The sequence below is a fragment of the Dyadobacter beijingensis DSM 21582 genome, assembly GCF_000382205.1.
GTDB lineage: Bacteria > Bacteroidota > Bacteroidia > Cytophagales > Spirosomataceae > Dyadobacter > Dyadobacter beijingensis.
On the sequence record NZ_KB907788.1, the window covers coordinates 692,056 to 749,726 of the forward strand.

Here is a 57,671-nt window from a genome sequence, read left to right on the forward strand (position 1 = left end):
CTACGGCATGCGCACACACGGAAAGCGCCACACGTACGAGGGTTTTACGCAAATCGCAATATTGTTCATCGATATAGGCCGCCACCCGCGAATGCACGAAGAAAGCTACGCCGAGAACCGCCCCATTCAGGACCGTAGCCACCGAATAAGCCGCATAGTTGCCGGATTTCGGCCCGCCGACCGTGATATGGTTGAGAACCAACAGCATTGCCGCCATACCGGCCGCATACAGCCAGCGGTTGCCCGACGGGAGTTTTTCCGGAAGTTTTTCAAACAATGCTTTTTTCTTCATGTCAGGCTGCGGCCCGGCCGGTCATGGCCTGGCGACGGTTCAAAAGTAGATGAATGTCGGAAAAACGAATCGTTCAAGTTGCATCAACTGTATTTTTATTGGAATGAATTGTCATCGCGCCGGAACCTGCGCGCTCACTGCGTCGGGCAGGAGCGGTATTGTCACGGAAAACGTGTCCCCGACCTCACTGACCTCCATTTCCCTCGACGTGAACGTGCGCAGCTTGCCCGAAAGACCGCGCAGTCCGATACCCGCCACGCCGATGGTCCGGTGGCGGATCTGGACATTGTTGGTAATGCGAATGCTGCGGTCGTCGGTGAGGCTGATCGTGATTGTCAGCGGCCGGCTGGCCGAGAGGATATTGTACTGAACGGCATTGTCGACCAACAGCTGCAACATGAGCGGCGGGATCGTCAGGTCGGCGGGGGGGCGGTCGGGGAGGTGCACGACCAGTGCCTCATGGTACCGGAATTTCAGCAGCCGCACATATATTTCCATAAACGACAGCTCCGATTGCAGCGGTACCAGGTCGGCGCGGCCACCTTGGAGCATATAGCGGTAAATGCGGGCGAGGTCTTCAACGAAATCCTCCGCCTGCCCCGGATCGGCATTGATGAGCGACGAAAGCGTGTTGAGGCTATTGAACAAAAAATGCGGGTTAACCTGTCCTTTCAGCGCATCAAACTCGATTTCTGCCGACTGCCGGGCGGATTTTTCATCGTCGGCCTGGTCGTTTTTCCATTGCTGCAGCGCGTAAAAGAGGCCGAGCAATGCGCAAATGAATGCGTCGCAGACCAGCCCGACCAGCACCATCGGCCAGATCTTTATCCACGAAAAACCAACGCCCAGCGACGGTACCAGGCTGTAAATCCACAGATCGAACAGGCCTAACAGCACGGTAGCGGCGCCCAGCTTCCAGAGCATGCCCAGCATTTGTTCCAAAATCTGCCCTTGCATGGCGCTTCCAGCCGTTCGGCGGATCACGATTGTAAGCATGACGACGGAAAACCAGTATAATGCGAAAGCGATGGCGCTGGCCGTCGCGAACACAGGCTCGTTCGTAAAATACCGCTCGCCCAGCAGGTAGTAGTTTCCCAGCGCGACGCACACGGGCATCATCGCGAGGTGGTACCACCATTCGTATCGGGAAAAGAAACCGGGTTTCATGGGCAATGCGGTGAACAGGCCGCAAAATAAAAAGAAATCGGAAAGCGGCGGCAAATGATGGTGCCGGCTGCTAGTATCCGGTATCGCTACGGGACTGTTTGAAAAAGTGAGTGACAAATTGCCGGGTTTGCGGGCTTTATAATTTGTAATTAAACTAAATAGCATATTTCTTTGCCTTCCGGCAGTTTTCGACCGTTTTCAATGCGGCGGAAATGGCTTTTTAAGCCGGCTTCTCAACCCAAACCTGATTCATGTCTCAGAAAAAGACAGCCCTTGGCAGGCTCATCGGAACGTTACACCTCTGGCTGGGACTGGCGTCCGGGCTGGTGATCATCGTCATCGGTCTCACCGGCGCGATCTACGTTTTTACTGATGAACTCAAACCGCTCGTCTACCGCGACCGGTTCTTCGTTCAACCCGAAAGCACACCAAAACTGCCATTGAGCCGGCTGCTGGCGTTGGCGCAGGCGGCCGTGGGGGAAAAGCGGCCCGTTACCCGCGTGGAAATATCCTCCCGGCCCGACCGCACTTATATTTTCAGGGCATTGAAAGTCGATAAGGAGGGATTTTCGCATTGGGATTACTACAAATATTATATGCGGGCTTACGTCAATCCCTACAATGGCAAGGTGGTAATGCTCGAAGATTCGCGAAACGAGTTTTTTACCGTCGTGCTGGGGCTGCATATGCGGATGCTGTTCGGGGAAAAGATCGGGCATCCGCTCGTGAGTTACTCGGTGCTGGCATTTGTAATGATCCTTATTTTTGGACTGGTGCTTTGGTGGCCGGCCAAATGGAAGAAGGGTAATATCGATAAGAGCTTCAAAATCAAATGGAACGCGAAATTCAAGCGCGTGAACTACGACCTGCATAATGTGCTGGGCTTTTACGCCTGCGTGATCCTCTTCATGTGTGCGGTGACCGGGCTGGTGTGGGCATTCGAATGGTTTGGAAAAGGCGTCAAAACCGTCGCCGACGGCGGTAAGCCGGCCGAAGTGCCCGCCGTTTTTTCGGACACGACGCAAAATAAGGATGCCAAAGCGGTGGACCGTGTATTCGCTGCATTACAACACGATAACCCCGCTGCCTACGGTTACCTCATCAACTTCCCGGCAAAAGGCAAATTGCCGTTGAATACCTCTACCTACCTGACGGCCACGAACCGCTACGACCGTATCCAGGGTCAGTACGACCAGTTTACAGGCGGCCGCCTCCGGTCGCGCTCATTCGGCGAGCTTACCAGCGGAGAGCAGATTTACGCCATGAACTTCGACCTGCACGTGGGTGCCTGGGCCGGATTGCCGAGCAAAATCCTGACATTTTTCGCCGGACTCATCTGCGCCAGCCTGCCCGTTACCGGGGTTGTGATTTGGTGGGGACGCCGGAAGAAGGGAGACAAGGGAGGAAAGGGAGAAAGGGGAAGAAAGGTGCGGACGGCGGATGGCTATGTACCTCCGCGCAGAGCTGCACCGGTAATGGGTAGCAAGTCAATCTCCACCGGCGCGTAGCTGGGCTACGTACCCGCCGCCGGGCGCCAGGTGGATTTTCAGCACGTCGTATTTGTTCAGTTTGGCCTCGGAAATGCGGTAGTCGGCCGGGTAACGGTCGGCGTTGGTGCCATCTTCGCAGGTCGTCGCCGTGAAATTTCCGGGCGGCAGGAAGCCGAGCGGAATGCTGAGGTCGCGGGCGGTGGAGTCGTTCAGTACGCCGATGTACCAGTCTTTACCCTTCCGGCGGGCGGTCACCACGTAGTCGCCCAGGCGGGCGTCGAGTACGCGGGTGGTGTCCCAAACGGTGGGAATATCGCCCAGCAGCTCCATGAATGCAGGTTCGCGGAGGCCCTGCGACGGGTTACCGGCAAAAAACTGTATCGGGCTTTCATACACGACGAACATCGCGAGCTGTTGGGTACGCGTCGTGAGCGACATCACGTTTTCCGGCATGGCGTGGAAGCCTTTGGGCGTGGCGTTGTTCAGCATTCCCGGTTCGTAGTCGAGCGGCCCGCCAAGCATCCGGATAAACGGCAGCAGTACATTATGCTCCGGCGCGGCTTTGGCGCTCCACATATTGTACTCGGAGCCCAGCACCGCTTCCCGGGCTACCGCGTGCGGGAAGGTGCGGTTGAAACCAGCCGGCTTGAATGCCCCGTGAAACATGAGCATGATCTTGTGCCGCGCGCAGGCTTCCGCGATTTTGTAATAAAACTGCACGGCTTTCTGATCGTCGCGGTTGATGAAATCGGTCATGATGAAATCCACGCCCCATTTGCTGAATTGTTCCAATGCAGGTTCCAGCTGCTTGTCGAGCGTGAGGGCCAGCGTCCACATGCTCACGCCAATGCCCTGGCTCCTGGCATAGGCGACAATTTCGTCCATGTCAATGTCCGGGTTGATCTTGAAGAGATCATTGTTGTCGCTCCATCCGGCATCCATCATAATGCGCTCGAAGCCAAACCGTTTGGCGAAATCAATATAGTATTTGTAAGTAGCGGTATTGATGCCGCTTTTGAACGGCACATTGAAAATATTGGAAGTAATAATCCATTCGTCCGTTGCCTTGCCGGGCTTGACCCACGACACATCGGGCACGCGCGACGGGCTTGCGAGCCTGTACACGAGGTCGTTGCCGGGCAGGTCCCTGTCCTCGGGCGCGACGATCAGCACCCGCCACGGGAATGCACGGGTGCCTTTGGTTAGTGCGAGAAAATCAGCCCGTTTGGAAACGTAGCGCGTCGAGTAGAGCTCTTTCGTTTCCGTCTCTTCGGCCGGGTAGGGTGCGAAATGGCCGAACAGCGCCTTTTCCGCATTGCCTGAAAGGAACATCCCGGGGTAATCTTCGAGGTCGGATTCGGTAATGCCGATTTTGGGCGAATCCTGCGGCGCCACGAGGACAGGCGAGAAAAACAGGCTTTTGGCGTGAATGCTTTCCAGCGGCTTTACTGTGTATGGTTCTTCGAAACTGGTATGGTAAATATCCATATTCGACGGCGGCGCTACCTCGGGGAAATACACGGGATGGTTGGCCGGAAAGCGGAATGCAGCCATTTCCGACTTCACTCTGATCTCTCCCGGAAATGCCGTGGCAATGCGGTAAGCCACACCGTCGTCGTACACCCTGAAAATCACGGCGAATGCATTGCGGAAAGTGACTTTAAGCTCCTTGTACCGGTTGGGAATGCGTATGCGCTTTTCGGGTACGGGAGATATGATTGTCTCGTTAACAGACCTTTCGGTGAATAGCGGCCTGGCCAGCCCGGCGGACAGTTTCTTGCCGTCGGTCAGCACCATGTCTATTTCCGACGGGGAAATCAGCGGCTGATTTTTGTAATAAACGCTGTACCTCAGCTGGTCCTGAATGTACGCTACCAGTCGGATATTGCCGTTCGGCGATGCGATTTCGCGGGTTGCCTGGGCGTGCAGGAGGGTATTTAGTAAAAGGAAGAGGTTTAGGAATAGCAGCTTATTCATAGTAACTATGATTTATCCCGTACTGTTTGCAATGTACGGGATAAACCGATGTTCGGACGTTTTTTGTTATAATTAATAACCCGGGTTTTGTGCCGGTACGCCGCCCGTCCCCAATGCTATATTCCGGTCGATTTCCGATTGCGGGATCGGCAGCAGCTCGTGGCGGTTGGCCTGGAAATAGGTGATCGGGTCGCCGCCGATGAGGGCCAGCTTGCCCGAGGCCCGCCAGCGCATAATGTCGCGGTTGCGTACCTGCTCGCCGGCGAGTTCGACCTTGCGTTCGTGCATGATGGCTTTCATCACTTCGTCCCTGGTCCTGCAGGGGAACGCGGCATTGGGGAATTGCGGGAGTTTGGCGGTTTTCAGGTCGGTGCGGCTGCGGACGTCGTTCAGGCGGGCGATGGCGTTGACGAGGCTGCCGGTTTCGTTTTCGCATTCGGCCAGCATGAGCAGCACCTCGGCATAGCGGATCAGACGCCGGTTGATCGCGCTCGCCACATTGCCCGGCGTGGCATTTTTATAACTGAGTGTATATTTTTTCCAGGATTCCTGCGTCATCCTGCCGCCTGCCCACGTATCGCCCACATCGTAAATGGTGGCTTTCCGGCGTACGTCGGCGGTTTCGAAATCCTTTTTCAAACCCGGTGCGGGCAGTACTATGCCGTTGCCCGTGTTCATATCATACTGCCGCGTACCATTGGTCGACTCACGGTAAAGGCCCTGGGCGTAATCGTCGCCCTCGTCTTCCGCCGCCGAGGGGTAGGGTGAGAACACACATTCGAAAATCGATTCCTTGTTGAACTCGGTTTCCTCGCGAAAGTTGTCGTTACTGTCGTCCGTGAGTGCGTACTGGCCCGGGGTACGTACCTTTTCGAGGTAAGTTTTGGCATTGGCGAAATCGCCCATTTGCATATAAATGCGGCCAAGCAATGCGTTGGCGGCACCTTTTGTGGCCCGGCCGTTATCTTTCGCATCGTAAGTGGAAGGCAATGCTTCGGCAGCCTCCTTCAAATCGTTAATGGCCGCTTCGTATACCGCCGGCTGCGTGGAACGTGGCACGAACCCGCTGAAATCGCTTACCGGTTTGGTAATCAGCGGTACGCCGCCCCACAGGCTCGCGAGTTCGAAATAGGAGAATGCGCGGAGAAACTTCGCTTCGGCTACGACGCGGTTTTTCAATGCCTCATCGTCGGTCACGGTGTTGTTGATCACTACATTGGCGCGGTGGATCACGATGTAAAAGCCTTTCCAGACGCGTTCCGTGTAAGAGTTGTTCACACCCAGCGAGCCGCGCAGGATCTCGCCCCGGTCGTCGGCGAGGGTAGTGCCTACGAAATCGTCGGAGCGAAGGTCATGGAGCCATACGTAGCAGTTGCCCACGAGGTAGCTGCCGTTCAGCGTCGTATAGGCGGCATTGACGCCCTTTTCCAGCTCCGCGGCAGTCTTGAAATAATTTTCGGAAGTCACGGCATTGGGATTCACCTTTTCGAGCTGGCTTTCGCAGCTGCCGAGCAATGCCATAGCGGTGATGAATGCGGGGAGAAGCGTATATTTTTTCATAGTATGCTGAATATCAATTTAAAAGCCTAATTGCACTCCCAGCGTAAATGAGCGGGCGGCGGGATATTGCCCGTAATCGATGCCATTTGTGAGGTTACCGGCGCCGCGGTTGCTGCCGATCTTCATCCCGATTTCCGGGTCGTAGCCCAGGTCGTATTTCGTAAACGTGAGCAGGTTTTGCGAAGAAAGATAGATGCGGAATTTCGAGAATGCGCCGTTGGTATTCTTTGCGAGCACGTCGGCGGGGAGTTCATAGCCGATACTGATGTTTTTGAGGCGTAAGTAGGAAGCATCCTGCAACCAGCGCTGCGATATGCGCGAATTGTCGTTCGGGTCGCTCCATTTAATACGCGGGTCGGTAGTGCTGGGGTTTTCGGCCGTCCAGGCATTTTCGAACGCACGGAGACTGCCGCCGAGCGGCCACCGGAATGCGCCGGCATAGACGCCTATGCCGCTGTAAATCTCGCCGCCCTGCACCCCCTGGAATAAGATCGATAGGTCGAAATGCTTGTAGCTGGCCGTGAAATTGAGGCCGTAGGTAAAATCGGGGAGGAAAGAGCCGATTACCTTACGGTCCTTGTCGTCTACCACGCCGTCGCCATTCAGGTCCCGGAAGCGGACGTCGCCGGGCGCAGTGGCCTGGGCCTGGTACCAGGCGCCGTCGGAGCCGGTTTTGGTGCGTGCGGCAGCGTTATCGGCATCCACTTCTGCCTGTGTCTGGTATATTTTGTCAAAATCCCAGCCGTAAAATGCCTGTATCGACTCGCCCGCCACGGTGCGCGTCACCGGCACTCCCCAGCTCGAAAAATAGTTGCCGTCACCGCCGTAAATCACGCCGCTGGGCGAATCGAGGCGCAGTACCTTGTTGCGCACCACGCTGATGTTGCCGCTGATGCCCCAGTTGAAATCCCGCTTGCCCGGCGAGCGGTAGCCCAATGCAAGCTCCCAGCCCTTGTTTTCCATTTTACCAATATTTACGTCCGTAAACTGCACGTAGCCGAACGACGGCGGCGTGGGCGCTTTCAGGATGAGGTTGTCGGTGGTGCGGTTGAAATACTCGGCGGTAACCGTTACGGAGTTGTTGAACAAGGAAGCATCCAGGCCGATATTCAGCTGGCTGGTCTTCTCCCATTTCAGGTTTTGGTTGGCTAGTTTGTTGTAAAAGGAGGCATTGACGGTGTTTTCATTGTTAAACGGATACGAGGAGTTGTATACCAATGATTGCCACGGGTAGTTGCTCAGCGACGTCGGGTTCAGCCCTGTAATGCCGTAGCTCGCGCGCAGCTTCATATCCGAGAGGAACGACAGCTTTTGCATAAACGATTCCTGACCGATGTTCCAGCCCACCGAGGCGGCCGGAAAGTTGGCAAACTTGTTGCCCGGCGCCCATACCGACGAGCCGTCGCGGCGAATGCTGGCATTGAGAATGTATTTGCCCTTGTACGCGTAGCCTGCGCGCACCACGTACGAGAGCAGCAGGTTTTCTTCCAAGGCATTCAATGCACTCAGGTTGGTAGCGCCGTTCAGCGTCCTGATGGCGGGATTGGATTGCTTGCCCGACATCATTTCCGTGCGGATTTTGCCGTTTTGGCCCTCGAAAACGAGGATTGCATTCAAATGATGGTCCGTGCCGAAAGTTTTATCGGCCGTGAGCTGCTCGGAAAACAGCAGCGACGAATAGGTGTTGCGGTTGCTCGAAATCGTCGAAAGACCATCGTTGGTTTTGAATACATTATTACCGTCGTTGACCGTATAGCTATTGTCGGCACCGTTTTCGAGCGAATTGGCATAGTCGATGCCGAATGTGCTTCGGAATTTAAGCCATTCGAACAATTTAACATCCAGGAATGCGCTGCCGAGGATTTTAGTGGTATTTCTGCGAAAAACAATGTTTTCAATGTCGGCGATCAGGTTTGGGAAAGGGTGCCCGTCGATGGCGTCGCCGCCGGCCTTGATCCACGCATTGCTGGTCGGGTCTTTGACGGGCAGATGAGGTAACGCGAATTGCAGCAGCGACAGCGGCGTACCCTGGTCGCCCGTCTGGCCGTCGGAATTATTATAAAGCTGCGAGGTGTAGGCCACGAGCAGGTTTTGTCCGAATGTGAAACGTTTGCCCAGGTCATGGCTGGAATTGACGCGAAAGTTGTAGCGGTCGAACCCTACGCCTTTGACAATGCCTTCCTGCCGCATGTAGCCTGCTGAGCTGTAAAAAGTCGATTGATCGCTGCCGCCGGAAAGCGAGAGGTTATTGCCCGTCATGAAGCCTTTTTTGAAATACAAATCCTGCCAGTCGGTATTCGTTTGCGCGTAGGTTTGCGGGGCGCCGGGGTAGGGGAGTTTGTTCATCCCGGCGGTAGTGTACCGGCTGGGCCTCGCGCCGGCATTCTCCTGGTTGGCCCCCGAAAACATGGCGTCCATGAACCGCGAGCGTTGTTCGGTATTCATCGGATCAAGCTTGCGCCAGGGCGATTCGATACCGGCATAGGAATCGAGGTTGACCGTCATCTTTTTGTTGCGCTGGCCTTTTTTGGTCGTTAGCAAAATGACCCCGTTCGTTGCCCGCGACCCGTAAATGGCCGCCGCACTGGCATCTTTGAGGATTTCCACGGACTCCACATCGCGGTTGTCGAAGCTGGCAAGGTTGGTGGTAGGAAAGCCGTCGATCACGTAAAGCGGGTCGGTCGAGAAGCTGACGGAGCTCACGCCGCGAATGCGGATGTTGGGAGCCGTGCCGGGCGAGCTTACATTGGTGACCGTCAGCCCCGGTACGCGCCCCTGCAATGCCTGGCCTACTTCCGCCACGGGCAGCTCGGTCAGTTCTTTGGCCGATACCCTGGAAATGGCGCTTGTGAGTTCGCGCTTGATCTGCGTGCCGTAACCAACCACCACCACCTCGTCCAATGCTTTCAGGTTAGGTGCGAGTTGTATTTCCACCTGTGACTGGTTGCCCAGCGGCACTTCCCGGCTCAGGTACCCGACGTACGAAAACACGATCGTGCCAGCATTATCTGGTACGAGAAGCGAAAAATGGCCCTCCGCATTTGTGGTGGTGCCCTGGGTGGTGCCTTTCACGACCACACTCACGCCCGGCAGGCCCTCGCCGGTTTCGCTTTTCACGGTGCCGGTAATGGTCCTGTCGACGGCCGTCGCCTGCGCGGCGTTGGCGGGCGGCACGGCTTCGCCCGTGGGAGCAGGCTGTTGGCTGAGGACGATCTGATTGCCTGCCACGCGGTAATGGACACGCATCGGTTTCAGTACCGTTTCGAGCACCTCGCGCAGGGGCTGGTTCTGAGCGCTGACGGATGTGCGGCGATCGGCCTGGATAACCCTGGGGCTATACGTAAAGCGGATTTCCGTGAGCTCCTCAATGCGATGGAGGATGTTTTTGAGCGTCGCATCCTCCGCACGGAGCGAAATGCGCTTGTCGAGCAGCTCCTGTGCCGGCGTTTTCATGGCCAGGGCCATTTGCAGGCCCAGGACGACAACAAGCAGCGGCAGAGCGGTGGCGCTCACGACGCTCAGCAGGCCGCGCCTCCGTGGGAGGCCGCGCTTTTGCAAGGGTTTTTCCATAAAATTGATTTGCCTGGAAGGGCGGTTTATTGACAACCTTTACCATCGATGACCACCTGGCCGTCGGTAACCTTGTAGTGGGCCTGGATCGTCTCGCAGACAATGCTGAGCTTGTCGTACAGCGACCCGTCGTTGAGCGAGCCCGTCATATTGCATTCCTTCAAATTGTCGGCGTCGTAGATCATCTTCACGCCATAGGCCGCTTCCAAGGCATTCAGCACGGCCGGAATGGGCGTTTCCGAGAAGTCGAGCCGTATTTTTGCATTTGACCGGTCGAGTACCGCGGGCTGCTCTACCAGTGTTTTGACGAATTTTTCCTCCTTTTTCACAAATATTGCCTCCTGGTTGGGCGTCAGGATAACCTCTTCGGAAAGCATTGGGTCGGGTTTGGTGCCGGATTGCTGTTTGAAAACCGTCACTTTCCCCGTGCGTACCCCTACGGACACATTTGCGTCGGATTCGTATGCCTTAATGCGGAAACTCGTGCCGAGCACCTTCGTCACCACTTTGCCTGAATACACGATAAACGGCCGTTCGGTATCCCGCGACACATCGAAAAAAGCCGCGCCCGTAAGGAAAACTTCGCGCGACGTTTTACCGAATTGGCGCCCTATCCGCAATGTGCTGTGCGCTTCAAGCGTGACATGGCTGCTGTCGGGCAGCGTGATCGTGCGCGGGGTGCCGGCATCGTTGGCTTCCAGGATTTCCGTTTGTATATCCGCCCGTCCCGTACGTTCATCCCAAATGCTCGGAGTGTTGGAGTCCATCAGCCTCCATGCCGCCAGCATGCCCACCAGCAATACCGAAGCCGCCGCAACCCATCCAACGCGCCGCAGCGTAGCGGAGCCTACCCTCGCGCCGCCATCCATTGTCGTGTCTTTCAGCACCCGGTCAATGGCTTGCTGGATTTCAGAGTCCCCGATTTCAAGGGGGGCAATGCGCAATGCGATTACCATCGACTTTGCTTTTTCCAGCATTTCATATTGTTCCGGGTGGGTGTTTTGCCAGGTTTCCCAAAAAAGGTCGCCGGGCGGCAGCTCGCTCAACGCCCATTTCCGGAAATACGGGTCCTGGACAAAATCTTCTGTCTGGTATGTGAGGTAAGTTTTCATGCCTGGAAAATGGAGGAAATAGCGGTTATGAGCGACAGAAACCAGTTTTTACGCAGCATCCGCAGCGCCTCATATACCAGGTTCACCGCGGAATGATAATGGATCGACATCACGCGGGCGATGTCCTCATATTCCATTTCCTGAAAAAAGCGAAGGTAAATGGCCTCGCGCTGGCGTTTGGAAAGCTTTTCGAGGTTCGCCTGCAGGCGTTTTAATTCCTCGTGCTGCACCTCGTGGCTTACCAGGTACGATTCGATCGCGAACTGGACTTCCAGGTGGTACTCGTCATTCAGTTCTTCCGCCTCGCGGAACCAGCGGAGCCGTTTGGTTTCCCGGAACAACCGGTGGCGAAGCGAGCTCAGCAAATAGGGTTTCAGCTTTTGCACGGCCGAGAGTTTCTGCCGGTTGTTCCAAAGGTCGATGAAGAGGTCGTGCAGGCAATCCTTCACAAATTCTCTGTCGCGCTGGAACTGCATGCCGTAATTGAGCAGTACCGGATAGTAAGTCTGCATGATCTCCGCGAATGCCTGCCTGTCGCCCGCCTGAAATGCTTCGCGTACGGCCTGGTCGCACGCGTCGGGAGGCCGTAAGGCAGCCGTGTCGGCAGGGGAGTGTGCGGCTTTGGTGATCGGCATGTCAAATCGGTTTTATCTAATTATGGCTGGGATAGTTCCTATTTTGATGCATTCTACTCATTAGAGTCAGGAACGGGCGCTTTGTCCTGAAAATTTTCAAAAAAAATTTTACCGACCATACGCTGGATCATACCTGACGGTCAAAAAGTTTAGTGGGACTAAAATTCCGGGGTGCGGCCTTGCAGGTTGTCATAATAGTTACTACAAGTAACCCTGCGCGTACTTATTCTCTCAATTAAACAGAAAATGATCGCTGCCAGGCAGCAATTGCGTTGTCTTTTCATTAACCGTTGATTGATAGTAAGTTTTATTTCCAACCGGAATTTGTCGCCGGAATTTCCCCGCTTTCGTTCATGAAAACGTAATTCTTAGGTGAAAATAGGACTGACTAACTACTTCTACATTTCCGCGTTCGATTGCCAGGGCGCTTTGCGGACCGTAAAATGGATTAACCGGGTGAATTAGTTTTTGGCTTGCGGTGGGAAACGTGGTTTATCACCGATGTGAATGCAAATGGAAATATATTTTTTTTGTAACCGAATGAGACAAATTCGTTTGCAAGTGTCGTTGTAAAAAGTGCTGGCCGATAGGCGGATTGCTATCATCGTAAAAACGAAATGGGTTGTGTGAAGACGGGGCGGGCGTGCAATATTAAAATGCAAAACGGGCGTATTCAAATATGTTCGGATGAACAGCCGGGGATGGTTTTTATTTGCAATATAATTTAAATGCGATTGGTAAAACGCTAAATAGAAATGGGGCTCCCCGCGCGAACACACTCATTATTTTTCGCCAGTTTTGGCATGTTAATTATTATAAGAAAGTATTTTAATAAAATGTTAACTTCATTACTTTTGCGAAAGTAATAATCCACCAGCAACCCGTAATTTATTTATGAAAGCAAGAGCAATTAAATTCTTTTCTCCCGAGGATAATGTTTCGGTAACAAAAAAGCCTCAGGAGAAACCAAAGCCAACCGGCTACATTTCCTCGTCAGGTAAGCTGGTCCTTCCTCCCAAAACCCTGGAAGAATTAGGAATCGAACCTGAAACTGCGCAGTTCAAAATCGGAGCGCAACAAGGAAAAAGATCATTGAAGTATCTTTATCTGATCCCCAGCACAGATGAAAACGGAACATTCCCCCTTACCAGAAGCGGCCGCGGATATTCGATCCCGCTCGAACTGATTCTGCGCAAAGGCGGCGTGGATTTTGAGAACACCAAGTTTATTTTTGAAATAACCCTTTTCAATTACGACGACGGCGTTGTCGGATTTGAACTTGCCTTGGGAACGGAAGAACCCAAACCCGCATACACCGGCAAACCCCGGGGCCGCAAACCCAAGAACGCGGTTGTCGCCTGATAATACACCATCAAAAAGGGCCTGTTTGCGCAGGCCCTTTTTGTTAAGTTCTGGTAAACAGCATTTTTTACGTCAGTTATCCGCCGCATTCCTGATGGGTTCAGGAATGCCGAACAGGTTTTTGCGGCTGTCCGTCGCAAAACGGCGCTCCGCAAAACCCGCGCTTACGAGCCAGTTGAGCGATTCGTAGACCGTCGCAGGGCTGATCTTGATCCCGCGGCTGCGCATATCCCGCCATAACGTATCCCCATCGGTATATTCATTGGTGACCAGCAACTGGTCGGCCACAATTACCCGTTTTTCAGCCAAACGTATTTTATGGTGGATGCAATAAGCGCTGATTTGTTCGTACAAGGACATGCGGATGAATGCTCTTTTGAAAAACTATTTTCCAACTTCTACCAGCAAAGTAGCGCTGCGCCAGAACGCCTTGTATTCTTTCCCATTATGCGTTCCCGAATCTTTCCAGCTTTTGGAAACTTCGATGAAATAGGTTCCCGGCCAAAGCGGAACGAATTCCGCCAAACCTTTTTCGTCGGTGCTGATTTGCTTGCTCCATCCCGAAGGCGACGCTACCGATATATACAGTTTTTCATTGCCATTGTTTTTGGCAATACCGCGCAGGTCGAGCGGGCTGTTTACTTTGTAAGTTTTAGCGGGATCTGCAAAAAGGCTTAGTTCGTTTACATTAGCACCGGGATTATTACCGGCATCGGCTTTGCCCACGGTTACTAATGCGCTGGCATTGAACTGATAAACAGTGGTACCGCCCAGCTCTTTCGCAGTATGTCCCACCGATAGCGTGTATACGCCCTGCTGGTCGGGAGTGAATTCTGCGGTGAAATGGTCGTCGGCAGCTACGGTCGCCAATTTGGTGCGTTTCTGATCGGGGGCGATGAGCCAGAGTTCGAATTCCTTTACATCCGAATACCACTCGCCCAGTTTTTCGGGCTTGTCGCCCGGCTCGGCATAGATGATTTTAATGGACTGTTTTTGCCCGGCTTTTCCTTTTGGCGCAGTCTGAATCCAAAGCGCGTGAGCAAAAAGCTGAGCGGAACAGCAAAGTAGAAAAGCAATAGCGAGAAGTTGTTTTTTTAACATGATTTGAGAAAAATGAGTAGTAAAATAGCGCAGGCAAATGCATTGCAGCGTGCGCTTGTGGACGTGCAAATATAGTCTATTTGTAATAAGTCCAAATAATGTTTGAATTAAAATAAACAATATATTCCACTGCGCCGGAGTCGGGACCGACACTGTGGAGTAGACTTGAATTGCTGTTATGCGTAGATCCTCTTATTTAGCCGGGTTGTACACGATCCCCAGCCGCAGTGCCCTCAACCCGCTCAGGCCTTGCAGGTCTTCGAGTTCGAGTTCTTCGGTAACGGGGTCTAATGCATTGGTTTCCTGCAAATAGTGGATGAACGGCAGGTAATCCTCGATGTCGCGGTGGTGCAGGTAAATGAGGGCGATCTTGTCGGGCTGCGTGAGGCGTTCGTCGGAGTATTTGATCCGTACCTTGTCGATGCGTTTCTTGATCATCTGGTACCGGATGTTGTACGCGCCTTCGACGTCGAATTTACGTTCATCGGCCCGGAAGCTGATATCGATCATGTGGTTGTGTACGAATATCAGTTGCGTCGTATGCAGCGCCATCGGCATGTCGGCCAGCAGGCTGCGGGTCAGTTTGGCCACTTCGATCATCGACGACAGCTGCCATAACCGCAGGTTTTTCAAATGAAAATGGCTGAACGGCCTGTCCGGCGCGATGGATTGGCCGATGTAAATATCGTATTCGATGCCGTCCGTCCTGAATTTCTCGAAATAGCAGGGGTATGACTGTTGCAGCGTGTCTTTTTCGTCTTCGAAATACCGGTTCACGGCCGTGTTGATGAGCTCCATCGACCGGTCCACATTCTGGCGGTTGCGGTGCACCTCGCCCTGCGCGGCGTGCGTGAGGCCGAGGTAGTCTTCAATGAGGGCAGTCGTGCGCGCATCCTGCTGCGACAAATGCACCAGGTAGTTGCGTGCTTCTTCGTTCAGGAAGTTGGTCAGGTTGTTTTCAGAAGTACTGTTCAGTTCGCCCTGCTGAACGGATTGCTGCCATTTGGAAGTATGGAAACGCAGCTCCTGCATGAGCGACGACCGGTCGAAGGGCAGGAGGGCATTCAGGAGCTCATCGAGCTTGCCGAGGTAATGCCCCAGGTCGGCGCGGATGGCCGTGTTGCGCTCGTTGGTGGAATTACGGATGTCGATGGCGCCATACAGCGGGTATACGTCGAAAAAAGCGATGTTTTCGCTTACTTCCGGCAGGCCTTTTTTGCGGCGGTGGAGGTAATGCCAGGCGGCATCGTTGAACTTCCATTGCACGGCGGGCTGTATCGACGTGAATTTCTCCTTGATAATGCCTTCGAGTTCGAGGTTGAACTCTTCGATATAGATATTGAGCAGTTGGGCCACGGGCGCGAATGCCATTTCGAGCCAGGCCATTTTCTTCTCATCGAAACGCTCGTCCTCCCACGTATGCATGCACAGCACGCCCACGAGTTTTTGTTCCACAAAAAGCGGTACCAATGCCAGCGAGCGCACATTCAGGTTGCGGAACGGCGTCAGCCAGCCGATCTGCCGGGCGTCTTCACTTTGAATATCAGATGAAAAAAACGACACGGGCTTGGCGGCGTAGCTTTCGGCCTGCCGGCGAAATTCTTCCGGCGTGAGGCGGTTTTCGCCCCAGATCTGAAAAAGTACGCCCGTGCCTGCCTGCTCATACCCGTACACCGCCTGCCCGTTCACCCGTACGAACGGGAAGAGATCGAACTCGATGCGGTTGTTCTGTACCAGTGTTTTCAGCGACTGGATAATGCGCTGGTACCGCGAAGGGCTATCGCCGGGAATGCGGTTGAATTGCACCTTTTTGATATTCTCGACGGCCATCCGCGCGGTAACGTCGGTGACCGTAATCACGGCGAAGCCCCTGAATTTGAACATACCCAGCGGCAGCATTTTCTGCAACTGCAAATGCCCGTCTTTTTCGCTGAAATGCGCGTATATCTCCACAAAATTGAGTTCCGGCAATTCTTTCTTTGCGGACACCTCCACAAACTCGGGGCTGACCAATACTTCAAAATAGCGAAGGAGGCCGGTATGCACGTCGGTCCATGCATGGTACTGTTGTATTTTAACGGGTACCTGAAAATTGTACAGCCTTTGGAGAATAAGGGTATAAATCAGGTGGAGACGTTCGCGCTGGTAATCGTCGGGATTTTTCTGCAACTCGTAATGCTGCTCGAAAGGCTTCGTGTTGAGCATTTCAAAAAGCAGGTCGGTGCCGTAAAAAATGTAGGGGTACAATGGAAAGCTCATGCCCCACGCCAGCTGGTGTTCCGATGCGAGCGGGGCCGAGAGTGTGCCGTAAATGTATTCGAAAAAGTCGCTGTACTGCGCGGCTTCTTCCAGGGGAATGTCGCCCTCGGGCAGGTTGTTTTCGCGGAAATGGTGGAGGATATTTTTATAAAAAGCCGATTTGAGCGTGCGTTCTTCGGCAATGCGCTTTTCTAGGAAGCGGACGTACGGCATCAGCGAAATGGCCGAATCGAGGTCGAGCGGCAATGCCCGCATTCCGGATACGTCGAGTACTTCGTTTTTCATGGTGCTAAGCTGGGCGTTGGAGGCATAAATATACGACACGCCATTTGAAAAAAGGTGCGTTCCTTTCAATGGTTGAAAGCGCCCGTTTGCAGCCCGCGACCAGGATCGGCGCTGCTCATTGCGGCAACGTAAAAGTGTATCTCATTTACGGATTTTTGTATAAGATGCGGACGGTGGCGACCCGGTAATTTTGTAGCATCAAAACACAAAAACAATTGTCAACCATGTCAAAAACTATTTTTATTACCGGCGCTTCCAAGGGATTTGGCCGTATATGGACCGAGGCTTTTTTGCAAAGAGGCGATAAAGTGGCCGCTTCTGCCCGCAACATTGAAACGCTGCAAGAACTCGCAGCACAATATCCTGACACCCTGCTGCCCATTCAGCTGGATGTGAACGACCGCGCGGCCAGCTTCGCCGCCGTTCAGCAGGCAGCTGCGCATTTCGGCAGCCTCGATGTCGTGATCAACAATGCCGGCTACGGGTTGTTCGGGACGATTGAAGAAACGAGTGAAAAAGAAGCACGCGACCAGATCGAAACCAACGTTTTCGGCTTGCTTTGGGTGACGCAGGCGGCTATTCCCGTGATGCGCGCACAGGGCGGCGGCCATATCCTACAAGTGTCAAGCGTGCTTGGCGTGGCTACGTTGCCGGTGCTGGGGCTTTACAACGCGTCCAAATGGGCCGTGGAAGGGCTAAGCGAAACCCTGGCGACGGAAGTCAAAGACTTCGGTATCAAGATCACGCTCGTGGAACCCAACGGCTTCTCGACCGACTGGGGCGGCGCTTCCGCGGTCCACAGCGAACCGATTGCCCTGTACGACGGCGTGAAAGCGGCATTGTACGCCGGATTAACCCCCGATACGATCGGCGATCCCGCCGCTACTTCGGACGCGATCCTGAAAGTGGTGGACGAAGAAAACCCTCCGTTGCGAATTTTCCTTGGTAAAGTGGGGCTCCCCTGGCTGAGCCAGGTCTACGCCGACCGCCTCGCCACCTGGGAAGAATGGAAAGAAGTGGCCGACGCTGCACACGGAGGCGCCGCCGTTGGCGAAATCACGGCCTGATTGAATGTTAGTAATGATTGATTAAATTGGGGGTCTGCACCTGTAACGGGTGCAGATTTAACCGTTTCAAAACAATGGAACACTACAAAACGATTACCGAGCTGCGCCGAAGCAGCAACATGCCGGCACCGGAGCACCCTATGATCAGCATGTTTACCTGCGACGAACTGAAAAGCTGCACGGTGGGCAACCGCGAGTTCACGACGGATTTTTACCTGATCGCATTCAAAAAGATCAAGGCGGGGCATATCCTTTACGGCCGCACGAAGTACGATCATGAAAATGGATCGATGATTTTCTCCAAGCCACGGCAGGTCATCGAGATCAGCAATATCGAACTGGAAGAAAGGGGCTTTATGCTTTACGTCCACGAAGATTTCCTCAATGGCCACCCTTTGCATTCCGAGATAAAGAAATACGGTTTTTTCGACTACGAGGCCAATGAGGCCCTCCATTTGTCGGAGCGGGAGGAACAGATTATCTGGGACCTTTTCACCCGCATTCAAACAGAACACTACAACAATACCGACGAATACAGCCGCGACATTATGCTCACGCACCTGGATTCGATGCTAAAATATTCGCAGCGGTTTTACAAACGCCAGTTCATCAACCGGACGCAATTGTCGGGTACCACGGTTTCGCGCTTTAATGAAAGTCTTGCCAGCTATTTCGGGCAGGGAAATTTCCAGGAGAGAGGGCTGCCGTCCGTAAAACTGATGGCCGATATGCTCAAAACCTCGCCGCGCTACCTGAGCGATCTGCTCAAACAGGAGACCGGTAAAACGGCCATCGAGCTGATCCACATTTTTCTCGTGTCGGAAGCCAAGAATATGCTGCACAGCACGGATAAAACCGTGGCGGAAACAGCCTACCTGCTCGGTTTCGAAAACCCGCCGTATTTTTCACGGTTATTCAAAAAGGAAACCGGCTACACCCCGAACGAGTATAAAAAGCGGCTGGATTTCGCCTTGCAGGGCGGCGTGGCGTAGTGATTTGGGAGAATGTATGTTTAAATATTTTCTCCCAAATAATGGCGAAAATTGCCCCGGTTACGTTCTAATAGCTGATTTGTGGATCAAATTCGTTTATTTGGTCGGTTTATTAGACGTTACTCTGCACTTACATGATTCAATTGAAACCCGGGAAATACCGGCGTACTATCCTAAACCTCTGGCGCGCCTTCGGTATCGGTTTGGCCCTGCTGATTTTTTACATTGCGGCCGTCAACTACAACTTCTTCTGGCTTTTCGGCGGCATGCCCGACCTGAAAGCACTCGAAAACCCGAAAAGCGAGGTCGCTTCCGAGCTGATTTCGCAGGACGGCAAATCGCTCGGTAAATACCTGATAGAGAACCGCTCGCCCGTCGAGATCTCCGATATTTCCCCCAACCTTATCAACGCGTTGATCGCCACAGAGGATACCCGTTTTATCAGCCATTCGGGGATTGACCCGCGTAGCCTTTTACGTGTGGCAAAGGGCATCCTCACCGCCAATGCGAGCTCCGGCGGAGGCAGTACGCTGACCCAGCAGGTGGCGAAAAACCTCTTCAACACCCGTTCGGAAGAGTTTGAGGGCTCATTGAGCAAAATCCCCGGCGTGCGCATCGTGATCGCAAAAACGAAGGAATGGATTCTCTCCATTATCCTCGAAAAGAAATACACGAAGCAGGAAATCATGCAGATGTACCTGAATACCGTGTCGTTCGGGAACAATGCGTTCGGGATCAAAGTCGCGGCTAAAACGTATTTCAATGCCGACGTGTCGGAACTCGACATTCCCCAATCGGCCATGCTGGTGGGTATGCTTCAGAACCCGACGATCTATAACCCGGTCCGGTTCCCGCAGAATGCGATCAACCGCCGCAATACCGTACTCGCGCAAATGCGGAAGTACGACGATATTACGGAAGAGGACTTTAACCTGCTGAAAGATAAACCGCTGGGGCTTCAATTCGCGATGGAAACGCATGCGAACGGGCCGGCGCCGTATTTCTGGGAATCGATGCGCGGCTACCTGAAAGCCTGGGTGAAATTGTACAACGAGGAAAACGGCACCGACCTTAACCTCTACACGAGCGGCCTGCGCATTTACACGACCATCGACTCGCGCATGCAATCGTACATGGAAGAGGCGCTTACCCGGCATATGCAGGAACAGCAGAAAATTTTCAGTGATCACTGGAAAGGCCGTAACCCGTGGATCGACGAGGACGGGAAGGAAATTCCGGGCTTCATCAACACGGCTGTTCGCCGCCTGCCCTATTTCAACCTCCTGAAAAACAAGCTAGGCGAGGAAGAAGCCTGGAAGGTCATGAACAAGCCTTATAAGATGAAGGTGTTCTCGTGGGACGGCGAAAAGGAAGTGACCATGAGCCCTATCGACTCCATTAAATATTACAAACGATTCCTTCGCGCGGGCATGATGGCCATGGACCCGCGCAACGGGCACGTGAAAGCGTGGGTAGGAGGCATTAATTTCAAATATTTCCAGTACGACCACGTGAAGCAGGGCCGCCGCCAGCCGGGCTCGACGTTCAAGCCGTTTGTATACACGGCCGGGCTGGACAAAAATTTCATTACGCCCTGCGAAAAAATCATGGATTCGCCGGTAACATTCCAGGCAGGGATCGACGATGTGAACGAAGATTACACGCCGAAAAACTCGAATGGCGTCTATTCCGAGCAGCCGCTCTCGCTGCGGCAGGCGCTGGGGAAATCGGTGAACTCGGTGACGGCCAATATCATGAAAATGGTGAAAGCGAACACCGTGGTGGACTACGCGCACAAGCTGGGCATTACGAGCGAGCTGCCCGCTACACCTGCATTGTGCCTCGGTACGGGCGATGTTTCCGTTTACGAAATGGTATCGGCCTATTGTTCATTTGCCAATGGAGGGTACAAGGTGATGCCGATGACAATCCTGCGCATCGAGGACCGCCACGGCAAGCTGCTGGCAGAGTTCCACGAGCAGCAAAGCCAGGAACTGAGCGAAACAATGGCCTATAATATGCTGTACCTCATGCGCGGTGCCGTGGAAGATCCGGGCGGTACGGCCGGCCGGCTGCACCAGTACGGGGTGACGGCAGGCAACGAGATCGCCGCCAAAACCGGTACTTCGCAAAACCATTCCGACGGCTGGTTCATGGGCATGACGCACAACCTCGTGGCCGGCGTGTGGGTTGGCGGCGAGGACCGGAGCATCCACTTCCGTACGCTCGCGCTCGGGCAGGGCGGGCGCGTGGCCATGCCCGCATGGGGATCGTTCATGCAGAAGGTTTATAACGACCAGACCCTCGTCCAGTATCGCAAGGGCCCGTTCAACCGCCCCGCCGATTATACAGGCGAATGCGCCGCTGATTCATCCACGGTCACCGAAGACGTTTACACCCCGCCGAAAAAGTCCGATGACGAAGGGGTGTTGTTTTAACATGCAGCGTGCGGGCCGTTGACGGTCCGCACGTTTTGCTTTAAACAGGTCGGATATTCTGGTTGACGCAGAACACGTTATCCGGGTCGTATTTACTTTTTACTTTAACCAGCCTGTCGTAATTGCTGCCATAGGTGGCTTTGACACGGTCGGCGCCTTCTTCCATCATAAAATTGACATAAGCCCCGCCGGCGCCGTGCGGGTGCAGCTCCTGCCAGTAGTCCCGGGCGAAATTAGTCACCACATCCTTTTCGGACGGCTCGGGCGATACGCCGGCAATCACCATCGACCAGGTCGCGTCGCGGTAACTCCAGGCGGTAGCGTCGTTCGGTACGCGGCCGGCGGCGCCATTGATGGGGTAGAGGTGCATGCCCGAGAAGAAGTTGGGAATGCGGTGCGCGTGCCGGATATGCACGTCCATGACTTCGGGGCTGAGTTGTTTGACAAAATCGCCTTTCCAATACCATTGCAGACCGGGCACAAACAAATCATCGAACATCGTTTGCAGCACCGGCACCGGCATTGGCCCTACGGCGTCGATCAGCGGCTTGCGGAATTTACGTACCATTTCAAAAACTTCGTTCGCTTCCTCCTCGTCGATGCAGGCCCACACGATACCGCACATGAGATGTAAATGGTATTGTTCAGGAAATATGGGTGCGGGCGGTATTTTGTGAAAGTTAAAGAAGCCGCTGACCGTGTCCGGAGCCTGCTTGATAAAATCCTGGTACCATTCCATCATGGCTTTGGCCTCGCTGATATCCCAGAACATCGGTCCGCCGTACACGGTGTGCACGTTGTGGGCACGGAAAAGGAAGGATGTCACCACCCCGAAATTCCCTCCGCCGCCCCGGATGGCCCAGAACAAATCCTCGTTGATAGCCGGAGAGGCCGTTACGATGTCGCCGCTGGCGAGTACCACCGTGGCTTCGAGCAGGTTATCGATAGTGAGGCCGGCGAAGCGCGTCAAATGGCCCAGCCCGCCGCCCAGCGTGAGGCCTCCAATGCCCGTGGTGGCATTGATACCCGTCGGTACGGCCAGCCCGTGCGGATGGCCGGCCTTGTCGAGGTCACCCAGCAGGCATCCGCCTTGTGCGCGTATCGTCTGTGCTTCCGGGTCCACGGTAACCTGCCGCATCTGCGACAGATCGATGACTAACCCCTGGTCACATACGCCAAGCCCGGCGCCGTTGTGGCCGCCGCCGCGCACTGCTACCACCAGCCCGTGTTCGCGGGCGAAACGGACTGCATGGGCGACATCATTTTCATCCGCGCACTGCGCAATGAGGCCCGGGCGTTTATCGATCATCCCGTTATGAACTTTTCTGGCAGTGTCGTAATCAGCATCGTTGGGCGCAATGACCCTGCCCCGCAAATAGGGGATGGCCTGGGAGGAACTGTTTGTTTCCATATCAGAAGGGGTTTGAATAAAAAACACGAAAGCCTTGCCCGGCCTGGGATGGCCGTGCGTCATGACGGTGTTTTTGTGGTGTCCTGAAAGGGATAAGCGTAATGTGCCGGAACTGGCTGGGATATCGCTGATGGTATGTTCAAATATAAGCATTTTTGTCTTGAATTTTGATAAACACACCGGTCCCGCTTAGATTTAAATGCTCAACCCGGGTGGGTTTTTCAGGGCCAATCGCCGGTTTATCATCAGCGTGCATTGTGTGCGGCAGATTAATGCGTTTTTCAACTATAAAATTAAACTGACACTTGCGCCAACTACTGAAAATGAGATGATTATCAGCCAGGCAAAAGCAATGGATTTTAAGAAATGGCCGGGTGAATAGTCGCCCGAATATGCGATTGTCGCATGACATTGGGCCAGGCGTTGGAGAATTCCGGAATTATTTCGTACTTCGGCGCATTCATACTCGACTCGTTTCCTGCTATTACTTGCCCGGTGAACCCGCCGGGCGTCCCTTTGGCTTAGCCCACTGACTGAGCCGGTCCAGACATTTGACAACTATTCTTTGTCCGGATATACATGAACAAAATCAAGTGCCTGATTATTGACGACGAACCGTCTACCGCCGGCATCCTGCAATCGTACATTCGCGAGCTGGATGCGCTGGAACTCGTGGGGACCTACTACGACGCCGTGGATGCGCTGGTATACCTTCAGCAAAATCCCGTCGACCTGCTTTTCATGGATGTCATGCTGCCCAAAATCACGGGCGATGCGTTTTTGAAATTGCTTCCCAGCAGGCCGAGGATCATTTTCCTTGCCAACCGGCGCAAGCGCTGGATACCGGGCTACGACGAATATGTGCTCGATTGCCTCGTTAAACCGATTGCGTTCGAGGACTTTGTCGCCAGCATAGACCGCTGTTATGAGTCCATTCCGCCGGTGCTCCGGCGTCTCCTGCCGCCGAGGGCCAAACGTCTCGCACGCCGGCGCGGGTCATTCGTATACCTGTACTCGGGCCAGGCAATGGTGAAGGTATACCTGAACGAAGTGCTGTTTATCGAAGGGGTGCGGAATTATGCGCGCGTGAAAACGATCGAGAAGGACATTGTGATCCTGCAGGGGTTGGCGGCGCTGGACGCGAAGCTGAGCGGTAAGGGATTTATGCGAATACACCGCTCGGTAATTGCGTCGCTCAGTAAAATCACGGCATTCGGGGATTATACCGTCGAAATCGGGCCGCACATTTTCCCGGTGAGCAAGCCCTTTCGTGCGCGGGTGCTGGCGCGTTTGCGCGAGCTGACCAAAAACGTATAGTGTTTTTCTCGTGCCATATTGCTTTCAGAAAAGTTAATTGTATTTTGAAAGCCTAATCCAATCTTTCAAAACATGGGAAAATTTGTAATTACAAAAAGGGCCAACGGCGAATTCCAATTCAATCTGAAAGCAGGTAATGGCCAGGTGATCCTCGGCAGCGAAGGTTATACGACGAAATCAGCTTGTGAAAACGGTATCGAATCGGTGAAGAAAAATTCGCAGGACGATGCCCGTTTCGAACGACTGACTTCGAAAAATGACAAATATTACTTCGTGTTGAAGGCGACCAATGGCCAGGCGATCGGCAGCAGCGAAATGTACGAAAGCGTTGCCAGTCGTGACAATGGGATTGAATCGGTAAAGAACAATGCGCCGGAGGCAGAGGTAGACGATCAATCGGCCGCGTAACCACGCGAAAATATATCGAAAAGCGCAGGGCTGCTGGCTGCCCTGCGCTTTTTGTTTGTCCATAGCGGTCTGGTATGGTAATTGCATTACGTATATACATTGAAACACATTTACTATGGTCTCCGACTTCAATAACCGAATTCGCCAGGTTCTATTTCTGCTGATTGTCATCGTTTTGGCCTTGATCGTATTCAGGCAGCTTTACATTTTCTTCCCAGGTTTTCTCGGAGCGCTCACCTTGTACATTTTATGCCGGCGGTTCTATTTCCGCCTCACCGAACAGCGGAAGTGGAACAAAAGCCTCACGGCGATCTTGTTCATGGTACTATTCATGGCATGCATTGTGGCGCCCGTTTACTTTGCGGCGCAAATGATTTTCCAGAAGATCGAAGGCATTATGCAAAACCCGGAACAGGTGAACAAGGCCGTGGATGCGATTTCGGACCAGCTCCGCGAATGGACCGGCCAGGACCTGCTTACCAAAGAGGCGACCGCCGACATCCGCAAGAAGGCTGCCAGCTTCATTCCGGGTATTCTCAACAGCTCGGCCACGATGCTCGGTAACCTGCTTATGATCCTGTTCCTGGCCTACTTTATGTTCAAAAACGGCCGGTTTATGGAGAAAACGCTGGAAGATTTTATCCCGCTGAAGCATCAGAATATCGACCTGCTGGCCGACGAAACCTGCGGTATGGTAAGGGCGAATGCGCTGGGTATCCCGCTGATCTCGCTAACCCAAGGTGTGATCGCCCTGGCGGGTTACTGGATTTTCGGGATTGAAGACTTCGTATTGCTGGGCCTAATTACCGGTTTGTTTGCATTCTTCCCGGTGATTGGTACGGCGATGATCTGGTTACCGCTCGTGATCTTTCTTTTTTCAAAAGGGGAAACCGGAAAAGCGATCGGTTTGCTGCTGTACAGTGCTGTCATCATCGGCAATATCGATTACCTCGTGCGCATTACGTTTCTGCAAAAGGTGGGAAATGTGCATCCGATCATCACAATCCTCGGCCTGATCGCCGGGCTGAAACTTTTCGGTTTCTGGGGTTTCATTTTCGGTCCTTTGCTGATCAGCTACCTGCTGCTGTTAGTCCGCATTTATAAAAATGAATTCAGCGAATCGAGGGCACGCATTAAAACCACCGCCCAGACAGCCGACAAAGACTGAATTTGGTTACAAAAAAGCAGCCTGCCGGAATATGCGAATGCATTACCGGCAGGCTGCTTCATTATTTACCCTTGTTAAATTTCGGCGTCCTGCTTGGACTTGATTTCGTAATTGTGAAATCCGTCCGGTGCATCGGACCATTTGTACACCACCTTTTTGAAACGCAGGTCGTTCACAATGCCGTAGATGTTCTTCATGAAATCTTCCTGCACCTGTTCGGGCTTGAACATGCTCCCCTCGAAAGTCAGCACTTCCTGGTGCGCACCTGAAAGTTGGATGCCCACGTGCTGCTCGTCGAGCGCGCTCTTTTTAGAGTCGACATAAGCGGTTCTCAGCTCGGGAAAGTCGCGCGTTTGCACCTGCACCATTTTAGTTTTCAGCACGTCCCGCTGGCTTTTTACCTGCTTGTCGGGATTGGTCTTCGCTTCGTTATATAGTGCGGTGTTCGACTTGTGCCAGGAGAGCCGTGTGGCGAGGTCGCTGTCGTTATCCCCGTTTTTCAGCTTCAAATCGATGTCGCTGATTTTGTTCTGCAAAAAAAGCAGCATGCTTTCGTTTGCCTCCTTGTTGACGGGCTTTGGCGCGTAAAAGTAAACGCCGATCCCGATGGCGATCGCCGCCAGCACCAGGTACACGATGTACTTCCCGGCCCCTGCCAGGTAAGGTCTGGTTCGTTGTTGATGATGATGATGGATTTCCATGTCTGTTGGCTTTTTTCCTTGATTATATGCAGCAGGAGGATCAAAAAATATGCCAACCGCCATTGGAACGGATTTTTCCGGCGATTTTCAAATTTGGTTCAATTCACTCAAATCATGAAAATCGAGCAGTTTTATAACAAGGCCTACACCTGGATACTGGCAACGGGGCCTTCGGTATTGGTTGGTATTGCCGTATTGATCGCCGGTTTCTGGCTCATCAAAATTCTCTCGCGGTGGCTCACCGCGCACATGTACAAGCAGGAAATCGACCCGTCGCTGACGCCCTTCCTGCTAAGTCTGGCCGTCACCACATTACGTATCCTGCTGATCATCTCCGTGATGCAGATCGTAGGCATTCAAATGACCATTTTTGCCGCCCTGGTGGGCGCAATCGGCGTTGCGGCTGGTCTGGCGCTTTCCGGCACCTTGCAGAATTTCACGAGCGGCGTGCTCATCCTCATCCTCAAACCGTTCCACGTCGGCGACAACATTGTAGCCCAGGGGCAGGAGGGCACCGTAGAGGCGATCAAGATCTTTTACACTGTCGTGAAAACTTACGATAACCGCACCGTCGTGATCCCGAACAGCAAGCTGTCCAACGAGGTCATAATCAACATAAGCAAATTAGGTAGCCGGCGGTTGGATGTAGAAATGAAATTCAGCAACAGCATCGATTTCGGTGAGGTGAAAAAAGTGATCAATAATGTCCTCGATCATGCCCAAAGTGCCCTGAAAGTCCCCGCACGACGCATCGGAATCTCCTCCATTGAGCCCGACGGCTATAAAGTGATGGTCAATGTGTGGCTCGACGCCCACGGTTTTGTAGATACCAAAATGGAGATCCAGGAGAAAATGATGGAAGGGCTGAAAGGCTCGGGGCTGAAACTGCCGGGGCTGGGTTAGTTTTTTTTATGCTTTGTGCAGCGATTTTCCCCACCTGAGTGTCTACCTGCATGATTCGCCGCTCAGGCGGTTTTCGAAGCATAATCAGAAGACTATTGGCCATGAAAATATTGAAGTCCGGGCTCTTTTTTGTGATGCTTCTCCTGCTGGTGTCGTGCGACGATGCACAAAAGATAAAGCCGGAGCAGCAGTTGATCACCAAGGCGCAGTTCCTGGGCAGGATGGTGGTGCCGGAAAGGTACTGGCGGATCGAGGAGATTTCCCGCCAGCAGGAAGAGCAGGTCGCGATGGTGAACGTCCGGGAGAGCTCCCCGATACTCAGCTCGCATTACCTCAATGACGTGGTGCCTTTCGTGGCCATGCAGTTCACACGCGGCCTTTACGGAAAAGGAACGGTGAGCGAAGGCAGCATGACCGGTGCTTACGGCAAGATCCCGTTTGGCGAATTCAAGTTTATGCTCTTGCCCCGATCGCTCACCGAAAGCGGTGAATGGGAATGGGATTCCGACCGGAAAATGATCCGATTTACGTTACCCGAAAGCATCCGGTCCATTGCGGGCGCATTGTCGCGCTCCGACTGGCGCCCCGAAACGGGTTATGTTGCCGACGTACCCGCGCCGTTGTACCGCGGCGTGGAAGAAGCCCGCCGGGCAGCCACCCCGGAGCGCATCCGGATCCTGGTAGAACAGCCTTCGGAAAAGGATACGATTACCTATGTTTTTACGATGCGTGCAGCCTGGTTGACAGATGTCGAATTCCGTGACGAGGAGCATAAATATGGCGTATCATTATATTGAAATTTTGATTTGGCACCCCGGCGATCACATGAATTGATGCTATGAATGAAAAAAGTTTTACCCGAAAATTGTTGCTATCATTTGTTTGCTTCCTGTATTTGACGGGTTGCAGCAATTATAAGGACCAGCAAACGGTTCCACCGGAAAACCTCCCGGAATCGGTGATCAAGGTTATGTCTGATGCATATCCGGACGCAACCAATGCCACTTTTCAATCGATTGAAAAGGACAAATTGTATGAGGTATATTACAAATTGAAAGGAGATTCTTTTCATGCCGCATTAAATACGAAAAAGATATTGAGCGTGTACCGGATGTACGGCACATTACCGGATTCGATGCGCCAGGCGCTGCCGGCGCGGAGTGTGAGCGGGGGCGAGGCGGATGTGTATAAAGAACCTGTCCCTCAGGTAAATGCGGACAAAATTTTTAATGCAAAATACACCTGGAAAGGTCAGAATTACCTGTTGAGCTGGTTTGAGCACAAGCCTTTAAACCCGGCGCGGTTCACGATCCGGATCGAGCCTTATGTGAAATTCACCTACCAGATTTTCCAGGATGAAATCAATGCGATGCCTACGCCGATCCTCGCTTTTTTCGACCGCGAGAAGCTGCGGATTTCTACCGTGCGAATCGCTATTACGGAAAAAAATGAAAGACAATATCTGATCAGCGCCACGACGGCATCTGGTACCGGCTATGAATTTGTTTTTGACCGTACTGCCAAATTGATCAATACCATTTACAGGGCGGAAGCTTTTTATTACAATATTGACGAATTGCCTGAAAAAATCCAGACCTTTATTAAAAATTCATCGGCATTTGCCGCGATGAAACTGGCGGAAGGTTATAAATTTTCCGACCCGGTCGGAACAGGTTACGTTTTAAACTTGCAGGGGACAGAGGAGAGCAGCCGAATGAGTTTCGACCAGGATGGGAATTTCGTAAGCATGACCTATCAAACAGCACTATACCGATGAGCAAAAAGTAATTGTTTTCAACGATACACTTCTCAACCCCTCTGAATGACCTTTTTTCGAAGCAAAAAATACAGTTCGCTGGCCGATCTGGTACGGGCTTGTCAGGCCGGCGATACCAGGGCACAGACTGCATTCTATGAGCGGTACAAATCCAGGCTGCTCGGGCTTTGCATGCGCTACGCGAAAACGAAGGCCGAGGCCGAAGACATATTCCAGGAGGGGTTTATCAAAGTTTTTAAGAATATCAACGAGTTGAGGAACGTGGAAGTGATCGATAGCTGGGTGAAATCGGTGGTGATCCGGACGGCGATCAATTATTACCACCGAACCACCAAGGAACAGCAGCTGCACACGAACCTCGACGATTTTCAACGTGAAATAGATTCGGGCGACTACGGTAAGGTGATTGCCCAAATGGATATGAACCTTTTGCTGGGCGTGATCAATACCCTGCCTGACGGCTACCGGATGATTATCAACCTGCATTTGATCGATGGATACACGCATGCCGAAATCGGCGACATGCTGGGCATATCGGATAGCACTTCACGATCGCAATTTTTGCGGGGGAGGAATTTACTTATGAAGAAATTACAGGAAAAAGGAATCACGCAATATGAAATCTTCTGACGAGCGTATCGATGAGGAATTGCGGAAAGCCCTCAAAGAACGATTTGACAATTTTGAACGACTGCCGGACCCTACCCTGCGCGAAAAGGTCCTGGGCGCGCTGCCGGGCAATAAAAGCATAGTGCAAACCACGCTGATCGCCTCGCTGCTGCTGCTCATCGGGCTCACTATGACGGTCTATTTCGGGTCGCAGCCGGCCGTCGAGCGCGTCAGGAACGTGGATGTCGTGACCGCGCAACCAAAAGCCCGCGTTAATACGGCAAGGCCTGGCATTTCTGCTACGCGGCCTTCCGGAACGGCTGCTTTGAGAAAGCCGGTTTCCCAGGTTCAGCAGCCTGAGAAAGAGTACGATAGCGCATTTAAATCCGTAACCCACGCAACCCGCGCACGCAAGCGCACGTATCGGGTAACACGGGCGGACCTCGTCAAATGGATTGAAATCGTGAAGGCCGACCCGTCGTTCGGATCGGTGTGGGTCCGAAATAGCGACGTGTCACCGGAAGACAGGACGTTTTTTGAAAATGAATTGAATAAGGTATTCGCTGCCCGGGCAACCGACAGTTTGGCGAAGGATCCCGACGATAAGAAAGTACTGGAAGGGCCGTCGATGGCCGATCAAGACATCGGGGTGCTGGATCACAGGCCATTGGCCCTTCCTCAATATGCATGGCAGCCCGATAGCCTCGTGACGCCCGGAGAGCCCAGGAAACGGTACGATTACTTCGCCCGAGAACGTTGGAGCCTCATTACCTCGTTCACCCCGTTGCGTACGTTCCAGATACTTACCGTGCGCCCCGGCAATGGCGTCGTGTATCAGAATTTCCAATTGCCTACCAAGATTTCCGCCGCGACTGTCGGGTTCAAATTATCTGCCGGCGCAGAGCGCAAGGGCTTCCAGTTTTTGCTCAATTACGGGCAGTTCAGGCAGTCGTACCGGTACGAGATCGCTACGAGCGAATTCCAGGTCGGCCCCGATTTGTCGGGTAACTACGAGGTGGTCCGCAAAGGCATCCCGCAGCAGGAAAACAGTACCGTGCGGCTGCTGGGTGTGAGCGTGAAGAAGCATACTGTGCGCCGTTCGCATTTCCTGCGGAACTATTATGGCGATTTCGGAGCGGAATTCAACCGCGACCTTACTTCGGAAAGAAATCTCGTGTGGTTGAATGTAGGTTTTGGCAAAGAGCTTTTCGCGGGTAACAATGTGCTCATGACCGTTGGCCCGTACCTCGAATACAGCTTTTCGAAGCTCCGTAACCCGGATAATCCATTTAAAATACAACCTTATCAGATAGGTCTGTCGGTCGGGTTGCGGTATACCAAAAGATAACGGCGTCTTATACCTCCGATTTAAGGATATCGGGCAGCTCGCGCCGGAATTCTTCGCCGTAAATGTTGCTGTACTCGCGCGTGAAGCTTTCGAATGTGCTTTTGGCGAGCGAATGCTTCCCCAGCAATGCAAAAGATTTGCATTTGAGGATCATCGCCTCCTCGTTGGCCGGATCGAAGTAGGAAATGTTGTTGGCCAAACGGATCATCAGCTCGGCATCGTCCGACACCGGCACGCTGCCCGCGTAATTGAGATAGGTATTGACAACGATATTGGAAATCTCCGATTTGAATGCATCCAGCCATTCGAATTCCATATTCGAAAGGAAGCTTCCCTTGTTGGTAATGTTGATCAACGCCTCCACCATCGCCCGGTCTATTGTTTTGGCCGACGTAATGTTCAGGAAATCGAGGTAATCGATCTGCACCTCGTTTTCGTCAAAATCCAGCTTCCAGTGCCCCGCCGTCATCACGATCTGGCAATGCGGCATCCGCGCCAGGATCGCTTTCAGCTTCGTCAGGTTCACCGAGCGGTTGTTTCGCGCGCTCTCGGCCGTTTTGTCCGCCCACAGCAATTCCCGCAGTTTATCCGAATTAATACCCCTTTTCCAGCGGATCGTATACAGCAATATCACGAGAAAAAGTTCTTTGATCAGCGGCGTAAATGCCTGGGTAATGTCGGTGCCGTTCGCGTCGGTCACCTGCAAGTCGCCGAACAGGGCAATGCTGTTTCTCGCGGGCGCATATGCGGGCGTGACGGTTTTCCTGGCGGGTGTGATAACGGCCGGTTCAATGCCTTGCACCTGCTCGCGACGCGTGTCCGGACGTGCAGGTGCATTTCGCCTGCGGTAATACAGCCAGGCGGCAATGCCGGCCAATGCCGCCGCTCCAAGTACAAAAGGCCACACCGGAACCTCCTCGCCCGCAGCCATCGCTACTTCCGCATTGGTCTCGCGTACGGGCGTGAGGAGCGTATACACGTGAAGGACCGTCTGCTTGTCGTCCTCGCTGCGCGTCATCGCCAGGGCGACCAGCTGCTTGCTGCCGGGGCAGAAAAACAGGTCGGCGAAGGAATGCGTGTCGTGGAAAGAATAGGGGATAGCGGCTGAAATAGACTTAAATGCAGGCTTTTCGAGTGAGCCCTGCATCAGTTGCAATGCCGAGTTATACCGGTTTTTGGGAAACGTCAATGCGTAGAAATGGTTGTCCGAGAAGACCAGCGAGTTAGCAAAATTGAGGTTCGGCAGGTCCGCGCCGGTTTCGTACACTTTCGTCCAATGCCTTGTTTCAGGGTTAAAAAGCAAGAGGTCGTTCCAGTTACGCGGGTTCAGGATCTGCTGACCGGTAAGGCTGCCATACCCACCCAGCAGGTACATTCCCTTTGCACCCGACCCGCCCGCAGCGAGGTACCGCGGCGTAAAAATGCCCGTATCGGCGGCCACAGGGCTCCATTGCCCGGTCGGCAAATGCAGCCGGTGGATGCTGTTTTTGTAGGTCAGATGCCCGTAGCCGCCGAACACGTAAAGCGACGAGTCGGGCGCAGAGTAAAACTTGTTGGAATGCCAATACTCGGTAGAGCTTTCGGGAATCGGGAAAATGAAGTTGTTGTCCCATTTGCGGGTTGTAAAATCGAAACGAGCAATGCGTTGCTGGTCAGCATTATAGGTGTACAAATTGCCACTAGCAGTATCCACAAACGCCTGGTTGCCTTTTGCCAGGTGAAGCCTGCCCGAAGCGTAGGGGTAAGCGACAGCCACCTGGCTCGCCACCGAATAGGAGTGCAGGCTGTCCTCGCCGATCAGGTAGAGCGTCTCCCTTTTCTGGTCGAGGGCGGTACAGGCAAATCCGCTCGTAATGATGCGTTTGCGCGGCTGCCATACTTCGCGCAGCCTTTCTACCCACACCGGATTTTCACTGACGGCCGCCGTTTTGCCCTTTCCATTATGCGCCGTCGCGCCGGAACGCTCGTCGAGCGGCCAGGAACCGGTTGTTTTGCCGTCCAGCGTCAGTTCAATGTCGGCCAATGTCATCGGCGGTACGTCCGTCGTTTGAAAAACCTTGTGCTGGTTGGCTCCGAAAAGTACCTGGAAACAGCTGCCGGGCGCCAGATCGATCGTTTGGGCGAACGTCCTGCCACCTGCGGCGATGGTCAGTTTGCGGGCCGTAGCATCGAGGTTTACGCGGAACCGCGTGCCGCTGCCGAACAGTATATTATCGGGCAGGTTGAATGCTATGGACGAGAGCCGGTCGCCGGTGATTACCCGGAAACGACCATTGGCCGCGGCGATGCCGTTGTCGTAAACGAGGTCGATGTTATGCTTATCGTTGCCGATAAGCCGAAAAATGTAACCGAAATAAGTCTTCTGCTTCGGCACGAACGCCAGGTCGAAAGTCAGTTCCAGTTTTTCAGAAAAGCATACAGGTTTAGCAGGTGTGATGTTCAGTGTCGTGCGCTGGTCTTGCAGTACTTCGTAACTCGCAAAGCGCAGGCCGTGCTGTTGGGCCAGTGCGGGTTTTGGAAAAATGAATAACAGCGCGGCAATGAGGGTCAGGAGTGGGAGGTTCATCAGGTAATCCGGGGGCGATACCGGGCGCTGGCCGCTCATGGTGGTTTCAGGAGGCATGAAATGGCTCATAAGGGTTCGGCCCGGTTCAGGTAATACGCAGTAGCTTCAAATAATTTACAAAAGTTAAAAAAAACTTGAAATAATATAAGGCTGCATGCATTGCCCGACTGAAAAATATGCGCCCCGGCCGTACGAGGGCCGGGGCGCAAGGCAAATGTTCGGAGAAAGCGGAAATTACGGCTTCACGATCTTCCGTTCGGCACCGTCGATCTTCACAATGTAGGTACCGGCGGGCCATTGACTGATATTCAGTTCAAAATAAGGCTTGCCGGGCGAAGATGAATGCATTTTCCGGCCCGCTGCATTCACCACATCTAGCTGCAAAATGCGCGCATCGGATTTCACCGCCAGCACGGAAGACGCCGGGTTAGGGAATACGGAAACGCTGAGCGACCGCTCGATTTCCGCCGTGACAATGCTGCTGTACGTGAATGTGCCGTCCAGGTCCACCATTTTCAGACGGTAGTAGAAGCGCCCGGCAGGCAAGTGTACGTCCGCGAAATGGTAGTCCTGCGCCGCATGGCTGTTCTGGTGCGAATTGACCTTGCCGATCGTCGTAAATGCCTTCGCATCGCCGCTGCGCTGCACGTCGAAATGCGAGCTGTTGGTTTCCTGCGTCGTCCGCCATGTCAGCTGTGCATTGTTCTGCTCGCTTTGCGCGCGCAGGCTCACGAGCGTAACGGGCAGAGGCTGGCCCGCCGTCGTGCTGAGCGCATTAGGGAAGAGCGGTACCGAAAGGCTGTTGCTCGCTTTGCCGGCGAGTACTTTCTTGGTGTAGCCGCCGATGGCCATATACCAATCCGGCGTCAGGTCGTAGCCGTCGGCGTCGAGCGAGAGGAACCAGATATTGCCGCCTTTGGGCGTGTGGTCACCGAATTTCTCCATCTTGAAGTACGAAGTAGCTTCGTCCACCTCGTCGAACATGGCGAGGTATACCATGTTAGCGCCCTCGTTGATCACATTCTGGGACTGCTGCCACAAAAAGCTGCCGCCATTGCGCGGGATCGAGTTTTTGATGGCGGCCGACGGGTTGTTCCGCACCGTTTGCAGGTTGAACCACGAGAAACCGGGGAAGATCACGGGCATATAGTCGATGTTTTTAGGCTGCAAATAAGCCATATCCGGCCGCACGGAATTGATCGCGAAAGAGTTGGCGCCGCTTTCGGTGCTGTACCGTCCTACCGCCCACGGGCTGATCACGTCCAGCTGGTCGTACACCGCCAGCCATTCCGCCGTATGCGTGCGCCAGTTGTCGTTGAGGCCGCCCATTACGGTAGCGCGGTATTTGGGCGCGTCGGTCGGGTCGGTGGGATCGCCATCGCGGAAGAATTTCACGAGCTTATCGGAACGCGGGGCGGTGGCGTCCGGGTTGGATGCGAGGCCCAACCCCCACAATGCGACGAGCGGGCGGCCCTTGTGCCAGAGGTAATTGCTTTCGGAAGTAACACCCATTTCGTCCACCAGCTTTTTCCAGTCGGCAATTACGGCCTCGGTGGAAGTCGCGTCCGCGCCCGAGAGGTCGTACATGATCGCATATACGCGCCCGTATTTCAGGCTGGCCGTCTGCACGTTATCGATCACTTTTTCGAAATGCCGGGGCACGCGGGAGTCGCCTGTGCGGAAGTTCTGTAAAAACCGCTGCTGGAACACGCCGTCGATCTCGTGCTCGCGCATCCATTTGAAATGCTGGTCTACCGTATTATAGTTGTAGCTCGAAAACAGCTTCGCGGGCGTTCCATTCGCATAGGTCATATTGGTCGCCACCAGCTCGCCCGCAGGATAGTCGCCCAGGTAGGGCCACATATCCACGGTCGCATTGGCGTGATCGGGCGCGCCGCCGAACCAGTGGAGCCACCAGTTGTGGGTTGGGCTGCCGTCGGTAGGAAGGCCAAACCAGCCCTGGTAGCCGAACATCACCTTGCCGTTCAACGTATTGGCCGACGGCACAGGCGTGGTCGCCGCGGCTGGTTCGTAAAATTCGATCTCGTCCACCCGTGCCGTAATGGATGCATTCAGCGGCTGATTAATGCGGAAATAGTTGATCGCGCCGAGGTTGGGGCTACCCGTTTTCACGGCTTCGGCCAGATGCAGGATCACGTGGTTCCACCCGTTCTGGATCTTCTGGTTGGCCAGGTTCCAGCGGTATTCATCGCTGCCCGCCTGGCCCGACGAGGAGAATACGATGCTGCCGCCGCCATTGAACTGCGTCGCGTCCGATGCAAAAAGCCAGAATTTCACGACCCCTCCGGCTTCGCTCACCGTCGTATTGAAGGGAGCGGTGCTGAGTGTAAACCAGTTGGCGCCAGAACCCGTCTTGGCAATGGATGCGCTGCCGAGAATTTTGTTGCCCGTATCGGCCCCCGGCGCATCAGCTCCTGACCAGCCGGTGGTATTGTCCGCCGCATTGAATATATGCGCCCCCGTGAGCACGCTGCCCTCGTATCCCTTCGTGAAACGGACATTATCGATCTTGATAATCACCGATTCGCCTGCATTAATGGGTTTGTAATACCTGAAAAAATTGATCGCCGCCAGGTTGGGATTGCCCTGCTTACCGGCTGCGCTCAGACGCAGCACCACGTTGTTCCAGCCATTGCGGAGGTTCACGCTGGAAGTCCCCCAGTTGTATTCGTCGGTGTCGGGGTTGCCCGAGCTGGTAATCTCGAACTGCCCGCCCGACGCGCTGAACTTGGTAATGTCCGACACATACAGGGAAAATTGGAGATAGGCGATATTCAGTTCGGTGGGGCCGATACCCGTGTTGATCGGTGTCGTGAACGTACGGCGCAGGCGTTCGGTATTGCCGCCTTCCGATTTGATGGCGTACGTGCCTTGTACGGGCGCGTCGGAATCGAGGCTGAGCGTGTTGCCGCCGCCGCCCCAGCCGGTCAGCGATTCGCAGTCGTCCACGGGGATGACCTGCGCGCGCGAGGGCAGTGCCGCTGCCAGTAACAGGAGCAACAGTAAACAGTTGGTCTTCATGTAGGTTTGGATTAAGGTGAAAAGATTTGCGTAAATGCATTGGCCCAAAGCTAGATCCGCACCTATAATTTTGGCTTAACTATAAATTAATAAAGAATAAATGGGAAAAAATATCGGGCTAAAAGCGCCAATTAAGTCCAAATTAAGTCCCCGTTAACACCTCCGCCTTTACTTAGCAGCCGGATTTACAATTACCTCCGTGTAACTTTTTCTTTCAAAAAAACAATTATGAACAAAACTTTATCCATCCCCTTATGGGCGGTGAGCATGGCATTGCTATGCCATTTCAACCCACCTGCGTATGCGATCGGAAAGGGCATCGACGGGGTAACCCAGACCCGCCCGCCGGCAGCAACCGATGTTTCAGGAATCGTCAAAGATGAAAAAGGCGAAGGCATTCCAGGCGTGAATGTGCTCGTGAAAGGTACCGCCACAGGTACTACCACCGACGTGAACGGGAAGTTTTCGATCCAGGTCGGGTCGGGTGCCGATGTGCTGGTATTTTCTTTTGTAGGGTATTCCAAACAGGAAATCGCCGTTGGCAGCCAGACGACCATTAACGTCATCCTGGCCGAGGACAACAAGAACCTCGACGAGGTGGTGGTGGTCGGCTACGGCACACAAAAGAAGGTGACGCTCACGGGTGCGGTGGTGTCGGTGAACAGCCAGGAGATCGTGACGACCAAGAACCAGAATGTGCAGAATATGCTCACGGGCAAGCTGCCGGGCTTGCGGGTGGTCCAGAAATCGTCGGAGCCGGGGGATTTCAATTCCAACCAGTTCGACATCCGCGGCTTCGGTAACCCTCTGATCGTCATCGACGGCGTGCCGCGCGACAATATTTCGCGCATCGATCCCAACGAGATCGAAAGCATTTCCATTCTGAAAGACGCCGCCGCGGCCATTTACGGCGTGCGGGCGGCTAATGGCGTGGTGCTCGTGACGACCAAGCGCGGGGCGAGCGGCCGGGCGAAGATCGAGTATTCGATGTACTACGGCAGCCAGACGGCACTCGGATTGCCCAAGCCCGTCGGCGCGATCGAGCGCTACACGCTCATGAACGAGAAGAGCATGCACAATGTGAACAGCCCGACGATCCGCTATTCCGAATCGGATTTCGCGCCGTACCTCGAAGGCAAGCTCCAAAGCACCGACTGGTATGACCTCACCATGCAGAAACGCGCACCGCAGCAACAGCATAACCTCAGCGCAAGCGGCGGCACCGCCGACGGCCGGGTCGATTATTTTATCAATATGGGCTACATGTACCAGGAAGGTTTCTGGAAGAGCAAGGATTTGAATTACGACAAATACAATCTTCGCTCGAACATCAATGCGCAGATTACCAAGAATTTGCGGGCATCCTTAAAGCTCAGCGGCATTATCGACACCAAAAATAACCAGCAGGCGGGCGGTATGCACGAGATTTACGGCCCGCTCTGGCGCGCGCAGCCCAACGAGACCAATTATGCCAACAATAACCCCGATTACCTCTTCAAAATGGCGGCGGGGCACCCCGTGGCTTTGACGACCGCTGCGATTTCGGGTTACCAGCAGGATAACAACAAATGGCTCCAAAGCCAGTTTCAGCTGGAATACACGGTGCCGTACGTGGAAGGGCTGATGGCCAAGGGAATGTTCAGTTACGACACGCGGATCAACTCCAACACCAATTATAAAAAGTCTTACAATTTGTACGATTACAATGCGTCGAACAACACCTATGCGCCCTTCGCCAATAACCTGCCCGACCAGCTGATCCGCACGTACAACACGCTGCCGTCGACATTGATGCAGGTTTCGCTGAACTACACCCGCAGTTTCAAAGAAAGGCATAATGTGGGCGCATTGGTACTTTACGAGGAAAGCACCCGCAGCAGCGATAACTTCTACGCGAGCCGGGAACTGGGCATCCCGATGGAGTACCTTTTTGCGGGAAAAGCGCAGAACCAGGTCGGCAACAGCAATATCAACAACATCTGGAAGAATGCGAACAAAGGGCTCGTGGGCCGATTGAACTACGACTTCAAAGGCAAATACATCGCCGATTTCAGCTTCCGGTACGACGGTTCATCCAAATTCCCTCCGGGCAGGCAATGGGGCTTTTTCCCGGCGGTATCGGCGGGCTGGCGGTTGTCGGAGGAAGGTTTTATCAAAAACAATGCGGCTTTCCGTTTCCTGGATAACCTGAAAATCAGGGGCTCTTATGGCACAATGGGGGATGATGGCGCTTCTTCCTACCAGTTTGTTTCCGGCTATGACTATCCTTTTAATGGCAACAGCCAGGCGCTGGCAGGCGGGTATATGTTCGGCGGATCGTTCGTGAATTCGCTGGGTTTCCGCAATTCGCCCAACCCGAACATTACCTGGTATACTGTAAAAACGGCCAATGCGGGGCTGGATGCCGGTTTCTGGAATGGCCTGGTGGAGGTTACCTTCGATATTTTCCGCCGGAACCGCACCGGTTTGCTCGCCAACCGGCTCATGTCCTTGCCCGGTACGTTCGGCGCGACGATGCCGCAGGAAAACCTGAACAGCGACCAGACGAGTGGTTTTGAGATTTCCCTATCGCACAGGAAGCGCGTTAATGAAATCCGCTACAATGTATCGGGCAACCTTTCGCTCACCCGTACGCGCAACCTGTACATTGAAAGGGGTCGGTCCGGTAATTCGTACGATAACTGGCGTAACAACCGCAGCGACCGCTTCAACGACGTGTGGTTCGGCTGGGGTTATGAAGGGCAGTTCCAGTCGTACGAGCAGATCGCCACACACGGTTCGTACGTGGGCCGCGCTACGTTGCCGGGCGATTACATTTACGAGGACTGGAACGGCGATGGTACCATCGATGACATGGACCGCCACCCGATTGCGACGACCATTAACCCCGCCAGCACGACCACAGTGGGCGGCGACGCCAAGAAGAACCACCCGCTGATGAACTTCGGCTTCTCCGGTTCCATCGATTACAAGGGGTTTGACCTGAACATCCTCTTTCAGGGCGCGGCGCTCTCGTACGTGGCTTACGGCGAGCAGCTGCGCGAGCCGCTGGCCTGGGACGGTAATGCACTGGAATTCTTCATGGACCGCTGGCACCCGGCCGACGCCAAGGCCGATCCTTACAACCCGTCGACGCAATGGGTGCGGGGCTACTACGCTTATACCGGCACCACAGCCGACGAAAACTCGGCCCGTAACATCCAGAACGGCGCATATCTGCGGCTGAAAAGCGCAGAAATCGGCTACTCGCTGCCGAAAGACCTGCTGAAAAGGGTGGGCGTGCAGGGGCTGCGTGTATATGTGAACGGCTATAACCTCCACACATTCACGAAGGTGAAAGGCCTCGATCCCGAGCACCCGTCGGAATTGTACGGCTACATGTACCCGATCAACCGGACGATCAACCTGGGCGCGAGTATCAGTTTTTAAATTCTATCAGTATGGTATTTCAAATGAAACATATCAAATACGCCCTCGCGCTGACGCTGCTGGGCGGCACCTATTCGTGCAACGAGCTGGACATTCCGCCGATCAACGTGGTGCAGGACAAGGACGCGTTCACCGACGCCGGTATGCAGGCGTACATGGCTGCATTGTACAGCCGTATGCCCATCGAGGATTTCAAATACAGCGCACAGGAAGGCACCGAAGGGTTCGATACCTGGAACAACATCGCCACGCCGGCGCTGAATACCGGCGAGAATGCCAACCGGAATAACGGCGGCTTCGTGAACCCGGCGCGCGGTTACTGGAAAAGCGGCTACCAGGTGATCCGCAATGCAAATTACCTGATCCGCGAGTTACCGAAATACGTGCCGTCACTCACCCAACCGAAAGTCGATAAATGGATTGCCGAGGCGCGGTTCGTGCGGGCATTCACCTATTTCGCGTTGGCGAAGCGGTATGGCGGTGTACCCATTACGCAGGATGTGCAGTCGCTGGACGGCGCCACGCTCGAATCGCTGCAAATCCCGCGCAGCAGCGAGCAGCAGGTGTACGATTTCATCCTCGCCGACCTCGATTTCGTGATCGCGACCATGCCCGAAGCGAGCGAACAGGCCGGCCGGGTGAACAAGAACATCGCCGCCGCATTCAAATCGCGCGTAGCGCTGACGGCCGGGTCGATCGCCCGCTATGCGAACCCGTTCGTGAAGGACGGCGTGATGCTTTGTGGTATTCCAAAAGAAAAGGCGAACGACTATTTCAAAGCCGCATTTCAGGCTGCCAGGTCTATTGAGGGCAAGTATTCATTGTATATGAAAAAATGGTCGGCGGACGATAAAATCGCGACGGCCGACAACTATGCCGATCTTTTTCTGGACGCAGCGAGCCCCGAAACCATTTTCGCAAAAGGTTACTCGTACCCCGAGGCCGTGCACAGCTTCGACGCCGTGTACGCTCCGCCGCACATGACGTCGACCTACGGCGACCGCTTCAACCCGACACTCGATTATGTGGAGCTTTTCGACGGGCTTCCGAAGAATGCCAAAGGCCAGCTCAAAACGACCGACGACAAGGGTAACTACATTGTGTACGACTACGTAGAGCAGCTTTTCGAAAACTGCGAGCCGCGTTTGCGGGGTACCGTACTGCTCCCGGGGCAGGCCATTAAAGGCGTCCGCACCGATTTGCGCCGGGGAACCCTCGTCGAGACGGTAGATCCGTCGGTGCCGATCCCGAAATTTATTCCCGAGGACATGACGAGCGGCTATAATTCCAATGCTTTTTACAATGCGAATGTGAAGCAATCCGGTACCTGGAACAACCAGACGCCGATCATGCTCTCCAACGGGCAGTCGATCAACCCGACAGGCCTCGACGGCCCGACTTCGGCCAACAATGCGACCATTACTGGTTTCCACGGCCGCAAATGGCTCATGCCCAACCTCGCACCGGCCGCTACGGCACTGCATCGCTCCAACCAGTCGTGGATCGAAATGCGGTATGCCGAAGTGCTGCTGAACCGTGCCGAAGCCGCGTTGGAGCTGCATCAAAACGGCGTGACGGAGGTAGATGGCGTGGCTTTGCTGAACGATGCATTCGACAACATCAACAAGATCCGCAACCGTGCCGGGGCGGTACTGCTCAAAACGGCGGCCGAACTGTCGGCAGCGGCGCCTCTCGCGCCCGGTGCTGGCGTGGGTGGGTACGTGCTGGCGCCCTCGCGGGGGCTGCAACTCGTGCGGATCGAGCGTCGTAAAGAGCTGGCTTTCGAGAACAAATTGTGGTGGGATATGCTGCGCTGGCGTACGGCCGATGCGGAAGTGAATGCGCGTATCTGGCGGAAATGCAACCCGTTCCTGTTCGCGAAAGGCGCCGTAGCCGAAGCGAGTGATTATGTGAAGGGCAAATACATTTTCGACTGCCGGTTCGAGGAAAGAAGCGCGCGATTTACTATCGCCACCAAAAATTATTACGAGGCCATTCCGGGCGCCGAGCTGATCGCGAACCCGAAACTGGTTCAGAATGAGCAATATTGATCAACGAAAATGAATTTAACAATGAAAAGTATCCTTTATATCCTGCTCATCCCGGTACTGCTGTGCGCCTGCAAAATCGACGACGTCGACGCGCCCGATTCGACCTTCGAGGGGAAGCTGGTCGATGCCGGCGGGAATGGTATCCAGCTGGAACAGGGCGCTTCGAGCGCTCGCCTCAAAATGGAAGAACTCAGTTGGAGCAATGCGCCCCTGCCTTTGTTCCTGAACCTGAAACAGGACGGTTCTTTTATTAACAACAAACTCTTCGCCGGTAACTACCGCGTAACGCCCGTCGAGGGACCATTCTACCCGGTGGCCGAAAAGACGGTAGACATTCAGGGTAGTACGAAGCTGGATTTTACGGTGATCCCGTATCTGAATGTAAACTGGGTAGGCGAACCAGCCTTAAATGCCGATAAGAAGCTTTCCGTAAGCTTCAAGTTCCAGAGCAACCCTGCGCCGGAAGGCCTTAACAAACCCAATCCGCTCGATTACCAGCTCTTCATTTCCACCAATCAATATGTGGGCAATAATAACTGGGACAATACGGCAGTAGGCGCAGTAGTGCCGGTGACGGCGGCGAGGGAGGGCGAAAACATCACTATTACCTCGTCGGTGCCCATGAAATACAGCACGACGTACTATGTGCGCGTGGGAGTCAGGGTGAACGATACTTATAAAAAGTACAACTACACGACCATCAAGACCGTTCAAGTTCCTTAATTATACGCAGAGGTAGTGTGAGCCCCCGGGACCATTGGTCTTTTGGGGGCTTGTTTTATAATGTGCCCTCGTCGCGGATGTAGAGCAGGTAACGCGGCTCTACGGCGGCGCTGCGCTTTTTCTGGTCGAGGAAACCCATTTTCAGGCGGGTAACGTGGAAATGCTGGGGAGAAGCCTGCACTTCGGCGTCGACGCCCGAGCGGATGAGGCTGTCGGCTACGGCGGCTGTCGTGTAAAGGTAGCAGGGCGCGGTATCGATAAAATCATCGAGGTGCTCGCCGCTTTTGATCAGTTTCACTTCCCCCGGCGAGTAAAATTCGAGGCTGTAAGAGAAGGAACCGTAGGCGGCCACGGGCAAATGCCGGTTTTTCTCCGGGATCACCCGCGCGGCGTGCATACCCGATTGGTATTGGAGTAAAAACGGGTAAAAGAACTGAAACAGAAAGATATACAGCATGGCGGCCATCGCGTAACCCTTGAAAAGTATTTGCTGCATGGCATTGCCGTAGTTCACCAAATTGACGCCGACCACGATCGCCAGCGCGATCACGCCCGCGATAATGCCGTTTTCGAGGCGTGTAATGTAAACCAGGGCGGATATGAAAATGAGCGTGACGACAAGCAGTACCGTCTGCACGGTGACCAGGTGCTGTAATTTGGACCGTTTGGCCAGCTCATAAAAGAAATGCGCCGTGATGATCGAGAAATAGGGGAACTCGATGACCAGGTAATGCGGCAGTTGGAATTTGGATAGGGAAAACAGTAAAAACGTGACGAGCGCGCTGCCATAAATTACCCAGCGGATGGCGTCCCGGTTCTTTTCAAATCGCAGCAGGTATACGATCCCGCCCACCAGCCCCACCGACCATGGCAGAAACGCCCATAATGTCGTATGCAGAAAGAAGGTCACATCGCCCTTGCCACGGATCGGGCCGGTATTGAAGAACCGGCCGAACTGGCTGTCCCAGAAGAAGAAACGAAGCCCGGAAACGTTGGTTTTGCCAAATACCACCTTCTCGGGATGGAGGTCGAACTGGACGTACAGGCTATATAGTTCGGGTAGGATAAATGCAAAGCACAATGCGAGCATAAGCCACCAGCGGTAATTGATAAACTCGCGGAACTGCCTGGTGATGATCCAGTAAATTACCCAACCGGCACCCAGGGTAATTAGTACGAAAATACCTTTGGTCATAATGGCGCAGGCCGCGAACAATGCCGCCCATATGATATGCGACCAATGCGCCTTTGCGTGAACCCGGAGCATATGCCAGGCCGCGCCCACGATGCAGGCGGTGAGGTATGGCTCGGCGCGCACATCGAAATTGGCGAGGGTGCTGTGCAGGGCGACGGTGTAAATGAGCACCGCGATTTTGGCAATATCCTCATTGTATAAGTCCCTCGCAATGAGGTAAGTGTAGCGCAGGCTGAGCAACCAGAACAGGAATGCCGGCAGCTTGTAGGCGAAGCCGGTGATACCAAATACTTTGTAGCTGATCGCTGCCATCCAGAACGGGAAATGCGGTTTGTCGAGCCAGTCGTGGCCGTCGCCGTAGAGGTTCACCCAGTCGTTATGCAGCACCATGTGCTTGGCAATGGTGGCGTATAGCGCGCCGTCGGGTTCGATAATATCCAGCCAGAGGCCGGGGATATTGAGCAAAATACCCGCTAGCAGCAGCCACGGGAAATAGCGATGTAGTAGTGGGTCACGAAGGTTCATAACGTTGCGTCTATCGGGGTTGAGGAACACGGTTAAAACTGTGCCTGCCCTGTGATGTACGCACGAAGGTTTGAACTTGTGACGGTTATACCCTGAAAATTAGTGTTATATTATTGTTAACAGCGGGCATCGCGGCGTTTTGCGCTCCGATCCGGGGCGGTTTTCGCTACCCCAGGCGGTGAGGACATTGATCACCGGTTCGAGGCTCCTGCCGACTTCTGTGAGCTGGTATTCCACACGCGGCGGCACTTCGGGGTATACTTTGCGGCTGATGAGGCCGTCGGCCTCCATTTCACGGAGCTGCAATATGAGGATCCGCTCGGATACGGCCGGGAGGCTGCGGCGAAGATCGCTGTACCGCAGGGCGCCGTAAGCCAGGCGCCACAGGATCGAAGGCTTCCAACGCCCTCCGATCAGGTCCAATGTGTAGGCCATATCACAGTTTCCGTTGATCAGCATTTCGTTTTCAAGGTTCGTGGAGCTCTGTTTTCGCATAACTTACATTTATGTTAGTACTTGATAATTATGTTAGTACCTGTAAAATTATGAGTAAGGAAATAGTTTTGCAATGAAAACAAACCAATTTATCATCATGCAAAACTTGAAAGACAAAGTCGCATTCGTAACGGGCGGAAGCCGGGGCATCGGGGCAGCGATCGTGAAGAGGCTGGCGGCCGAAGGCGCGAAGGTGACTTTTACTTACGTCAACAGCAAAGATCAGGCGGACGCGCTCGTGAGCGAACTTGCGCAGGCAGGGCTCCATACGGTAGCCATTCAATCCGATAATAGCCGGGAGGGTTCCGTTTCGGCAGCCATTAACCAGGCGATCGAGCATTACGGCAAGCTCGATATCCTCGTGAACAGTGCCGGGGTGTTTATCGGCGGGAAGGCATTCGAGGAGCATACCACATCGGAATACGATTACATTATGAATGTAAATGTCAAATCCGTATTCGAGGCATGCCTGGCGGCTTCGCGCAGGATGGAGCAGGGCGGACGTATCATTACCATCGGCAGCTGCATGGCCGACCGCTCTGCAGTTCCACAGGCAACCTTGTATTCGGCGAGCAAATCGGCGTTATCGGGCTTCACGCGCGGCCTATCCCGAGACCTGGGCCCGAAAGAAATCACGGTAAACCTCATCCAGCCCGGCCCGGTCAATACCGACATGAACCCGGACGATTCGGAATTTTCCGATTTCCAGCGCGGTATGATGGCGATCCCCAAATACGGCCGCCCCGACCACATCGCCGACGCCGTGGCGTTCCTCGCCAGTCCGGCCAACAGCTACACCACGGGCTCGGTGATCACGATCGACGGCGGGACGCTGAGTTGAGGATCGGGTTGCAACGCTCGCATTAGTTTCCAATATTTGCCGGCGACACCTGGCTGTTTGAACATTTGGAAAAAGACCCCGCATTACACAGGATGATCCTGGACCACGTACTGCGCCGCATTGAACTCAGCGCGGCGGAGCAGGAACGTTTTGTTTCGGTTTTGAAAATACGGAAACTATTGCCGCGGCAGTACCTCGTCCAGCAAGGCGACGTTTGCACGCACGAAAGCTATGTGTGCAAAGGTTTTCTGCGGTCTTTTTACATGGATGAAAAGGGCAACGACCATACGCTGCATTTTGCGATGGAAGACTGGTGGATCAGCGATTCCACCAGTTTCCATTTGCAGGTCCCGGCCACGCGGAACATTGTGGCGCTGGAACCTTCCATTTTATTACAGATAGAAAAAAACGACCTCGAACAGCTCTACCGCGACGTACCCGCCTTCGAGCGCTTCTGGCGTATTCTGGAACAAAAGGCCGGCATCGCGCAGGACCAGCGCATCCTCAACGACATTTCGATGACCGGCGCCGAACGCTACGAAGCGCTGATTACCAAATATCCTACCCTCGAACAACGCATGCCGCAGCGGCACATCGCCTCGTACCTCGGCATCACGCCAGTGTTTTTGAGTCAGATTCGGAAGCAGTTATCGAAGGCTTAGCTACAAAATCGCAGGAAAGGCTAGGCGGGGGAGGCCGTCCAGAAATGTTGAATTTTGTGATTTCGCTCTTGCTTCTCGGCCTTTCGTAAATCGAAATTCTGCTGCATATTGAGCCATAGTTGCGGTGTTGTATTGAATGCTTCGGACAGGCGTAAAGCCATATCCGGGGAAACGGATTGATGTCCGTTGACCAACTGTGAAAGCGTTTTACGGGTTACGCCCAACCCCTTTGCGGCATCGCTGACAGACAATCCGAGCGGTTCCAGATATAAGCCTTTTAAAACCACTCCGGGATGCGGAGGGTTTTTCATGGGTGATTTTACTTTGTTATCTTCCATAGTTGTTGCGGTTCTCATTAATGATAGTCTACGTAATCAACGTCGTACACATGCCCATCCTCAAATCGGAAAATAATCCGGTAATTGGCGTTGACTTTAACAGACCAAAAATCCTTGTAATCTCCTGACAGCTTGTGTATACCTGAACCGGGAAAATCCATGTCCTCCGGCCTGTCCGCGCCATCAAGCAAACCTAATATCAAGCCTATCTTCCCCAGATGCGATGCCGGTAGTTTTGAACCGTCGTCCTTTTGGTAGAGTAATTTTAGCGCCTTGCTATTGATAGTTTTGATCATAGACACAAATATAACCCGTTACGTAACAGGTGTCAACTATTGTGATCATGATACGAACAGATCTTCAACAACTTTAACCCCTTTTATTAAACTAATTATATGCCCCGCCGCTGGTCGTGCCGGTACTTTTGTGATCAAAAAACGAAGTATGGAAACGACGAGAAAAACGATATCCGATCAAACAAATGTGAGTGGCTATACATTGAAAAACCGACTCGTCGTGGCACCTATGACGCGGGTAAGCGCGACGCCGGAAGGCTTGCCTACGCAGGAAATGGCCGATTATTACGCCGCATTCGCCGAGGGCGGTTTCGGGATGATCATAACCGAAGGGACTTACACCGATGATTTTTACAGCAAAGCCAATCACGGCCAGCCCGGCATTGCCAACGCATCGCAAATGCAGGCCTGGAAGCGGGTGACGGATGCTGTGCATGCGCATGATACACACATTATCAGCCAACTGATGCATGGCGGCGCATTGTCGGAATACGGTGTGCATACCATCGCGCCGTCGGCAATCCAGCCGGTAGGGTTGCGCGCGACGGATCATTCCAACCCTCCAACGCCCTTCCCAGTGCCCCGCGAAATGGGCCGGGGAGATTTTGAGGTGGTGAAAAACGGGTATGTCCATGCGGCATTACGGGCATTGCAGGCTGGCTTCGATGGGGTGGAGCTGCATGCGGCCAATGGCTATCTGTTCGATCAGTTCATTACACCGCATACCAATGTCCGTACCGACGAATATGGCGGCGACGAGCGGGGCAGGCTGCGGTTTTTAATGGAGGTGTATGCGGCCGTGAAGGCGGTGGTTCCCGCGGGCTTCATGGTGGCTATCCGCATTTCGGAGAGCAAGGTGAACGACCTCACTTACCGCTGGCCGGGCGGTGCGGAAACGGCACGGCGCATTTTTGGAATACTGGCTGAAATCGCGCCGGATTACGTGCATATCGCAGCCGAAGGCGGTCGCTGGGAGCGTGAATGCCTGTATCCAAATGGCGAATCGTCGAACAGCATTGCCAAAGGCATTTTAAAATCGCCCATCATCGCCAACGGCGGTATGCACGATGTGGATTTGGCCGAAAAACTATTGAACCGTAACACGGCCGACCTCATTTCGATCGGCCGCGCGGCCATTGCGTCACCCGACTGGCCTAACCGCATGGCGGCTGGGGAGCCGGTGGTGCCGTTTTTCAGGGAACTGATCAAACCCAGCCTCACGCTCGCGCATGCGAAAGCGGTGTTGGCGCAATGCGATGCGTCGGCAATGTGTTAGCGTCCGGCTGGTATCAATTTTCTGAATGCGTTTTCAAAACGTCATTTGGCGGCGAAATCCGGGCGTTCGAACACCTCGTTCACCGGCCGGGTTTCGACCCACCAGATCCGGTCGAGGGACGGGTCGTAATAGCGGGCGAGGCGGCCTTTGAAGAGCATGATCTTTTTCACTTCTCGTTTTTCAGGCATCATATTGCTGCTCGCGCCGTGCACCTGCCGGAAGCCGTCGAGCATGTAGCCTTCGGCTTTCAGCGTGGCGGGATCGAATGCGCTGATATCCTTTATTTCCACATTCCCCCTGACCAATGCGGCTGGCGGAACCTCGCGGTAGAGTGGAAAGGTGAGGTACACGATTTCGGGCGACGGACTGCCCTGGTACATTCTTCTTTCCTGATACTCGTTCAGCATGAAAGGGTAGCTTTTGAACGCCTCGTTCACCTCGCGGTGGCTCACCTCCCGGCCGTCCAGAATGAGTTTTGTCTCGCCTTCATAGCCCATAAGTTGCTTTTTACGATCGAAATAACCGCCCTTGTAGAGCGTGATTACATCCTTAGGCCATTGATGCGTTTTGACAAATTCTACTTTCAACGCCATTTCTTCGCGATGCGGCTGCATATTTTTGACCAGGTACGCTTTGAGTTCCGCTTTTGTCCGGGCCGGATCATAGGTGTCGTAGAATGGTTTGGTGGGCAATCCGTAATGTCCGAATCTTACGGCAGGCATTGTCTTTTTGGCTAAAAATGTAACGTGGAAGCCATCGCCAAAGGCATAGTCCGCCTGGTAGGCCTGCATGACTGAAAAGTCTTGATACTCATTATCCTTATAGACGGCCGCATAGTAATGCAAGACGTCTTTTTCCGGTTTAATGGGAATTTCTACAAAATAATAGCCGTCTTCGTCAGTCATCGTTGTTTTTACATATCGTTCATCGTGGGAGATACCGAGCATTCGGTTAGCCAAAGGTTGGGCCGTCTCGGCATCGAGGAGCAGGCCGGCAAGGTGCAGGCGGTCTTTTGGTTTCCGGGGATTATTAGCAGGTGTGGATGGTATATTGATGTAAATGCGTTTTCCATGTTTCGGCAACGGCTGGTCCTGCTCTGTACGGAATGCAGCGAGGATCACCGCCAGCAGCGGCAAAATAAACAGGAAACGCGCGAGTAATATACGCGGGCTGGCGTGCCGGTTCATCATCACGATCCGCTGTTTCAGCGAGTGGTAGCCAAACTGGTTTACGAGGGCAAATTCGGGCCCGATGGCCGTTTTGAGCAACAGATATTGATATGTCTTCGTGTCGGCGTGGTTTTCCAGGACTTTCTGGTCGGCGATGTATTCGAGGTTTTGGCGGATGGCGCTGCGGATCAGCCACGCGAATGGGTTAAACCAATTGATCATGCAGATCAGCTCCGACCAGATCACATCCACCGAATGCCGCTGCCGGACGTGAATGTATTCGTGAAGGATCATATCCTGCAATTCGCCGGGCTCGTGCAGGCGCGGGTTGTAAAAAATGGCATTCCAGAACGAGAACGGACTCATTTTGAGGTCGAAATGGTATATTTTGACGCCATCATGGGAAACGAGCTGTGCTTGCGCGCGGATTCGCAGGTATGAGCGCACTTGCAGGAGCAGTCGCACGAGCATCACCGCCGCGCCGACGGCCCAGACGATCATCAGCCAGTCGGCGGCCGTAAGCGAGGCAGGCGCTTCCGGTACGGCAGCCTGAAATACCGGCGTTTCGGGGGCTGGGGTACGGGTGATGGCAGGTACGCTTTGTACGAATGTACGTGTACGCGTAGGCTCTGGCGACTCGCCGAAAAAGGTATTGATGTTAATGAGGGGGATCAGGAAACACAGCGCGGAGTAAAACCGCAGGTAATGCCGGTTTGCGTCGAAAAAGGTGAGCTGGCGCAACACGAGATGGTAAAAAAGGGCGATCACGCCGAAGCCGACCGACAATTTGAGCAGGTAATCCGGAAATGCCGACATAGCTGTAAGGTTAGGAGGTTCTCACTTTTTTCCTTCGATCAGCCCGATGATCTCCCTGAGCTCGTCGGCCGATATCTTGTTCTTCTGAGCGAAAAAACTCACGAGTTCCTTGTAAGAATTCTCGAAATAATCCTTGACTACGCCCCCCATGAATTTCTGCTTGTAACTTTCTTCGCTGATCGCCGGGGCGTACAGGTAGGCATTGCCGATGAGCCGGCTGCTGAGGTAACCCTTCTTTTCGAGGTTCTTAACGGTTGAAGCCACCGTCGTATAGGGTGGGACGGGAGGGGCCATCACCTCCATGAACGCCTTCACGTTCCCTTCGCCCGTTTTCCATACCGCCAGCATGGCGTCTTCTTCCTGAATGGTCAATTTTTCCATAACTACGATTTTTTCGTAATTCTACGAATGTTTCGTAATTATGCAAAATATGTAACCGGAAAAATCTTTTTTTGTAGTTCGGGTGCCTAGATGCCGGGGTTCTGGCTTTTGTAGAACTGGACTTTTTTGAACATCTCGATCAGCGTCGTCACTTTCAGTTTTTCGAAAATGCGGGCCTTATAGGTGCTCACGGAGCTTTCGGTGAGGTTCATTTTAATGGCGATCTCCTTCGTCCAATAGCCTTCAATGAGCATGTCCATCACTTCCAGTTCGCGCTGGGATAGGTGTTCGAGCGGGTTCTCGCCATTGGGTTTGTTTTCCAGCGTATTGCGCAGGAGCTGCTGCTGCACTGCCGTGCTGATGTAGTTGCCGACTTCGAGCATGGACAATATTGCCTTTTTGATTTCTTCCTGCGAGGCATTCTTCGACAAGAAGCCATTGGCGCCCGCCTTAATGTAATGCAGGGCGTAAATCTCTTCTTCGAGGCTTGAAAAGATCATGATCAGGACCTTCGGCTGTACATCCCGGATCTTCGGGATCATATTGAACCCTTCGCCGTCGGGAATGTTGATATCGAGAATGACCAGGTCGACCTGGTTGGCGTTGAGCTGCGCGAGTGTCTCACTGAAAGAGCCTGCTTCGTGAACGACCACCGGGTTCAGCAAATCAAGTATCAAAAACCGGGTAGCGAGCCGTACAATCGCATGGTCTTCAACCAGTAAGATTTTTTTCATTTTTTTAAGGAGGACTTATATTCTGTTTCGACCGTTTACAAACGCCAAGATCTCGGTGGTTATCAAATAAATGCAGTAAATATTGAGTAAAACTCCTATTATTTGATGTAAAATTTATTCAACGGTCTGTACAAGTTTACAGTTAAATAACCGCTTCGACAAAAAAAGTTTTACTTATCATTGCAAACCAATTCCGCAAGCTAATTCGAAAAAGGTGCCCTAATGGCACTTTAAGCCGCTTTTTTCAACCTTGCGTGGATTCCCCTCCTTATTACCAGAAGTGAAGAGTAGATTTAATTTGAAATAAATTAGAAAAATTTCTACATCTTCGTATGGCTATCCGTGTGTAATATTTGTATACAAATCCGCATATTTGGAATACGAATTACTTCAACAACGAAATAAACGTAATAATGACAACGAGCGGGGTGCCGGATGCGCCTGCTAATCAGCCATTTTATGAATATACTCATTATCGAGGATGAACCGCTTACCGTGCTGGGATTGAAACAAAAAATAAAGGATATCAATCCGGTCACGACCATAGACACCGCGGCGTCCGTCGACACAGCCTATGAACTTGCAACCCGCCACAGCTATGAATTGGTGATCATGGATATCGATATCAAAGGCAAGGCCGGCGCAGGCGTGGTGGAGCGGATGAAGTCGCTTCACCCGGGTACCGCCATCCTCGTCATTACCGACCTCGATGAACGTACCTATGGCCTGCCGTATATGAAAGCGGGGGCGGACGGCTTCCTGTCCAAGCTCGCTTCCTCGGCGCAGTTCGACGAGGCGATCAGGGCCATGATGGTGATGGGCAAATATGCGAGCGTGGCATTACAGCAGCAGATTATCCAGGAAAACCAGGTGAACAGGTCGGTACGGTACGTAAACCCGCTGATGAGCATTTCAGAGCGGGAACGGCAGGTGATGAACCATCTCATCGCAGGCAAATCTACCGGCGAGATCGCAGCGATCCTGAATATCAATAAAACCACCGTTGGCACGCACAAAATGCGGATTTTGAAAAAAATGCAGGTCAATAGCCTGATCAAACTGATCGAAAAGGTGACCATGCTGAGCTGACCCGCGCTGAATTGATTATATGAAATATTAAAACCCTGTCTGTATCGGTTAACACTTCTATGAAATTCTTATGTATTGAAGATCACCCACTTATCCTGCTGGGGCTGAAATTGGTCTTTGCCGAATTCTATCCATGCGCAACGATCGGGGCGGCAGAGACTTTTCAAGGGGCACTGGCCCTGCTGGAACAGGAACGGTTTGACCTCGCATTGCTCGATATCGATATTCCCGGGGGGGAAAATGTGCGGATGATGAAGCTCATGCGCGAAAAACAGCCCGGCCTCCCGATTTTGATCCATTCCGCATTCGACGAGAAGGTGTATGCATTGCCTTATCTGCAAGCCGGTGCCGATGGGTTCATTTCCAAACAGGCGTCGCAGGAGGAGTTTAAAACGGCCATACAGGCCATTCTCGATCACGGCCGCTACGTGAGCTACGAAGTACAGCAGATTTTCCTGTCCAGTTTCGCCGACATTCACGGCCGTACCACCGGCGGCAACCCCATCGTTTCGCTGTCGCCCCGCGAGCGGCGCGTGATGCAGCTCATGACGGAAGGTAAATGGACGAAGGAGATCGCCGCCATTATGAACCTGAAAGAGAACACCATCAGTACTTACAAACGGCGCATTTACGACAAAATGGACGTAAAAGATCCGGTCGAATTGTCAAAAAAAATAGCGCTGTTCAGGTGAACGGCGCTATCGGGTATGGTGTCGGTTTTGCTTTGTGACGGCTGACCGCGGATGGCTGACGACCGACCGCCGATCATCGGGCACGTAGGATGCCGTCAGCGGTCGGCCGTCAGCGGTCGTCGGTCGGCAGTCAGAGGTCGTCGGTCGGCAGTCAGAGGTCGGCCGTCGGCCGTCAACCCGCTATTTCGCCGGCTTCTTGAATATCGCCGGGTCGACAGGTGTGTTTACGGATATCTTGTTGGTAATGAACGACATCGTTCCCATTTGCGCGTTGCTGATCTCCATCGTGTTCGGGAATTTTACACCGTTCACTTCCTTGTAATCCGACAGTTCGATCTCGCCATCCTGGCCGTTCATGGATACTTTTACTTTTGAAACAAGGTAAGTAGCCGCGTCCACATATTCGTCGATCACCTGCCCGTCCTTGGTGGTGAGTTTCAGGTGATAAACGTCCTTTTTATCGACCGTTTCTTTCCCTACCAGTTCCACCTTGTTTTCTTTCTCCTTGTAACCAACCAGGCCGCCGAACGGGTCGAGCGAGCTCAGTTGCTGCTTCAATTGGTCGGCCGGCATGTCCTCGGGTTCGCCGGTGCCGCCCATCATGGTCGGCCGGATCATCCAGCCTTTGCCTTCATCCACTACCTGAACCATGGTGTTACCCATTACGGTAGACTCGTTGCGGACGGACTTACCTACGACCAGCGTCGTCTTGTTAGGTATTTCCATGCCCTGCACCGCCAGCGAACGGTCGGTAACGACGGTATTCACCGCCTTGATTTTGTCGAGCCCGCCGAGGGCTGCGACGTGTTTATCTACGATCTCATCCACAGTCTGCGCGTAAGAGGCGGCGGAAACGAGTGCCGCGGCCATTGTCCAGATTAGTTTGTTTGTTTTCATACCGAAGTTGTATTTGAGTTAAAAAGGCTGTGTAAATTCTCCGAAATGTGTGCTGCGCTTACCGGGGGGTATTTCCGCCGCCCTGTCCGCCGCCGCCCTGCTGCTGTCCGCCGTCGCTCTTCACGTCGTCGTTGTTGACAGACTTGGCTTTACGCTTCGGCTGCTCCATCGTCATTTTACCGATTTTGTAGGTAAATGTCAGGCGGAAGCCGCGGTTGTAAAGATATACATCATTTACCTGGTTGAATTGCAGGGAGGTCAGCTCGGTGTGCATTTTAAATCTTTTGCTCAGGAAGTTCTCCGCTGCGAGGCCGAGGCTGGCCTTTTTGTTGGCAAATTCTTTTTTCACGCCAATGGTATAAAACCCGAATCCTCCCTGTTTACCCTGCAACTGGATCTGCTGCCCCTGCATGAAGCCGAATGCCTGCGCGCCCCAGCCGTTTCCGAATGTCGCCTGAGAGAACAAACCGCCGCTGATATTCACCCCGTCGTTGTCGATTTCCTGCGAAAGGCCGTTCTGGCCGAGCGTCTGGCCGGTAAGCTTGGTGTAAAATACGTTGGCAAAAATCCCGAAATTGATCTTCGACGTTGCGGCGATGTTGGCAAAAAGGTTGGCGCCATATGCGTGCTGTTTGCCGATGTTCTCATACGTGGTCACGATTGCGCCCGCGAGGGTGTCCGAAGGCTGGCGTACCTGTGTGATGGCATTATTGGTCGACCGGCCGAAGAATGTCGCATTCACGTAGGTCTTCTTAATGTTCTTGCTCAATCCCAGCTCATAGTTGTTGGTCAATTCAGGTCTCAGTTCCGGGTTACCGATCGTAATGTTCTGCGGGTTAGCCGAGTTGAAGTTCGGGTTCAGCTGCTGCAAGCCCGGGCGCTGAATACGTCGGTTATAGCCCAGTTTCACCGTCGTTCCCTTGAATGTCTTCGAAGCATTGATGCTCGGCACCAGGACGCCGTAGTTACCCACGCCGACAACGCCTTCGTTCGTGCTCGCATCGATGAATGTATGCTCGTACCGCAAGCCGGCCTTCAAAGTATACCGCTTTTTGGTGGTATAAGTATAGGAAGAGTACGCGGCGGCGATGTTTTGATGGTAGGTCAAATCGCCGGCCGGCTGATCGGTCTCGGGGCGGAAGTCGCCGGTCGGTTCTGCGATGAGGAAGCTGTATTTACTCGTCACTTCCCGGAAGATACCTTTACCACCGAATTCAAGCATCTGGTTCTTTTTAATAGGCGTCTGGTAATCCGACTGGAATGTGAATTCCTGGTTAATGCTCTTGTTAAGGTTACGCTGGCGGGATGTCAGCGAACCTCCCGAGAGAATATCCGCGTCGAAATCGTTGGTCAGGTCGTTGCGGCTGTACAAGGTCGAAATGCTCCATTCCTGCTGCGGTTTGAATGTATGCAGGTAATCGACGTTCACATCCACGGTTCCCGAGAGGTTGTCGGCCGCTACGTTACGGGCGGAAAGCGCATCCGGCGAGCCGGTTTTCATCAGGCGCGTCACGAGGTCCTGCTGGTTGGAGAAATTGCGCACGCCGTATTTCACGCCGGCCGTGAGGCTTTGGTTTTTGGCAATGTCGTAGTCGAAGCCGAGGTTGTAGTTCCCGAAAAGCCCGTGGCTCGAACCGTCGCCCGTCTGGCGGGTAGTCGTGCGAAGGCCCTCCACGGTACTGGTTTGTTCCAATGTCGTTTTGGTAACCGTATTGTACATCCCGCGTCCGAAACCGCCGATGGTAAAGCCAGCCTTGCCCTTGCGGTAGCCGCCGTTCAATGCGAGCATAGAGCCCCGGTTGCCCACGCCTGCGTCGATATTCAGGTTCAGCCCCTGAAGGGAATTCTTTTTGGTAATGATGTTGATGATACCACCGGAGCCTTCCGCATCGTATTTCGCTGAAGGGCTTGTAATCACCTCCACCGATTTGATCTGATCCGCCGGGATCTGCTTCAAGGCATCGGCCACGCTGTTAGCGATGATGGTACTCGGCTTGTTATTAATGAGTACGCGGATATTCTGGCTGCCGCGAAGCGATACGTTACCATCGAGGTCGACGGTCAGGAGCGGTACTTTGCGGAGAATGTCGGTTGCGTCGCCGCCTTTGGCCGTAATGTCCTTTTCGGCATTGTACACGAGGCGGTCTACTTTTTCTTCAATCAGGGCCGCCTGGCCGGTCACGGTTACTTCGTTAAGCGTTTTGGTGTTGGAGCCGAGCACAATGTTGCCCAGATCGACTTCCTGGCCCTTGGCGAGCTTGATGTTGTCGATCGTCTTGTTGGCATAGCCAATGAACGAAACGAGCACCTTATAGTCGCCTGCTACGAGTTTGCTGAGGGCAAATTTGCCTTTTTCATCGGCCACGGTGCCGTCCACAGCCTGGTTGCTGGTTTTGTTGTAAAGGGCAATGCTGACGAATTCGATCGGTTTGGATGAAGCTGAATCCACAATGGAGCCGGTAATCTTGGCCGAACCCTTCGGGCTTTGGTCGCCGGCTGTTCCCGGCAGGGCTTTGGGCTGGCTGCTTCCTGCGGCCGGAAACTGTGCGAATGCCGGTGATAGGAGTGAAGTGGCCAGGATGGAAACAATGAGGAGAAATTTGGTCATTTTCATGGTTTGGTAATTGGTATCACAAAAATGCCCCCGCCCGCGCTCGCCTGAAAGGAAAATATGACAAAGGCCGGAATATGTGGGATGGACGAGGAGTTCGGCACGATGGACGCTTTCCGCCGCTTCCGCTCCACGCCAGGCACAATCGGCGGGCCGTTTTCCTCCGATCACTAAGAAAAACGACAACTTACTGAACGGTTTGATCAACCATTATTTAAATTGTAAAACTTGCATGCTTTCGATTTGAACCTCTTTCCCCTTCCAAAACCGGTGGATTCAGTGAAATGCCTGTACGTTGGTCTGATCATGCTCCTGGCGGTATGCAGCGGTTGCCTCGCGCAGCTGCCGGACTTCAATGTGCAGCTGCTCAACGATAAAAACGGCGTGCAAACGGCCAACGCATCCCGCATTATCCGCGACCGTCACGGCTTCCTGTGGGTACTTTCGCCCAGGCATATCCAGCGCTTCGACGGCCAGAATGTCCGACGCATTGAAACGGAAGGCGAAAACCTGCTCGATATTGCCGCCGACACCGCGGGCGCCGTCTGGGCCACGTCCGACAGCGGTATCCGGAAATACCGGATCGGCGACCGGTCGCTGAAAAACGTAGCGGTAGCCGGCCCGCCGATAGCCCCGCTGAACAAGTTCGGCAAATTGCAGGTCACGGCCGACAACCGCATCTGGGCCAATGCAGGCCGCGGGCTCTACCTGTACGATCCCCGGACCGACACGTTCCGCTACCACGCATTGCCGGGCCTGGACGGGCATTATTTCTATCGCCGCATTTTCAGCCAGCACGGCAACGGACTGTTCCTGGCCGACGTGCGCACGCTGTACCGCTACGACATGCGTACCCGCCGTGTGCGCCATGTCGCATTCACGGACGTGCGGGCG

At 53.6% G+C, this 57,671-nt stretch carries 46 protein-coding genes (2 of these 46 only partly in view); 23 read left to right on the forward strand and 23 right to left on the reverse strand.

From position 1 onward, the window contains the following. Window positions 1–292 carry the beginning of a sensor histidine kinase gene (locus tag H144_RS0116380; protein ID WP_019943173.1) on the reverse strand. It extends 818 nt beyond the left edge of the window, so the window shows 292 of its 1,110 coding nt (coding positions 1–292); its start codon is at window positions 290–292; its stop codon lies off the left edge, out of view. A gap of 111 nt (window positions 293–403) precedes the next feature. Then, the gene (locus H144_RS0116385) at window positions 404–1,459 is read right to left on the reverse strand and encodes a sensor histidine kinase (RefSeq protein ID WP_229207918.1); all 1,056 of its coding nucleotides are present in this window, start codon (window positions 1,457–1,459) and stop codon (window positions 404–406) included. Between the two features lie 251 nt (window positions 1,460–1,710). On the opposite strand from H144_RS0116385, the gene H144_RS0116390 reads away from it, so the two are divergent. After that, window positions 1,711–2,967, forward strand: a complete 1,257-nt coding sequence (locus H144_RS0116390) for a PepSY-associated TM helix domain-containing protein (protein WP_019943175.1) — start codon at window positions 1,711–1,713, stop codon at window positions 2,965–2,967. On the opposite strand, the gene H144_RS0116395 is transcribed toward H144_RS0116390, so the two are convergent. From H144_RS0116395 to H144_RS32055, 5 genes are all read right to left on the reverse strand, one after another. Further along, entirely contained in the window at window positions 2,947–4,926 is a 1,980-nt protein-coding gene (locus tag H144_RS0116395; RefSeq protein WP_019943176.1) for a glycoside hydrolase family 97 protein, read from the reverse strand. The genes H144_RS0116390 and H144_RS0116395 overlap by 21 nt on opposite strands. A 72-nt stretch (window positions 4,927–4,998) precedes the next feature. Beyond that, a complete protein-coding gene (locus H144_RS0116400) occupies window positions 4,999–6,486 on the reverse strand; it encodes a RagB/SusD family nutrient uptake outer membrane protein (RefSeq protein WP_019943177.1) in 1,488 nt (495 codons plus the stop codon). 18 nt (window positions 6,487–6,504) lie between these two features. Beyond that, on the reverse strand, window positions 6,505–10,056 hold the full coding sequence (locus H144_RS0116405; RefSeq protein WP_019943178.1) for a TonB-dependent receptor: 3,552 nt from the start codon (window positions 10,054–10,056) through the stop codon (window positions 6,505–6,507). A gap of 26 nt (window positions 10,057–10,082) precedes the next feature. Then, window positions 10,083–11,168, reverse strand: a complete 1,086-nt coding sequence (locus tag H144_RS0116410; RefSeq protein ID WP_019943179.1) for a FecR family protein — start codon at window positions 11,166–11,168, stop codon at window positions 10,083–10,085. Then, window positions 11,165–11,803, reverse strand: coding sequence for an RNA polymerase sigma factor (locus H144_RS32055; protein WP_019943180.1), 639 nt, complete (start codon window positions 11,801–11,803; stop codon window positions 11,165–11,167). The genes H144_RS0116410 and H144_RS32055 overlap by 4 nt, the downstream gene beginning before the upstream one ends. An 894-nt stretch (window positions 11,804–12,697) precedes the next feature. On the opposite strand from H144_RS32055, the gene H144_RS0116420 reads away from it, so the two are divergent. Then, window positions 12,698–13,165 carry a hypothetical protein gene (locus H144_RS0116420; RefSeq protein ID WP_019943181.1) on the forward strand — a complete coding sequence of 156 codons (468 nt, stop codon included), beginning with the start codon at window positions 12,698–12,700 and terminating at the stop codon, window positions 13,163–13,165. A 72-nt stretch (window positions 13,166–13,237) separates the two neighbouring features. Here H144_RS0116420 and H144_RS0116425 read toward each other — a convergent pair whose 3' ends face one another. The 3 genes from H144_RS0116425 to H144_RS0116435 form a co-directional block, all read right to left on the reverse strand. Then, the gene (locus H144_RS0116425; protein ID WP_019943182.1) at window positions 13,238–13,525 is read right to left on the reverse strand and encodes a transcriptional repressor; all 288 of its coding nucleotides are present in this window, start codon (window positions 13,523–13,525) and stop codon (window positions 13,238–13,240) included. 24 nt (window positions 13,526–13,549) lie between these two features. Beyond that, window positions 13,550–14,266, reverse strand: coding sequence for a hypothetical protein (locus H144_RS0116430; protein WP_019943183.1), 717 nt, complete (start codon window positions 14,264–14,266; stop codon window positions 13,550–13,552). A 192-nt stretch (window positions 14,267–14,458) separates the two neighbouring features. Next, the gene (locus H144_RS0116435; protein ID WP_033402908.1) at window positions 14,459–16,810 is read right to left on the reverse strand and encodes a GAF domain-containing protein; all 2,352 of its coding nucleotides are present in this window, start codon (window positions 16,808–16,810) and stop codon (window positions 14,459–14,461) included. Between the two features lie 224 nt (window positions 16,811–17,034). Between H144_RS0116435 and H144_RS0116445 the strand changes: the two genes are divergently transcribed. From H144_RS0116445 to H144_RS0116455, 3 genes are all read left to right on the forward strand, one after another. Further along, entirely contained in the window at window positions 17,035–17,877 is an 843-nt protein-coding gene (locus tag H144_RS0116445; protein WP_019943186.1) for an SDR family NAD(P)-dependent oxidoreductase, read from the forward strand. A gap of 74 nt (window positions 17,878–17,951) precedes the next feature. Continuing rightward, a complete protein-coding gene (locus tag H144_RS0116450; protein ID WP_019943187.1) occupies window positions 17,952–18,869 on the forward strand; it encodes a helix-turn-helix domain-containing protein in 918 nt (305 codons plus the stop codon). A 134-nt stretch (window positions 18,870–19,003) separates the two neighbouring features. Beyond that, window positions 19,004–21,307: a penicillin-binding protein 1A gene (locus H144_RS0116455; RefSeq protein WP_019943188.1), complete on the forward strand. Its 2,304-nt coding sequence runs from the start codon at window positions 19,004–19,006 to the stop codon at window positions 21,305–21,307. Window positions 21,308–21,347: 40 nt separating this feature from the next. Here the strand turns inward: H144_RS0116455 and H144_RS0116460 are convergent, their stop codons facing one another. Further along, a complete protein-coding gene (locus tag H144_RS0116460) occupies window positions 21,348–22,718 on the reverse strand; it encodes an FAD-binding oxidoreductase (protein WP_026350751.1) in 1,371 nt (456 codons plus the stop codon). Between the two features lie 199 nt (window positions 22,719–22,917). Here H144_RS0116460 and H144_RS35115 point away from each other — a divergent pair, with 199 nt between their 5' ends. The 4 genes from H144_RS35115 (at window position 22,918) to H144_RS0116485 (ending at window position 25,611) form a co-directional block, all read left to right on the forward strand. Next, window positions 22,918–23,100 carry a LytTR family DNA-binding domain-containing protein gene (locus H144_RS35115; RefSeq protein ID WP_019943190.1) on the forward strand — a complete coding sequence of 61 codons (183 nt, stop codon included), beginning with the start codon at window positions 22,918–22,920 and terminating at the stop codon, window positions 23,098–23,100. A 197-nt stretch (window positions 23,101–23,297) separates the two neighbouring features. Further along, window positions 23,298–24,035 (forward strand): LytR/AlgR family response regulator transcription factor, encoded by a 738-nt coding sequence (locus H144_RS0116475; protein WP_019943192.1) that lies wholly within the window; start codon window positions 23,298–23,300, stop codon window positions 24,033–24,035. Between the two features lie 72 nt (window positions 24,036–24,107). Beyond that, window positions 24,108–24,443, forward strand: a complete 336-nt coding sequence (locus H144_RS0116480; protein ID WP_019943193.1) for a YegP family protein — start codon at window positions 24,108–24,110, stop codon at window positions 24,441–24,443. Between the two features lie 115 nt (window positions 24,444–24,558). After that, complete coding sequence (locus tag H144_RS0116485; protein WP_019943194.1) at window positions 24,559–25,611, forward strand: AI-2E family transporter; 1,053 nt, start codon at window positions 24,559–24,561, stop codon at window positions 25,609–25,611. A gap of 74 nt (window positions 25,612–25,685) precedes the next feature. Here the strand turns inward: H144_RS0116485 and H144_RS0116490 are convergent, their stop codons facing one another. Then, window positions 25,686–26,312 (reverse strand): hypothetical protein, encoded by a 627-nt coding sequence (locus H144_RS0116490; protein ID WP_157504771.1) that lies wholly within the window; start codon window positions 26,310–26,312, stop codon window positions 25,686–25,688. 114 nt (window positions 26,313–26,426) lie between these two features. Here H144_RS0116490 and H144_RS0116495 point away from each other — a divergent pair, with 114 nt between their 5' ends. The 5 genes from H144_RS0116495 (at window position 26,427) to H144_RS34715 (ending at window position 30,949) form a co-directional block, all read left to right on the forward strand. Beyond that, on the forward strand, window positions 26,427–27,215 hold the full coding sequence (locus tag H144_RS0116495; protein ID WP_019943196.1) for a mechanosensitive ion channel family protein: 789 nt from the start codon (window positions 26,427–26,429) through the stop codon (window positions 27,213–27,215). A gap of 101 nt (window positions 27,216–27,316) precedes the next feature. Continuing rightward, window positions 27,317–28,012, forward strand: coding sequence for a hypothetical protein (locus tag H144_RS0116500; protein WP_019943197.1), 696 nt, complete (start codon window positions 27,317–27,319; stop codon window positions 28,010–28,012). Between the two features lie 173 nt (window positions 28,013–28,185). Beyond that, on the forward strand, window positions 28,186–28,992 hold the full coding sequence (locus tag H144_RS0116505) for a hypothetical protein (RefSeq protein ID WP_229207919.1): 807 nt from the start codon (window positions 28,186–28,188) through the stop codon (window positions 28,990–28,992). A gap of 45 nt (window positions 28,993–29,037) precedes the next feature. Beyond that, window positions 29,038–29,622 (forward strand): RNA polymerase sigma factor, encoded by a 585-nt coding sequence (locus tag H144_RS0116510; RefSeq protein WP_019943199.1) that lies wholly within the window; start codon window positions 29,038–29,040, stop codon window positions 29,620–29,622. Next, on the forward strand, window positions 29,609–30,949 hold the full coding sequence (locus H144_RS34715; RefSeq protein WP_019943200.1) for a hypothetical protein: 1,341 nt from the start codon (window positions 29,609–29,611) through the stop codon (window positions 30,947–30,949). The genes H144_RS0116510 and H144_RS34715 overlap by 14 nt, the downstream gene beginning before the upstream one ends. A gap of 7 nt (window positions 30,950–30,956) precedes the next feature. Here the strand turns inward: H144_RS34715 and H144_RS0116520 are convergent, their stop codons facing one another. Together H144_RS0116520 and H144_RS0116525 are read right to left on the reverse strand one after the other, a co-directional pair. Beyond that, window positions 30,957–33,584, reverse strand: a complete 2,628-nt coding sequence (locus H144_RS0116520; protein WP_084599973.1) for a Kelch repeat-containing protein — start codon at window positions 33,582–33,584, stop codon at window positions 30,957–30,959. A gap of 165 nt (window positions 33,585–33,749) precedes the next feature. Further along, window positions 33,750–36,557, reverse strand: a complete 2,808-nt coding sequence (locus tag H144_RS0116525; protein WP_019943202.1) for a T9SS type A sorting domain-containing protein — start codon at window positions 36,555–36,557, stop codon at window positions 33,750–33,752. Between the two features lie 228 nt (window positions 36,558–36,785). On the opposite strand from H144_RS0116525, the gene H144_RS0116530 reads away from it, so the two are divergent. Genes H144_RS0116530 through H144_RS0116540 form a run of 3 tightly spaced genes read left to right on the forward strand, consistent with a single transcriptional unit; the run spans window position 36,786 to window position 42,760 of the window. Next, complete coding sequence (locus H144_RS0116530; RefSeq protein WP_019943203.1) at window positions 36,786–39,986, forward strand: SusC/RagA family TonB-linked outer membrane protein; 3,201 nt, start codon at window positions 36,786–36,788, stop codon at window positions 39,984–39,986. Between the two features lie 23 nt (window positions 39,987–40,009). Continuing rightward, window positions 40,010–42,037: a RagB/SusD family nutrient uptake outer membrane protein gene (locus H144_RS0116535; protein ID WP_026350753.1), complete on the forward strand. Its 2,028-nt coding sequence runs from the start codon at window positions 40,010–40,012 to the stop codon at window positions 42,035–42,037. Window positions 42,038–42,058: 21 nt separating this feature from the next. Continuing rightward, complete coding sequence (locus H144_RS0116540; RefSeq protein ID WP_019943205.1) at window positions 42,059–42,760, forward strand: DUF3823 domain-containing protein; 702 nt, start codon at window positions 42,059–42,061, stop codon at window positions 42,758–42,760. A gap of 55 nt (window positions 42,761–42,815) precedes the next feature. Here the strand turns inward: H144_RS0116540 and H144_RS0116545 are convergent, their stop codons facing one another. Then, entirely contained in the window at window positions 42,816–44,480 is a 1,665-nt protein-coding gene (locus H144_RS0116545; protein WP_026350755.1) for an ArnT family glycosyltransferase, read from the reverse strand. 105 nt (window positions 44,481–44,585) lie between these two features. Then, window positions 44,586–44,975: a winged helix-turn-helix transcriptional regulator gene (locus H144_RS0116550; protein ID WP_019943207.1), complete on the reverse strand. Its 390-nt coding sequence runs from the start codon at window positions 44,973–44,975 to the stop codon at window positions 44,586–44,588. Between the two features lie 97 nt (window positions 44,976–45,072). Here H144_RS0116550 and H144_RS0116555 point away from each other — a divergent pair, with 97 nt between their 5' ends. Both H144_RS0116555 and H144_RS0116560 read left to right on the forward strand, forming a co-directional pair. Next, window positions 45,073–45,816 (forward strand): SDR family NAD(P)-dependent oxidoreductase, encoded by a 744-nt coding sequence (locus H144_RS0116555; RefSeq protein ID WP_026350756.1) that lies wholly within the window; start codon window positions 45,073–45,075, stop codon window positions 45,814–45,816. A 65-nt stretch (window positions 45,817–45,881) separates the two neighbouring features. Continuing rightward, window positions 45,882–46,478 (forward strand): Crp/Fnr family transcriptional regulator, encoded by a 597-nt coding sequence (locus H144_RS0116560; RefSeq protein WP_026350757.1) that lies wholly within the window; start codon window positions 45,882–45,884, stop codon window positions 46,476–46,478. 20 nt (window positions 46,479–46,498) lie between these two features. Here the strand turns inward: H144_RS0116560 and H144_RS0116565 are convergent, their stop codons facing one another. Together H144_RS0116565 and H144_RS0116570 are read right to left on the reverse strand one after the other, a co-directional pair. After that, complete coding sequence (locus tag H144_RS0116565; RefSeq protein ID WP_019943210.1) at window positions 46,499–46,816, reverse strand: HigA family addiction module antitoxin; 318 nt, start codon at window positions 46,814–46,816, stop codon at window positions 46,499–46,501. Between the two features lie 17 nt (window positions 46,817–46,833). Next, window positions 46,834–47,112, reverse strand: coding sequence for a type II toxin-antitoxin system RelE/ParE family toxin (locus H144_RS0116570; RefSeq protein WP_019943211.1), 279 nt, complete (start codon window positions 47,110–47,112; stop codon window positions 46,834–46,836). A 148-nt stretch (window positions 47,113–47,260) separates the two neighbouring features. Here H144_RS0116570 and H144_RS32060 point away from each other — a divergent pair, with 148 nt between their 5' ends. After that, window positions 47,261–48,388 carry an oxidoreductase gene (locus H144_RS32060; protein ID WP_019943212.1) on the forward strand — a complete coding sequence of 376 codons (1,128 nt, stop codon included), beginning with the start codon at window positions 47,261–47,263 and terminating at the stop codon, window positions 48,386–48,388. Window positions 48,389–48,429: 41 nt separating this feature from the next. Here the strand turns inward: H144_RS32060 and H144_RS0116580 are convergent, their stop codons facing one another. The 3 genes from H144_RS0116580 to H144_RS0116590 all read right to left on the reverse strand — a co-directional run bounded on the left by H144_RS0116580 (window position 48,430) and on the right by H144_RS0116590 (window position 51,488). After that, entirely contained in the window at window positions 48,430–50,373 is a 1,944-nt protein-coding gene (locus H144_RS0116580) for a M56 family metallopeptidase (protein ID WP_019943213.1), read from the reverse strand. 21 nt (window positions 50,374–50,394) lie between these two features. Continuing rightward, window positions 50,395–50,754: a BlaI/MecI/CopY family transcriptional regulator gene (locus H144_RS0116585; protein ID WP_019943214.1), complete on the reverse strand. Its 360-nt coding sequence runs from the start codon at window positions 50,752–50,754 to the stop codon at window positions 50,395–50,397. An 86-nt stretch (window positions 50,755–50,840) separates the two neighbouring features. Next, complete coding sequence (locus H144_RS0116590; protein WP_019943215.1) at window positions 50,841–51,488, reverse strand: response regulator; 648 nt, start codon at window positions 51,486–51,488, stop codon at window positions 50,841–50,843. A gap of 459 nt (window positions 51,489–51,947) precedes the next feature. Here H144_RS0116590 and H144_RS0116595 point away from each other — a divergent pair, with 459 nt between their 5' ends. Both H144_RS0116595 and H144_RS0116600 read left to right on the forward strand, forming a co-directional pair. Further along, window positions 51,948–52,577, forward strand: coding sequence for a response regulator transcription factor (locus H144_RS0116595; RefSeq protein WP_019943216.1), 630 nt, complete (start codon window positions 51,948–51,950; stop codon window positions 52,575–52,577). Between the two features lie 59 nt (window positions 52,578–52,636). Beyond that, window positions 52,637–53,269 (forward strand): response regulator transcription factor, encoded by a 633-nt coding sequence (locus H144_RS0116600; RefSeq protein WP_019943217.1) that lies wholly within the window; start codon window positions 52,637–52,639, stop codon window positions 53,267–53,269. 180 nt (window positions 53,270–53,449) lie between these two features. On the opposite strand, the gene H144_RS0116605 is transcribed toward H144_RS0116600, so the two are convergent. Continuing rightward, window positions 53,450–54,166: an outer membrane lipoprotein-sorting protein gene (locus H144_RS0116605; protein WP_019943218.1), complete on the reverse strand. Its 717-nt coding sequence runs from the start codon at window positions 54,164–54,166 to the stop codon at window positions 53,450–53,452. Between the two features lie 58 nt (window positions 54,167–54,224). Continuing rightward, window positions 54,225–56,780, reverse strand: coding sequence for a TonB-dependent receptor (locus H144_RS0116610; RefSeq protein ID WP_019943219.1), 2,556 nt, complete (start codon window positions 56,778–56,780; stop codon window positions 54,225–54,227). Between the two features lie 276 nt (window positions 56,781–57,056). On the opposite strand from H144_RS0116610, the gene H144_RS0116615 reads away from it, so the two are divergent. After that, window positions 57,057–57,671, forward strand: partial view of a sensor histidine kinase gene (locus tag H144_RS0116615; protein WP_229207920.1) — the beginning only. 2,367 nt of this gene lie beyond the right edge of the window; only the first 615 of its 2,982 coding nucleotides appear in the window; its start codon is at window positions 57,057–57,059; its stop codon lies beyond the right edge, outside the window.

What these genes read in the sequence shown, in the direction of transcription:
- H144_RS0116420 (WP_019943181.1), top strand. Translation starts at nt 12,698, where the DNA reads ATGAAAGCAAGAGCAATTAAATTCTTTTCTCCCGAGGATAATGTTTCG.
- H144_RS0116540 (WP_019943205.1), top strand. Translation starts at nt 42,059, where the DNA reads ATGAAAAGTATCCTTTATATCCTGCTCATCCCGGTACTGCTGTGCGCC.
- H144_RS0116555 (WP_026350756.1), top strand. Translation starts at nt 45,073, where the DNA reads ATGCAAAACTTGAAAGACAAAGTCGCATTCGTAACGGGCGGAAGCCGG.
- H144_RS0116405 (WP_019943178.1), bottom strand. Translation starts at nt 10,056, where the DNA reads ATGGAAAAACCCTTGCAAAAGCGCGGCCTCCCACGGAGGCGCGGCCTG.
- H144_RS0116490 (WP_157504771.1), bottom strand. Translation starts at nt 26,312, where the DNA reads ATGGAAATCCATCATCATCATCAACAACGAACCAGACCTTACCTGGCA.
- H144_RS0116520 (WP_084599973.1), bottom strand. Translation starts at nt 33,584, where the DNA reads ATGAGCCATTTCATGCCTCCTGAAACCACCATGAGCGGCCAGCGCCCG.
- H144_RS0116565 (WP_019943210.1), bottom strand. Translation starts at nt 46,816, where the DNA reads ATGGAAGATAACAAAGTAAAATCACCCATGAAAAACCCTCCGCATCCC.
- H144_RS0116605 (WP_019943218.1), bottom strand. Translation starts at nt 54,166, where the DNA reads ATGAAAACAAACAAACTAATCTGGACAATGGCCGCGGCACTCGTTTCC.
- H144_RS0116600 (WP_019943217.1), top strand. Translation starts at nt 52,637, where the DNA reads ATGAAATTCTTATGTATTGAAGATCACCCACTTATCCTGCTGGGGCTG.
- H144_RS0116590 (WP_019943215.1), bottom strand. Translation starts at nt 51,488, where the DNA reads ATGAAAAAAATCTTACTGGTTGAAGACCATGCGATTGTACGGCTCGCT.
- H144_RS0116435 (WP_033402908.1), bottom strand. Translation starts at nt 16,810, where the DNA reads ATGAAAAACGAAGTACTCGACGTATCCGGAATGCGGGCATTGCCGCTC.
- H144_RS0116455 (WP_019943188.1), top strand. Translation starts at nt 19,004, where the DNA reads ATGATTCAATTGAAACCCGGGAAATACCGGCGTACTATCCTAAACCTC.
- H144_RS0116525 (WP_019943202.1), bottom strand. Translation starts at nt 36,557, where the DNA reads ATGAAGACCAACTGTTTACTGTTGCTCCTGTTACTGGCAGCGGCACTG.
- H144_RS32055 (WP_019943180.1), bottom strand. Translation starts at nt 11,803, where the DNA reads ATGCCGATCACCAAAGCCGCACACTCCCCTGCCGACACGGCTGCCTTA.
- H144_RS0116475 (WP_019943192.1), top strand. Translation starts at nt 23,298, where the DNA reads ATGAACAAAATCAAGTGCCTGATTATTGACGACGAACCGTCTACCGCC.
- H144_RS0116390 (WP_019943175.1), top strand. Translation starts at nt 1,711, where the DNA reads ATGTCTCAGAAAAAGACAGCCCTTGGCAGGCTCATCGGAACGTTACAC.
- H144_RS0116535 (WP_026350753.1), top strand. Translation starts at nt 40,010, where the DNA reads ATGAAACATATCAAATACGCCCTCGCGCTGACGCTGCTGGGCGGCACC.
- H144_RS0116445 (WP_019943186.1), top strand. Translation starts at nt 17,035, where the DNA reads ATGTCAAAAACTATTTTTATTACCGGCGCTTCCAAGGGATTTGGCCGT.
- H144_RS35115 (WP_019943190.1), top strand. Translation starts at nt 22,918, where the DNA reads ATGCTCAACCCGGGTGGGTTTTTCAGGGCCAATCGCCGGTTTATCATC.
- H144_RS0116510 (WP_019943199.1), top strand. Translation starts at nt 29,038, where the DNA reads ATGACCTTTTTTCGAAGCAAAAAATACAGTTCGCTGGCCGATCTGGTA.
- H144_RS0116480 (WP_019943193.1), top strand. Translation starts at nt 24,108, where the DNA reads ATGGGAAAATTTGTAATTACAAAAAGGGCCAACGGCGAATTCCAATTC.
- H144_RS0116410 (WP_019943179.1), bottom strand. Translation starts at nt 11,168, where the DNA reads ATGAAAACTTACCTCACATACCAGACAGAAGATTTTGTCCAGGACCCG.
- H144_RS0116580 (WP_019943213.1), bottom strand. Translation starts at nt 50,373, where the DNA reads ATGTCGGCATTTCCGGATTACCTGCTCAAATTGTCGGTCGGCTTCGGC.
- H144_RS0116495 (WP_019943196.1), top strand. Translation starts at nt 26,427, where the DNA reads ATGAAAATCGAGCAGTTTTATAACAAGGCCTACACCTGGATACTGGCA.
- H144_RS0116395 (WP_019943176.1), bottom strand. Translation starts at nt 4,926, where the DNA reads ATGAATAAGCTGCTATTCCTAAACCTCTTCCTTTTACTAAATACCCTC.
- H144_RS0116570 (WP_019943211.1), bottom strand. Translation starts at nt 47,112, where the DNA reads ATGATCAAAACTATCAATAGCAAGGCGCTAAAATTACTCTACCAAAAG.
- H144_RS0116425 (WP_019943182.1), bottom strand. Translation starts at nt 13,525, where the DNA reads ATGTCCTTGTACGAACAAATCAGCGCTTATTGCATCCACCATAAAATA.
- H144_RS0116385 (WP_229207918.1), bottom strand. Translation starts at nt 1,459, where the DNA reads ATGAAACCCGGTTTCTTTTCCCGATACGAATGGTGGTACCACCTCGCG.
- H144_RS0116400 (WP_019943177.1), bottom strand. Translation starts at nt 6,486, where the DNA reads ATGAAAAAATATACGCTTCTCCCCGCATTCATCACCGCTATGGCATTG.
- H144_RS0116530 (WP_019943203.1), top strand. Translation starts at nt 36,786, where the DNA reads ATGAACAAAACTTTATCCATCCCCTTATGGGCGGTGAGCATGGCATTG.
- H144_RS0116450 (WP_019943187.1), top strand. Translation starts at nt 17,952, where the DNA reads ATGGAACACTACAAAACGATTACCGAGCTGCGCCGAAGCAGCAACATG.
- H144_RS0116550 (WP_019943207.1), bottom strand. Translation starts at nt 44,975, where the DNA reads ATGCGAAAACAGAGCTCCACGAACCTTGAAAACGAAATGCTGATCAAC.
- H144_RS0116500 (WP_019943197.1), top strand. Translation starts at nt 27,317, where the DNA reads ATGAAAATATTGAAGTCCGGGCTCTTTTTTGTGATGCTTCTCCTGCTG.
- H144_RS0116430 (WP_019943183.1), bottom strand. Translation starts at nt 14,266, where the DNA reads ATGTTAAAAAAACAACTTCTCGCTATTGCTTTTCTACTTTGCTGTTCC.
- H144_RS0116460 (WP_026350751.1), bottom strand. Translation starts at nt 22,718, where the DNA reads ATGGAAACAAACAGTTCCTCCCAGGCCATCCCCTATTTGCGGGGCAGG.
- H144_RS32060 (WP_019943212.1), top strand. Translation starts at nt 47,261, where the DNA reads ATGGAAACGACGAGAAAAACGATATCCGATCAAACAAATGTGAGTGGC.
- H144_RS0116545 (WP_026350755.1), bottom strand. Translation starts at nt 44,480, where the DNA reads ATGAACCTTCGTGACCCACTACTACATCGCTATTTCCCGTGGCTGCTG.
- H144_RS0116585 (WP_019943214.1), bottom strand. Translation starts at nt 50,754, where the DNA reads ATGGAAAAATTGACCATTCAGGAAGAAGACGCCATGCTGGCGGTATGG.
- H144_RS0116505 (WP_229207919.1), top strand. Translation starts at nt 28,186, where the DNA reads ATGTCTGATGCATATCCGGACGCAACCAATGCCACTTTTCAATCGATT.
- H144_RS34715 (WP_019943200.1), top strand. Translation starts at nt 29,609, where the DNA reads ATGAAATCTTCTGACGAGCGTATCGATGAGGAATTGCGGAAAGCCCTC.
- H144_RS0116610 (WP_019943219.1), bottom strand. Translation starts at nt 56,780, where the DNA reads ATGAAAATGACCAAATTTCTCCTCATTGTTTCCATCCTGGCCACTTCA.
- H144_RS0116485 (WP_019943194.1), top strand. Translation starts at nt 24,559, where the DNA reads ATGGTCTCCGACTTCAATAACCGAATTCGCCAGGTTCTATTTCTGCTG.
- H144_RS0116595 (WP_019943216.1), top strand. Translation starts at nt 51,948, where the DNA reads ATGAATATACTCATTATCGAGGATGAACCGCTTACCGTGCTGGGATTG.